Source organism: Kluyvera sp. STS39-E (assembly GCF_040932435.1).
Classification (GTDB): domain Bacteria; phylum Pseudomonadota; class Gammaproteobacteria; order Enterobacterales; family Enterobacteriaceae; genus Kluyvera.
This window is the reverse complement of the sequence record NZ_JBFQGA010000001.1, coordinates 689,617-738,094: the sequence shown is the minus strand read 5'-3', so window position 1 is coordinate 738,094 and position 48,478 is coordinate 689,617. Positions and strand designations below refer to the sequence as shown.

Genomic DNA, 48,478 nt, shown 5'->3' with positions numbered 1-48,478 from the left:
ACCCAAGAGCAAGCTCTCTGTGCTACCGTTCGACTTGCATGTGTTAGGCCTGCCGCCAGCGTTCAATCTGAGCCATGATCAAACTCTTCAATTTAAAAGTGTTTGATGCTCGTGAATTAAACTTCGTAATGAATTACGTATGTTCACTCAAGAGACTTGGTATTCATTTAGCGTCTTGCGACGTTTAAGAATCCGTATCTTCGAGTGCCCACACAGATTGTCTGATAAATTGTTAAAGAGCAGTGCCGCTTCGCTTTCGTAGCGGCGCGGGATGTGCATATTACGCTTTCCCGCTACAGAGTCAAGCGTTTAATTTCGCTTTTCTCTGCCGAGATTCTCAGGAGAACCTCGCTGACCCGGCGGCTTGCTTGCCGTTGTTCCGTCTCAGTGGGGCCGCATTATAGGGAGAAATTGAGATCCCGCAAGCAGAAAACAATAAAAACTTATCGTTCGCTCATTTTTCATACATAACGCTTATTTTTGATTGGCTTTTATACAAAAACGGGCCCCTCGGGGCCCGTTTCCTTACTTTTATAACTTACTGCACTGCCACAATATGGTCGTCCTTTACTTCCAGACGAATCATTTTGCCAGGGATCAGTTCGCCAGACAGAATTTGCTGTGCCAGCGGGTTTTCGATCTGCTGCTGAATAGCACGTTTCAACGGACGCGCACCATAAACCGGGTCGTAACCGTTTTTACTCAGCAGATGCAGAGCCTCATCCGAAATTTGCGTTTCATAACCACGCTCTTCCAGACGTTTGTACAGCCGTTGCAGCTGGATCTGTGCAATAGAAGCAATATGCGCCTCACCCAACGGATGGAACACAACAACTTCATCTATACGGTTAATGAATTCCGGACGGAAGCTGTGGCTCACCACACCTAACACCAAATCTTTCATGTGCCCGTAATCCAGCTCACCAAAGCGTTCTTGAATCAGGTCAGAGCCGAGGTTCGACGTCATAATGACGACTGTATTACGGAAATCGACCGTTCTCCCCTGCCCATCAGTCAAGCGGCCATCGTCCAGCACCTGCAGTAGAATGTTGAACACATCCGGATGCGCTTTTTCCACTTCATCCAGCAGGATGACGGAGTAAGGACGGCGACGCACCGCTTCCGTCAGGTAGCCACCTTCTTCGTAGCCCACATATCCTGGAGGCGCACCGACCAAACGAGACACGGAATGTTTTTCCATAAACTCAGACATATCGATACGCACCATCGCATCGTCGCTGTCGAACATAAAGTTAGCCAGCGCTTTGCACAGCTCGGTTTTACCTACCCCGGTTGGCCCCAGGAACAGGAATGAACCAATTGGGCGATTCGGATCGGACAAGCCCGCACGGCTACGACGAATGGCGTTTGATACAGCTTCCACCGCTTCGTTCTGGCCGATCACCCGACTATGCAAATCCTGTTCCATGCGCAACAGCTTATCGCGTTCGCCTTCAAGCATTCTGGCAACCGGGATGCCGGTCCAACGTGCGAGCACATCGGCAATTTCCACATCCGTTACTTTATTACGCAACAGGCGCATGGTTTTGCCTTCAGACTGTGTGGCTGCTTCCAGCTGTTTTTCAAGCTCAGGAATTTTGCCATATTGCAGCTCAGACATCCGCGCCAGGTCGCCTACTCGGCGGGCCTGTTCAATCGCGATTTTCGCCTGTTCAAGCTCAGCCTTAATGGTTTGCGTACCAGAGAGCGAGGCTTTTTCCGCTTTCCACTCTTCTTCTAATTCAGAGTATTGGCGTTCTTTATCCTCAAGCTCTTCGTTGAGCATATCGAGGCGTTTTTTGCTCGCCTCATCAGACTCTTTCAGCAACGCCTGCTGCTCCAACTTCAGTTGGATGATGCGGCGGTCAAGTCGGTCCAACTCTTCCGGTTTAGAGTCAATCTGCATACGGATGCTGGATGCAGCTTCATCAATCAGGTCGATGGCTTTATCCGGCAACTGGCGGTCAGCAATATAACGATGGGACAGCGTGGCTGCCGCAACGATTGCTGGGTCCGTGATCTGCACATGGTGGTGCAGCTCATAACGTTCTTTAAGGCCACGCAAAATGGCGATGGTGTCTTCAACCGACGGTTGAGCGACGAACACCTTCTGGAAACGACGTTCCAGCGCCGCATCCTTTTCGATGTACTGGCGGTATTCATCAAGCGTTGTAGCCCCAACGCAGTGCAACTCCCCACGCGCTAACGCTGGCTTCAGCATGTTCCCGGCGTCCATTGCGCCGTCCGCTTTACCCGCGCCTACCATGGTGTGTAGTTCATCGATAAACAGGATAACGTTGCCTTCCTGTTTAGACAGATCGTTCAAAACGCCTTTTAAACGCTCTTCAAACTCGCCGCGGTATTTCGCCCCGGCCACCAGCGCCCCCATATCCAGCGCCAGTACCCGGCGGCCTTTTAAGCCTTCCGGAACTTCGCCGTTGATAATGCGCTGTGCTAACCCTTCGACGATAGCCGTTTTACCGACACCCGGCTCGCCAATTAATACTGGGTTATTTTTAGTACGGCGTTGCAGTACCTGAATGGTACGGCGAATTTCTTCATCGCGGCCGATAACCGGATCGAGTTTGCCTTGTTCAGCACGCTCGGTCAGATCAACCGTGTATTTTTTCAATGCCTGACGTTGGTCTTCGGCACCTTGGTCGTTCACGCTTTCACCTCCACGCATCTTTTCAATTGCCTGAGTAATATTGGCAGTTGTCGCGCCGGCTGATTTCAGTAATTCAGCCAAGGTGCCACGGGACTCAAGCGCCGCCAGAACAAACAGCTCTGACGAAATAAAGTTATCGCCGCTTTTTTGCGCCAGCTTGTCGCAAAGATTGAGTACGCGAATCAGATCCTGAGACGGTTGCACGTCACCGCCGGTGCCTTCCACCTGAGGTAAACGGCTCAACGCCTGTTCGATTGCAGTACGAAGCTGGCCAGCATTAATACCAGCGGACGTTAATAAAGGACGTACCGATCCCCCTTCCTGATTCAGCAAGGCGCTCATGAGATGAAGAGGTTCGATAAATTGGTTGTCTTGCCCCAGTGCGAGTGACTGAGCATCGGCAAGAGCAAGCTGGAATTTATTGGTAAGACGATCCAGACGCATGACTCCTCCCATAATTAGGTCAAATTTGCTACAGGAGATTAAATGAGGTCATCCCTCAATTATTCAAGGTTAAATGACCTAACCCGTGAGAAAAAAATATCAGCGTTCTGGATCGTCTTGATTCTATAGGTTATATCAGCCAGATAAAACTTGCCATACGACCTGTAGTACGGTCACGACGATATGAGAAAAAATCATCCTTTTCGCTGAAGGTACAGCGGTCGCCACCGAAGACGGCTGTCACGCCGATATTTGCCAGCCGCTGACGGGCCAGCAGATATATATCGGCATAGTATTTCTCGCCAACTGGACGAAATGCATCCACCGCTTTGGCATCTTTCGCCATAAACGCTTCGCGCACTTCTGGGCCCACTTCAAACGCCTGCGGGCCAATTGCCGGGCCAAACCAAGCCAGAAGATTATCCGCGCTGTCATTAAAGCAAGCCACGGTCTCTTCGAGCACACCATCACACAGACCGCGCCAGCCGGCATGCGCCGCGGCCACTTCTGTGCCTGCGCGGTTGCAGAACAAAACAGGCAAACAGTCTGCCGTCATCACCGCGCACACTGTCCCTGGAGTATTGCTGTAAGACGCATCGGCACGCTTCGAAGCATAGAGTTCACCGGTCAGATGCAAAACATCTTTGCCATGAACCTGCTCCAACCAAACCGGTTTTGACGGCAGTTCTCCTGCCGCAAACATGCGTTTACGGTTCTCTTCAACGTGCTCGAGGTTATCACCACAGTGAGCCCCGAGATTCAATGAATCCCAGGCTCCTTGGCTAACACCACCGACGCGCGTTGAGCTGCAGGCCGCGACGCCTTCCGGCAGCGGCCATTCAGGGACAATGATTTTGGTCATAGCCAGTCGACTTCGTCCTTATGTTCTTCAAAGTCAGCACGCATCACGGCGATAAGATCGACCATATCCTGAGGGATTGGCGCATGCCATTCCATCTCAATGCCCGAAATCGGGTGATAAAGACGCAGCATCGTCGCATGCAGAGCTTGACGGTCAAACTTACGCAGCGTTGAGATAAACTCATCTGATGCGCCTTTTGGTGGGCGCGGACGGCCACCGTAAACCTGATCGCCCACCAGCGGATGGGTGATGTGAGCCATGTGCACGCGGATCTGGTGCGTACGTCCGGTTTCCAGACGCAACCGCAGACGCGTGTGCACACGGAAGTGCTCCATAATGCGATAGTGCGTTACTGCCGGTTTACCCATTGGGTGTACCGCCATATGCGTACGCTTCGTAGGGTGACGGCTAATAGGTTCCTCAACGGAACCACCTGCGGTCATATGACCGATGGCCACCGCTTCATACTCACGGGTAATTTCGCGCAGTTGCAGCGACTCCACCAAACGTGTTTGAGCAGGAACGGTTTTTGCCACCACCATTAAACCGGTCGTGTCTTTATCCAGACGATGCACAATGCCCGCACGCGGTACGTCGGCAATCGGCGGATAATAGTGCAGCAGCGCATTCAGCACCGTGCCGTCCGGATTACCGGCGCCAGGGTGCACCACGAAACCACGCGGCTTGTTGATGACAATTATGTCTTCATCTTCATATACGATATCAAGCGGGAGATCCTGCGCTTCAAAGCGGATTTCCTCATCGATTTCGGCATCGATAGCGACGGTTTCGCCACCCATGACTTTCTCTTTCGGCTTATCTGAAATATTGCCGTTGACCTGGACGCGTTGGTCTAAAATCCACTCTTTTATTCGCGATCGCGAATAATCAGGGAACATTTCGGCCAAAGCCTGATCTAAGCGTTGACCGAGTTGTGACTCGGACACCGTTGCGGTGAGTTGTACTCGTTGTGCCATATACAGCTTCTTCGTTAACGTTGGGTTTTTACGGCTTTGCCGTTTAATATAGTGTGCTATTGTAGCTGGTCTTAGTCGGGAACAGGAACTGTGAATATCCCGTATAAACATTTTGAGGAAAGTCAAAACGTCATGACGCGCATGAAATATCTGGTGGCAGCGGCCACGTTGAGCCTGGCTTTGGCGGGGTGCTCTGGTTCAAAGGAAGAGGTTCCTGATAATCCGCCTAATGAAATCTACGCAACTGCTCAGCAAAAGCTCCAGGACGGTAACTGGAAACAGGCAATAACGCAACTGGAAGCGTTGGATAACCGCTATCCATTTGGTCCATATTCTCAGCAGGTTCAGCTGGATCTGATCTACGCATACTATAAAAATGCCGATCTGCCGCTGGCTCAGGCCGCCATTGACCGTTTCATTCGTCTGAACCCAACGCATCCTAACATTGACTATGTCATGTACATGCGCGGTCTGACAAACATGGCGTTGGACGATAGCGCGCTGCAAGGTTTCTTCGGGGTTGATCGCTCCGACCGTGACCCGCAGCACGCACGTGATGCATTCAATGACTTCTCGAAGCTGGTGCGCGGCTATCCGAACAGTCAGTACGTGACCGATGCCAGCAAACGTCTGGTATTCCTGAAGGACCGTCTGGCGAAGTATGAGCTTTCCGTTGTTGATTACTACACCGCTCGCGGTGCGTGGGTGGCGGTGGTCAACCGTACCGAAAACATGATGCGTAACTATCCAGATACTCAAGCAACGCGCGATGCGCTGCCGAAGATGGAAAATGCATACCGCGAAATGCAGATGACGGCGCAGGCTGATAAAGTGGCGAAAATTATTGCCGCCAACGGCAAAAACACGCAGTCCTGATTCAGACTTCATTAAATGCAAAACGGCAGCCCGATGGCTGCCGTTTTTTTATCCATTTCGATTACTTGCTGAAGCGGTTTAGCTGCAAGTCATCCTATCAAATATGGCTGGGTTTTCCCGAACCCACAAGTAAAAATTCACTTCTTCCTGTCCTGACTCACAAAATAAAGGCACTGACAAAAAGTGACAAAAATATGTGATATGCATCACACATTTTAACCAAATCCGAGGTATGCTGGAATCACCAAGACGGAAAGACAAGAGGTAAAATTTATGACAATGAACATTACCAGTAAACAAATGGAAATTACTCCGGCTATCCGCCAGCATGTCGCAGACCGTCTCGCCAAATTGGAAAAATGGCAAACCCAGTTAATTAATCCTCATATCATTCTGTCTAAAGAGCCACAGGGTTTTGTTGCTGATGCCACGATGAATACTCCGAACGGACACCTCGTCGCCAGCGCAAAACATGAAGATATGTATACCGCCATTAACGAATTGATCAACAAGCTGGAACGGCAGCTGAACAAGGTGCAACACAAAGGGGAAGCCCGTCGCGCAGCAACATCAGTGAAAGACGCAAGCTTCGTGGAAGTTGAAGAAGAGTAAAACGAACTTTGAACTTTAATGTGTCACGCCAACGCGCCTTCGGGCGCGTTTTTTATTGACAGAACGAAAACAGACCGAGTACTGTGAAACCTCACAACGTTAAGGATTTTATCAACCGTGAAACTGCTGCCGTTTTTCTTCGCATTCTTTTTTACCTTCCCCTGAATGGGAGGCGTTTCGTCGTGTGATAAAGAATGCGAAGACGAACAATAAGGCCTCCCACATCGGGGGGCCTTTTTTATTGATAACAAGAAAGGCAAACATGATGACTTCGGAAAACCCGTTACTGGCGATACGCGATAAGATAAGCGCCCTAGATGAAAAATTAGTGAGCCTGCTGGCAGAACGTCGCGGCCTCGCCATTGAGGTAGGTAAAGCCAAGCTGGCGTCCCATCGTCCGGTTCGGGATATCGATCGCGAGCGCGACCTGCTGGAGCGTTTGATTACCATCGGCAAAACGCACCAGCTTGATGCGCACTACATTACCCGCCTGTTCCAGCTGATCATTGAAGATTCTGTGCTCACCCAGCAGACCTTACTGCAGCAGCATTTAAATCAGATCAACCCGCATTCAGCTCGAATTGCGTTTCTGGGTCCAAAAGGCTCTTACTCGCACCTCGCAGCACGTCAGTACGCCGCTCGCCACTTTGAGCAGTTTATTGAGAGCGGCTGCCTAAAGTTCGCCGACATCTTTAATCAGGTTGAAACCGGACAGGCCGACTACGCCGTGGTGCCTATCGAGAACACCAGCTCCGGCGGCATTAACGATGTCTACGATCTGCTACAACACACTAGCCTGTCGATTGTTGGCGAGATGACGGTCCCAATTGACCACTGCGTACTGGTTAACGCGGGGGCGACGCTTGATACTATTGCAACGGTCTACAGCCATCCGCAGCCATTCCAGCAGTGCAGTCAGTTCCTGAGCCATTATCCACAGTGGAAAATTGAATATACCGAGAGCACCTCGGCGGCAATGGAAAAAGTGGCACAGGCTAACTCCCCTACCGTGGCCGCACTGGGCAGCGAAGCCGGTGGTAAACTGTATGGATTGCAGGTTCTGGAACACTGTCAGGCTAATCAAACGCAGAACATCACCCGTTTCTTGGTGCTAGCGCGCAAAGCCGTTAACGTCTCCGACCAGGTGCCGGCAAAAACCACGCTGCTGATTGCAACCGGGCAGCAGGCCGGTGCGCTAGTAGAAGCACTGTTGGTACTGCGTAACCATAACCTGATTATGACCAAGCTCGAATCGCGACCAATCCACGGCAATCCATGGGAAGAGATGTTTTATCTCGATATCCAAGCCAACCTAGAAGCGCTGCCGATGCAAAAGGCGCTGAAAGAGCTGTCCGGCATTACCCGTTCGATGAAAGTGCTGGGAAGCTATCCCAGCGAAAACGTCGTGCCGGTTAACCCGATCTAAACTTCGATAAATGGCCTCTTCTTCATTCCTGCCACCTCAACCGGCAGGGTGAAGATGGCGCCGGAAAGCGGATACTGCGCCACTTCTTCCGCCGACATATTTTCCCGCGTGGTGGTGATAAATAGCGTGCGCATATCCGCCCCGCCAAAGCAAACCATCGTTGGGCAACGAACCGGCAGTCTATATTCCTCAAGCTGCTCACCCTCTGGCGAAAACCGCGCCACTCGCCAACCGTCGAACATCGCACTCCAGTAGCAGCCCTCTTCGTCAACCGCCGCCCCATCAGGGATCCCTTCCCCTGGTACAAACTGGCGGAACACTTCTCGCCGACCAACATCACCTTGCTCATCCAGCGGCGTACGATAAATCACGGCATTAGGCGTATCAGAGGTATACATCCAGCACTTATCTTGGCTAAAGGCCAAACCGTTAGCACCGTGAATATCGCACTGGATAACCTTCGGCCGGAGCTGATTATCAATGCGAACCAGCAGCGCGCCGTTATAATCACCCGGCCCCCAGAAAGTCCCGGCGTAAAAGCGTCCGTCCCTGTCGGTGCCACCGTCATTAAAACGCGCCAGTTGAGGATTGCTCGGATTATCACAGACTTTATGCACCAGCAGGCCACGGCTATCGGTAAGCCAAATGGCGCTGCGTAGCGCCACGATAAAGCCCCCTTTCTCCCTCAGGGAAAAACAGCCGACCTCTTCCGGGAACTGGAGGATTTGGTGCTCGCCGCTGGCAAGTACATAGCGGTGAATTTCACACTCCATAATATCGGCCCAATAGAGCGCCTGCTCGGCGTCGCTCCAAGTCGGGCATTCCGGTAGATGTCCGGTGTAATCAAACAACAGGTTTGCTTCAGCCATCGTCTTTATCCCATAAAAAAAGCCAGAGGTTTTCCCCTGGCTTTCAAGTATATACAGTTTTCAGTTACTGCCGGTTGTCATTCGCCTGTCGTAACAGGACGCGGCTCTCACTCTGGAAACGTTGCGCATAGTCACCGAACCAGTGCTCAACCTTGCGGAAGCTGTCGATAAACGCCTGCTTATTCCCCTGCTCCAGCAGACCGATGGCCTCACCAAAACGCTGGTAGTAGCGCTTAATCAGCGCCAGGTTATTGCCTGACGACATAATGATATCGGCATACAGCTGCGGATCTTGGGCAAACAGTCGCCCGACCATTGCCAGCTCCAAACGGTAAATGGGTGAGGAGAGCGCCAGCAGTTGCTCGAGCTGAACGTTCTCTTCCGCCAAATGCAGACCGTAGGCAAAAGTGGCAAAGTGGCGCAGCGCTTGGATAAATGCCATGTTTTGGTCGTGCTCAACGGCGCTAATCCGATGCAAACGAGCGCCCCAAACCTGAATCTGTTCAAGGAACCACTGATACGCTTCCGGCTGACGACCATCGCAGTAAACAACAACCTGTTTTGCAAGGCTACCGCTGTCTGGCCCAAACATCGGGTGCAGCCCCACAACTGGCCCGTTGTGCGCCGACAGCATTGCCTGCAATGGCCCGGCTTTCACCGAGCAGAGATCGACCAAAATACAATCCGTTGGCAACGGCGGTAGCTTCTCAATCACCTGTTCGGTGACGTGGATCGGCACACTGACAATAACCATACCGGCATCAGCCACCAGCTCCGGCGCACGTGCCCAATCTTCTTTTTCCAACGTGCGAACTTGGTAGCCTGACAGACCGAGCATTTTTTCAAACAATCGGCCCATTTGACCGCCACCGCCGACAATCACCACTGGGCGCAGCGAAGGACAAAGGGTTTTAAATCCCTTGTCGTTTTCGCTGGAGTAAGACTCACGCATCACGCGACGCAAAACATCTTCAATCAGATCCGGTGGCACGCCCATCGCCGCAGCTTCTTTGCGGCGTGAAGCCAGCATAGAAGCTTCACGCTCGGGGACATAAATCGGCAAGCCATATTTACTTTTGACTTCACCGACTTGCGCGACAAGTTCAAGACGTTTTGCCAGCAAATCCAGCAGCGCTTTATCTACGACATCAATTTGATCGCGCAGTGCGGTCAGTTCAGCAACCATACAATCCTCTTAAGCCAGACGAGCCTTCAGATGGCCACGTAAATCCTGGTCGAGCTCACGCAGCAGCGCATCCGTAGCTTCCCAACTGATACAAGCATCGGTTACCGATACTCCGTATTTCATTTCACAACGCGGCTGTTCAGAAGACTGGTTACCCTCGTGAATGTTGCTCTCAATCATCAGACCAATAATAGAACGGTTACCGTCCTTGATCTGAGCGACCACGGATTCCGCCACCGCAGGCTGACGGCGGTAGTCTTTATTGGAATTACCATGACTGCAATCTACCATCAGCGATGCGCGCAGTCCTGCTTGTTCCATCTCTTTTTCACACTGCGCCACATCTTCCGGGCCGTAGTTCGGTTTTTTGCCGCCACGAAGGATGACATGGCCATCCGGGTTGCCCTGCGTACGCAGCAGACAAACCTGACCGGCTTGGTTGATACCAACGAAACGGTGCGGCATCGCGGCAGCACGCATAGCGTTGATTGCCGTCGCCAAGGAGCCATCGGTACCATTTTTGAAACCAACCGGCATCGACAACCCGGAAGCCATCTCGCGGTGTGTCTGAGATTCAGTAGTACGGGCACCAATCGCCGACCAGCTGAACAGATCGCCTAAGTACTGTGGGCTATTCGGGTCCAACGCTTCGGTTGCTAACGGCAGCCCCATGCTCACCAGTTCTACCAGCAGGCGACGCGCAATTTTCAAACCACCTTCCACATCAAATGAGCCATCCATATGCGGATCGTTGATAAGCCCTTTCCAGCCAACGGTGGTACGAGGCTTTTCAAAATAGACGCGCATAACTAGGTAGAGGCTATCGCTGACCTCTTCCGCAAGGGTTTTAAATCGACGCGCGTATTCGATGGCAGCTTCAGGATCGTGAATAGAGCAAGGCCCACACACTACCAGCAGACGCGGATCGCGACCGGCAATAATGTCAGAAATCGTTTTACGGGATTGGGCGATTTGCGCCTCCTGATCAAGCGTGAGCGGGAATTCAGCTTTCAGTTGATCTGGAGTTATCAAAATCTGTTCATCGGCGATATTTACGTTGTTCAGCGCGTCTTTTTGCATGATGGCATTACCTGTTATGGCTCGTTTGCGATAGTGGTTTCCTCAATGAGGTGAAGCCACAATATCACAACCAGTAAAGATTTCAATCCAAAATACGTACAGATTTATTTACACCAGCCATTTTATTGCAAATAAATCGCCAATGAACCGCAAAGAAAACGTTACACCACTTATTCCAACCAAGCTGTACAGGCCAAGAAAGAAAGCGTTCTCCACGCATTTTTGTTCTGCCGCCGTTTGCCCACTCTGCCAAATCTTCTCCATGCCTCGTCACTTGGTGACCTAAAATAGAGAGGGAAAAGCATCAATGATATTCAGGTTAAAGAAAGCCTGAACTTGGCCGATAAATTTACTAGGATTACAGTCGAACCTTACGAATAACGAGGATTGAAAGGATTAAAGCAGCAAAATGATGAGTTAATTTCCTCTCGATCCTTGAATTAAATTCCATAGTGAGATTTAACTTAAATTACATCAATCGAATTTCTGACATACTGACGGCTTTGATAAACAATGATCTTCTGCCAACATCTCTCTAAGGTTACTCTTACCCGAGCGGTTTGGCGGATGCGCGTGAGAAATTCATTCTTGACCTCTTTGTCCCGACTGATTCTGCTGCTAATGTTGCCCCTAATGTTAGCCCCAGCAACCGCCGCCTCTTTCACTGAAACCGATAAGTCAGTACGTTCTATTGTTTCAGGTATCGTAAGCTACACGCGATGGCCGTCGCTTTCCGGGCCACCAAAGCTGTGTATCCTGAGCTCTGCCCGGTATGCGCTAGCACTCAGCACAGCGGGTGGACAAGACAGGCTTCCCTACACCCCAACGCTTGTTCATAACGCTCAGGATGCTCTCGCTGCAAGATGTGATGGCATTTATTTCGGCATTGAATCGCCTGACTGGCAGCTTGAATTAATCACTCAATATCACAACCGAGCGCTGCTATTAATTTCGGAACATAACCCCGAATGCACTATTGGCAGCGCATTTTGCTTAATAATAGATAACGAGCAGGTCAGGTTTTCCGTCAACCTTGATGCGCTGGCTCGCAGCGGCGTAAGAGTCAACCCGGACGTATTAATGCTTGCACGGAATAAGAAGCATGAATAAGGATTTCACCTCACCATCGCGCCCTACGTTTAAAAGAACGTTGCGCCGAAATAGCATGATAAGCGTGATAGTAACGATGACGTTTATATGGCTTTTGCTGTGTTTTGCCTCTGTGTTGACATTAAAGCAATACGCACAAAAGAACCTCGAACTGACTGCCGCGACCATGAGCCATACTCTTGAGGCCTCTTTGGTGTTTAACGACAAGTTGGCCGCCAATGAAACCCTCGCCACGTTGGGTAGACAAGGGCAATTTGCCGTGGCGGAGGTATATGACGCGCATAAAAAACGTTTCGCACAATGGACATGGGATCCCGACGATAGCACCGATACACTGGGTCTACTGGTCAGTCGTTGGCTATTTCCCGTTCCCGTCTCCTTGCCGATAATGCATAACGACACCCCAATTGGCGAAATAAGCCTCACCGCGCGCGACAGTCTGATCAGCCACTTTATTTGGATGTCTCTTGCCGTCCTCACCATTTGCATTCTTTTTGCATCAGCCATTGCCCTCACGATCACGCGCTCACTACACCACGGCATAGTCGAAGAAATGCAAAATATTACCGATGTCGTGCATGACGCGCGCACCAACCGCAACTTCTCTCGTCGGGTAAAAGAAGGACGCATTGAGGAATTTCATCGTTTTGGCGAAGACTTCAATAGCCTTTTAGCAGACATGGAGGAGTGGCAACACAAGTTGCAGGAGAGAAATGCACAGCTGCTACGTTCCGCCATGCATGATCCCCTCACCGGGCTGGCGAATCGAGCCGCATTTCGCAATAGCATCGCGAAGTTGATGAATAATTCTGCTGTCAAAAATCATTCAGCCCTGCTTTTTCTTGATGGCGACAACTTTAAACAAATCAACGATACCTGGGGCCATACCGCAGGCGACAGCATACTCACCGAAATTGCCAGCAGGATGATCGCGTTCGGCGGTCAACGCTACCAGTCTTACCGTCTTGGCGGCGATGAGTTTGCCATGGTGCTGTCTGACGTCCATTCTGAAAGCGATGTTCAACACATTTGTACCGCACTCACACAGCATTTTAACCGTCCATTTGACCTGCATAACGGCCATCACACGGCGATGTCTCTCAGCATCGGCTTTGCGCTGGCGTGGGAAAGCCCATCCCTCGAATTATTGCTGGAAAGGGCAGACCGCAATATGTATCAGGCGAAAAATCAGCGGACGAAAACAATAAGTTAGAAAGGAATACACTATGTTAAAGCGATATTTTGCACCACTCTTACTGGCTTCACTGGTATTGGCAGGCTGCCAAGCGCCAAAAGGTAAATTTACGCCTGAGCAGGTCGCAGCGATGCAGTCTTATGGCTTTAACGAATTAAATGGCGACTGGTCCCTGGGGCTGTCGGATAAAATCCTGTTTGGCAAAAATGAAGCCGGGCTACGACCAGAAAGTGAAGAACAGATCGAGGCCATGGCATCGCGTCTGGCGACAACAGGTTTAAATCATGCCCGGATGGATGGACACACGGATAACTACGGTGAAGACAGCTATAACGAAGCGTTGTCGCTAAAACGCGCAAACGTCGTTGCCGATGCTTGGGCAAAAGGCGCGAGTATTCCACGTGGCAACCTCACCACACGTGGATTAGGTAAAAAATATCCCGTCGCTAGCAATGCAACGACCCAAGGACGCGCTGAAAACCGCCGGGTTGCCGTGGTCATCAGCGCGCCATAAGGTTATTTGGCGGATGATTCAGCGAGCGGTACTCGCACTGCCGCTCGCCAACGTAGCCAGTCAAACAGAATAAACAACGCCAGACTTCCGCCCATAACCGGAAGCGCCAGTCCGCATGCGACGGCCAGTGTCAGCGTTGCCCATCTTGCTGGTAACGACAATGCCAGCCAGCTTTGCGATAGCGTCAGCAACGGGTTGGTCTGCGCCTGAGACGGACGCTTTATCCACCACAGCCGATATCCCATAACAATAGCCACACACAGTGCTAGGCCGAACGCGATGAGCAGCAGTTGGTTAGGTAAACCAAACAGCACGCCCATATGCAAATCTACCCCCCAACGCGTCAATTTCGCCATCAGCGGGAAATGGGCAAACTGGGTAGTGTCGATAATGGCCAGCGATTGAGGGTCCACCGCAACGGCATCAACCTGTGTAGGCCAGCGGCGATCGATCTCCGTCACCGTCCAGGCACGGTCTTCACTACGCGGTGGGCGAATTTCCAGATGAGTGGCATCAATTCCCGCGCCTTGCGCAGCGTTAAGCACGGCATCAATCCTGTCTAACGCCGCCGTCGGTTGGCTCATTGCCATCTGGCCATGTTGCCCGTGATGCTCAGCATGCGGATCCATGACTATAGCCTCACCGCCATGCAACTGGGTATTGACCTGCGGTGTCAGCCAGCCAAAGGCCGTGCGTAGCTTATCAACATTGCCTCCTGCCCACTGTGACCAGGTGAGTCCAGTCGCCGAGAACAGCAGCATCCCCGCCAGCAGGCACCAGCCGAGCGTCACGTGAATACGGCGCGTGTTCTGCAGGCGATTTTTAATTCGCCGCTTCGGTCGGGTAAAGGCCCACAGGACAATACCGCCGAGCGCTGCAATCCACATCCAGGAAGCTGCCAGTTCACTGTACAGCCTGCCAAAATCCCCCAGCAGCAGCGAGCGGTGAGCGTAATCAATCCACTGACGCAGCGGCAATATGCCGCTGGTGCCATAGACCGTCATATCGCCTTTGACTACCAGCGTAACCGGGTCGATAAAGATAGCGCGGTTTTCTGACTCGCCAAGCGCTGGGTCAGCAAACATCACGCGAGTGGTTTCACCTGGCTCCAGCGCCGGACGTAATGCACTCATCCGCAGCGGCGCAGCTACCGCTTTTTGCGCCACCGTGATTTGCTCCGCAAGCGTGTGCCGCCCGCCTTCGACGCTACCGTGCAGCGCCTCGCTATAGATGCGGTTTTCCAGCTGTGGGGTGGCCACGTACAGCGTGCCGGTCAACGCAGCAACGAAGATAAATGGCCCGACGAATAGACCGATAAAAAAATGCAGGCGGCGCAGCAGGTGCACCCAAGCCGCCCGCGAGGTGCAGGTTGTCATACTTTTCCTTCATATAGGCGAAAACAGACGTGACGCTTTTGCGTCATTTATCGTTATTAAGCGGAAAAAGCAGACAACAGCGGTGGCGCGCGGGTATCAGGGAATAGCCAAGCGAACTCTAGCTCGTGGACAACGACCGGTGGAAAAGATGGCGAAGAGACGCGCAACAACCGTGCGCACAGTAGCACGCAGAGCACCAGCATCAAGCCAGGTACATGGGTTAACAACACGCAATAACCGCAGGCTTCACCGTGATCGATGGGCATCGTCTCCGGTGCTGCGTGATGTGCAGGCATAGGCATGTTCATTTCATGATGCATACCGGGCATGGCGCTCATCGGCGATTGTTGCAACGAAATGGAGACCAGCGGAGCAAAGATAATCAGCGCCATAGCAAACAGCGCAACCCATGCGGCTCGCCGTTTCAGTGCTGATTTGTCGATTACTCTTGTACTCACACACCCCTCCCAATAATTAGGGGTATTGTAAATGTTTTATCAGCAAAATGTTAATTCTTGGTGCCGTAAGAGATAAAAAAAGGGCCAGCCTTTCGGCCAGCCCTTTTCTAACAGGATGTCGCTTGCGCGAATCTTAGTTAAGACGCTCTTTGATACGAGCAGACTTACCAGTGCGCTCACGCAGGTAGTACAGTTTAGCTTTACGTACAGCACCACGACGTTTAACAGCAATGCTGTCAACTACCGGAGAGTGAGTCTGGAAGACACGCTCAACGCCTTCGCCGTTGGAAATTTTACGAACAGTGAATGCAGAGTGCAGACCGCGGCTACGAATAGCGATAACCACGCCCTCAAATGCCTGCAGACGTTTTTTGGAACCTTCAACAACCCATACTTTCACTTCCACGGTATCACCCGGACGGAATGAAGGTACGTCCTGCTTCATCTGTTCTTGTTCAAGTTGCTTGATAATGTTGCTCATAATTTAATTCTCTTATCCTGGGTAAACTGATATTTGGGGGTCTTAGACCAGCCCATCATGTTTATGTTGCTGTTGTGCGTGTTCCGTTTTGAACTCCGCCAGCAACCTTGCTTGCTCTTCAGTCAGAGCCAGGTTTTCCAGAAGTTCAGGTCTTCTAAGCCAGGAGCGGCCCAGCGACTGCTTCAAACGCCAGCGACGTATCTCAGCATGGTTCCCCGACAGCAGAACTGGCGGTACTTCCATCCCTTCCAACACTTCAGGGCGAGTATAGTGTGGGCAGTCCAGCAACCCATCAGCAAACGAATCTTCGGTTGCTGAAGCCTCATGACCCAGCACTCCCGGAATAAACCGGGACACAGAGTCGATGAGCGTCATTGCTGGTAACTCACCACCGCTGAGAACGTAATCGCCGATAGACCATTCTTCGTCAATCTCGGTCTGAATCACGCGCTCATCAATACCTTCGTAGCGACCGCACACCAAAATCAGCTTTTGATTCGTTGCCAGTTCGCTGACGCCAGCTTGATCAAGCTTGCGTCCCTGAGGTGACAGATAAATCACCTTCACGCCTTCACCTGCCGCGGCTTTTGCTGCATTGATGGCATCCCGCAAAGGTTGCACCATCATCAACATCCCCGGTCCGCCGCCGTAAGGACGTGAGTCCACGGTACGGTGCCGGTCATGAGCGAAATCACGAGGACTCCAGCTCTGGATGTTCAGCAGGCCATTTTTTACTGCCCGGCCAGTTACCCCGTAATCGGTAATTGCGCGGAACATTTCAGGAAACAGGCTAATTATGCCAATCCACATAGCGCCGTCTTTTACCGTTTATCCGGAGATTTAAAAACCAGGATCCCAATCTACTTCGATGGTACGAGTAGTGAGATCGACTTTCTTGATAACCTGCCCATCGAGGAACGGTACGAGACGTTCCTTGATGCCAAATGCATCTTTCAGGTTTGCCTTAATGACGAGAACGTCATTCGACCCGGTTTCCATCATATCGATGACTTTACCGAGACCGTAGCCTTCAGTGGTCACTACTTGGCAGCCCATAAGGTCTTTCCAATAGTAGGTACCATCGTCCAGCGCCGGCAGCTGTGATGAATCGACGATAATTTCGCAATTCGTCAGCAGATTCGCGGCATCGCGATCGTCAACGCCTTTCAGCTTAATGACGATATCCTGATTGTGGTAGCGCCAGCTTTCCAGCTCAACGGTCTGCCACTGACCCGCCTTCTGGATTAACCAGGGCTGATAGTCAAAAATGCTTTCGGCGTCCTCGGTGGAGGAAAACACTCTGAGCCAACCACGGATACCGTAGCAAGAACCCATTTTGCCCAATACGATAGGATCAACAGGTGCTTTTGCGGCGAGTTGTTTGCTCATCATGACCACCGTGACAGATTAAGCTGCTTTATTAGCGGCTTTGATCAGCGCTGCTACGCGATCGGAAACAGTAGCGCCCAGGCCAACCCAGTGAGCTACGCGATCCAGATCCAGGCGAGTGCCTTCTTCTTTTTCGCTTGCCAGCGGGTTGAAGAAGCCAACGCGCTCGATGAAGCGACCGTTACGTGCGTTACGGCTGTCAGTAACAACAACCTGGTAGAACGGACGCTTTTTAGCGCCGTGACGTGCTAAACGAATAGTTACCATAACATCCTCTTGTGTGAATAGAACAACCGGGCCCCATCGAGGGACGGGGCCCGGTGTCATATTAAAAGCCCGAAAATTTTACTCATTTCTGGGGGAATTGCAATCAACATCTGTCTTTTACCGCACGATAACTAGGGCGTTACCGTATAAGACAGCGTGAAATCGAGGGGTTCGCCATGAACAAAGCGCGCTGGATAGCCAGCACACTTCGTCATCAACATGACATAAGGGATTAACGCCCAGGGAATCCTGGTGGCATCATGCCCTTCATCCCGCGCATCATTTTCATCATGCCGCCTTTCGACTTCATCTTCTTCATCATGCGCTGCATGTCGTCAAACTGCTTCAGCAGACGGTTAACGTCCTGCACCTGCAGGCCACAGCCCTGTGCGATACGACGTTTGCGGGAACCTTTAATGATTTCAGGCTTGGCGCGTTCCTTGTGCGTCATGGAGTTGATAATCGCCTCCATACGCACCAGCACCTTGTCGTCCATCTGGGATTTGACGTTATCAGGGATCTGCCCCATACCCGGCAGCTTGCCCATCAGGCTCGCCATGCCGCCCATGTTTTTCATCTGGCGCAGCTGTTCAAGGAAGTCGGTTAAGTCAAAACCGTCGCCTTTTTTCAGCTTGGTCGCCAGCTTTTCAGCTTGCGCGCGGTCAACCTTGCTCTCGATATCTTCGATAAGCGACAGCACGTCGCCCATACCAAGGATACGGGAAGCAATACGATCCGGGTGGAACGGCTCCAGCGCTTCGGTTTTTTCGCCAACGCCGAGGAATTTAATTGGCTTGCCGGTGATGTGACGAATAGAGAGCGCCGCACCGCCACGAGCATCGCCGTCGACTTTGGTCAACACGACGCCGGTTAATGGCAACGCCTCGTTGAAGGCCTTAGCAGTATTTGCCGCATCCTGACCGGTCATGGCGTCAACGACAAACAGGGTTTCAACCGGCTTAATCGCCGCATGAACCTGTTTGATTTCGTCCATCATCGCTTCGTCAACGTGCAGACGACCGGCGGTATCCACCAGCAGCACGTCGTAGAATTTCAGCTTCGCTTCTTTCAGCGCAGCGTTAACGATATCAATAGGCTTCTGACCGACGTCTGACGGGAAGAAGTCCACGCTAACCTGCTCGGCCAGCGTTTCCAACTGTTTAATCGCCGCTGGGCGATAAACGTCGGCGGAAACCACCAGCACTTTTTTCTTGTGCTTCTCGCGCAGGAATTTACCTAACTTAGCGACGCTAGTGGTTTTACCCGCGCCCTGCAGACCCGCCATCAGCACCACGGCTGGAGGCTGAGCGGCCAGATTCAGGCTCTGGTTCTCTTCGCCCATCGCCGAAACCAGTTCACTACGAACGATTTTGACGAATTCCTGACCCGGCGTCAGGCTTTTGTTAACTTCATGACCAACCGCTTTTTCTTTTACGCGATTGATAAAATCACGCACTACCGGCAGCGCAACGTCAGCCTCCAGCAGCGCCATGCGCACTTCGCGCAGCGTCTCTTTTACGTTGTCTTCAGTAAGGCGTCCACGGCCACTGATATTGCGCAGCGTGCGCGACAAACGATCGGTTAAATTATCAAACATTGTCTCTCGCCTGGGGTGGAAACGGTGAGTCGCTAACGCGACAATAAAACGGAAATTTGCCGGAGTATAACACGACACCGGACGAGTTGTGAGGCCATGGTTGACGCAGAGGTCACGTAACGCTATACGCACCATCCTTCAACCAAGCTACGGCCTTGATACAACTCAACGGATTTTGCGTATATACTGCATCTCTTTCTTCTCTTTGACGACTGCCGACTCTTTATGCCTGTTTTCGCCCTGCTCGCGCTTGTTGCCTACTCCATCAGCCTCGCGCTGATCATCCCCGGCCTGCTGCAAAAAAACAGCGGCTGGCGGCGTATGGCAATTCTCTCCGCCACCGTTGCGCTGGTGTGCCATGCGTTTGCACTGGAAGCGCGTATTCTGCCGGGCGGTGAAGATGGGCAAAACCTCAGCTTGCTGAACGTCGGCTCGCTGGTCAGCCTGATGATCTGTACGGTAATGACCATTGTCGCCTCGCGCAATCGCGGCTGGCTGCTGTTACCCATCGTTTATGCCTTCGCGTTGATAAACCTCGCGTTCGCCACCTTTATGCCAAACGAGTTTATTACTCACTTGGAAGCGACACCGGGTGTCATGGTGCATATCGGGCTATCGCTGTTCTCCTACGCAACGCTGATTATTGCCGCGCTCTATGCGCTACAGCTGGCATGGATTGATTACCAGCTCAAAAATAAGAAGCTGGCGTTTAGCCACGAAATGCCGCCGCTGATGGTCATCGAACGAAAAATGTTTCACATCACCCAGGTTGGGGTTGTACTGCTCACCCTGACGCTTTGTACCGGCCTGTTTTACATGCATAACCTCTTTAGCATGGAAAATATCGATAAGGCCGTCCTTTCCATCATCGCCTGGTTCGTCTATATCGTGTTGTTATGGGGCCACTATCATGAAGGGTGGCGCGGACGCCGGGTTGTCTGGTTTAACGTTGCCGGGGCTGGCATTCTCACGCTCGCCTATTTCGGTAGCCGCATCATTCAACAGTTTGTGAGCTAAGTACTAAGGACTTCTCTTGGAACATATTTCAACCACCACGCTGATCGTTACGCTGATCATCATGGTGGTCATTTCCGCCTATTTCTCCGGTTCCGAAACCGGCATGATGACGCTCAACCGCTACCGTCTGCGTCATCTGGCGAAACAAGGTGACCGTCGGGCGCGCCGCGTTGAAAAACTGCTACAAAAGCCTGACCGCTTAATCAGCCTAGTGCTGATTGGTAATAACTTGGTCAACATCCTAGCGTCTGCACTTGGCACCATCGTCGGCATGCGCCTGTATGGCGATGTGGGCGTCGCCATTGCCACCGGTGTTCTAACTTTTGTGGTACTGGTCTTCGCCGAAGTGTTGCCAAAAACCATTGCCGCGCTGTATCCCGAGAAAGTCGCCTACCCAAGCAGCTTCCTGCTTGCGCCGCTGCAAGTTCTGATGATGCCGCTGGTGTGGTTGCTCAATCTAATTACCCGAATTTTGATGCGCATGATGGGTATCAAAACCGATATCACCATCAGCAGCGCGCTCAGCAAAGATGAGCTACGTACCATCGTTAACGAATCCCGGGCGCAAATCTCCCGCCGTAACCAAGATATGCTGCTGTCGGTGCTGGATCTGGAAAAAATTAGCGTTGACGACATCATGGTGCCGCGCAATGAAATTGTCGGTATCAACATCAACGATGATTGGAAAGCTATCGTTCGTCAGCTGACCCACTCCCCGCATGGCCGTATCGTGCTCTATCGCGATTCGCTGGACGACGCCATCAGCATGCTGCGCGTACGCGAAGCCTATCGCCTGATGACCGAGAAAAAAGAGTTCACCAAAGAGGTGATGCTGCGGGCCGCCGATGAAATTTACTTTGTGCCGGAAGGTACGCCGCTGAGTACGCAGCTAGTGAAGTTTCAGCGCAACAAAAAGAAAGTCGGTCTTGTGGTCGACGAATATGGTGATATTCAGGGGCTGGTGACGGTCGAAGATATCCTCGAAGAAATTGTAGGTGACTTTACCACCTCGATGTCCCCGTCTCTTGCCGAAGAGGTGAACCCACAAAATGACGGTTCGGTGATTATTGATGGCGGCGCCAACGTGCGCGAATTGAATAAAGCCTTTAACTGGCATCTGCCGGAAGACGAAGCGCGAACCGTTAATGGGATGATTGTGGAAGCGTTAGAAGAGATCCCAGCGATAGGTACGCGAGTGCGTATCGCGCATTACGATATCGATATTCTTGACGTGCAGGATAACGTGATAAAGCAGGTTCAGGTGAACCCGATAAGACCCATTCGCGAGAGCGTCGCGGATTAATCAATACCCTCTCCCCGTTCGGGGAGAGGGTAAAACGAAGCTTAAGCCTTCGCTTTTGCCACGGAGACCATCGCTGCGCGAATGGTACGACCGTTCAGCGTATAGCCTTTCTGCATCACCATCAGCACGTTGCCAGCCGCGACGTCTTCGGACTCAACCATCGCAATGGCTTGGTGAACATTCGGGTCCATCGGCACATTGATGTCCGCAACAACCTGAACGCCAAATTTGGCCACCACGTCCAGCATCGACTTACGGGTCAGTTCAATACCTTCAACCATCCCCGCCATCGCTTCGCTATCTTTGTTGGCCACCTCCAGCGCGCGGTCTAGGCTATCCAGCACCGGCAGCAGTTCGTTGACGAATTTTTCCAGCGCGAATTTGTGTGCCTTCTCGACGTCGATTTCAGTACGACGACGCAGGTTCTCCATTTCTGCCTTCACGCGCAGGACGCTTTCGCGCTCGCGAGTTTCGGCTTCCGCTAACTGCGACTCAAGGTTCGCAATTTTTTCATCGCGCGGATCCACCTGTTCAGCAGAAGCGTCTGATGCAACCGCCTCAACTTCTTCGTGCTGTTCCATGATAATTTCTTCCGGGGATTGCCCCTCAGGCGTTTTCTGTTCTTTACTACTCATGAATTTCTCCGCGTTTTTTCACAATCATCTCGCTAACCTGGATTATTATGGGGATCAGATTCCGGGTTTCAAGGGAAGCTCTCACATTGTCATCAATCTTTGGCACAAGGACATTCAGAAAATGAACAATCATTTCAAGTGTATCGGTATTGTAGGACACCCTCGTCACCCGACGGCTCTGACGACACATGAAATGCTCTATCGCTGGCTGTGCACCAAAGGCTACGATGTCATTGTTGAGCGCCAGATAGCCCAAGAATTAAAGCTCGATAACGTGAAAACCGGCACTTTGGCAGAAATAGGTCAAAAAGCTGACCTAGCGGTCGTCGTGGGCGGTGACGGTAATATGCTTGGTGCGGCGCGCACCTTAGCGCGCTACGATGTCAGCGTCATCGGTATTAACCGTGGCAACCTCGGTTTCCTCACCGACCTCGACCCGGACAACGCGCACCAACAGCTTGCCGACGTGCTAGACGGCAACTACATTGCCGAAAAACGTTTCCTGCTAGAAGCCCAAGTCTGTCAGCAAGATTGCCAAAAACGCATCAGCACTGCTATCAACGAAGTGGTACTGCATCCGGGCAAAGTGGCACATATGATTGAGTTTGAGGTCTATATCGATGAGACCTTCGCGTTTTCCCAGCGCTCAGATGGGCTGATTATCTCAACGCCTACCGGTTCCACGGCCTACTCCCTCTCCGCGGGCGGTCCTATTCTGACGCCATCGCTCGACGCCATTACGCTGGTACCAATGTTCCCGCACACGCTCTCCGCGCGTCCGCTGGTGATTAACAGCAACAGTACTATCCGCCTGCGCTTCTCGCACCGCCGAAACGATCTGGAGATCAGCTGCGACAGCCAGATAGCGCTGCCTATTCAAGAGGGGGAAGATGTCCTGATTCGCCGCAGCGACTATCATCTCAATTTAATTCACCCTAAAGACTACAGCTATTTCAATACATTAAGTACCAAGCTTGGATGGTCAAAAAAATTATTCTAATTTAATACAGACCTCTTTACTGTATAAAAAACCAGTCTATACTGTATGAAAATACAGTTATGGTTTTTCATACAGGAAAGCGGCTATGTTGGCACAACTGACCATCAGCAATTTTGCAATCGTTCGTGAGCTTGAGATCGACTTCAACAGTGGCATGACGGCCATTACCGGTGAAACCGGTGCGGGGAAATCCATTGCAATTGATGCCCTCGGTCTGTGCCTTGGTGGCCGCGCCGAAGCCGACATGGTGCGTACAGGTGCCAGCCGCGCCGATCTTTGCGCCCGCTTCGCGTTGAAAGATACCCCCGCCGCATTACGTTGGCTTGAGGAAAATCAGCTTGAAGATGGCCGAGAGTGCTTACTGCGTCGTGTCATCAGCAGCGATGGACGCTCCCGTGGTTTTATCAACGGTACTGCTGTGCCGCTTTCACAGTTGCGTGAGCTGGGCCAGTTACTCATTCAGATCCACGGCCAGCACGCTCATCAGCAGTTGGTTAAGCCTGAACACCAAAAAAATCTGCTCGACGCCTACGCCGGTGAATCCGACCTCGCGCGTCAAATGGCCGAACACTATCGCCTATGGAACCAAAGCTGTCGCGAGCTGGCAACCCATCAGCAGCAAAGCCAAGAGCGCATCGCCCGCGCCGAACTGTTGAAATACCAGTTAAAAGAGCTGATTGAGTTCAATCCGCAGCCGGGTGAGTACGAGCAAATTGATGAGGAGTACAAGCGTCTCGCGAATAGCGGGCAGCTCATCACCACCAGCCAACATGCACTCGCGATCCTAGCCGATGGCGAAGACGTTAACCTTCAGAGCCAGCTGTATACCGCTCGCCAGCTAGCCGGCGAACTGGCCAGTATGGACGGTAAACTTTCTGGCGTTCTCGACATGCTCGAGGAAGCAGCCATTCAATTGAGCGAGGCCAGCGACGAACTTCGCCATTACTGCGACCGCCTAGATCTCGACCCAAATCGTCTGTTCGAATTGGAGCAGCGTCTATCAAAACAAATTTCTTTGGCGCGTAAGCACCAAATTTCGCCAGAAGCGCTGCCGGAATATTACCAATCATTGCTCGACGAGCAGCAGTTGCTTGATGACCAAAGCGACTCTCTGGAAACGCTGAAACTGTCGGTAACACTGCATCGCCAGCTAGCGCTGGAAACCGCACACAAGCTGCATGCGCAGCGCCAGGCCAGCGCCAGTGAGCTGGCTCAATTGATTACCGACAGCATGCATATGCTTTCGATGCCGCACGGCGTGTTTGATATCGACGTCAGTTTCGAAGAACAGCACCTAACGGCAGAGGGCGCAAACCGTATTGAATTCCGCGTCACCACTAACCCAGGGCAGCCGCTGCAGGCTATTGCTAAAGTCGCCTCCGGTGGTGAGCTGTCGCGTATTGCATTGGCCATTCAAGTCATTACGGCGCGGAAAATGGAAACACCAGCGCTTATTTTTGATGAAGTTGACGTCGGGATCAGTGGCCCAACGGCTGCCGTCGTCGGTAAGCTGCTGCGCCAGCTTGGCGAGTCCACCCAAGTTATGTGCGTCACTCACCTGCCACAGGTCGCTGGCTGTGGTCACCACCACTTCTACGTCAGCAAAGAAACCGACGGTGCAATGACCGAAACGCACATGCAGCCACTGGATAAACGCGCCCGTCTGCAAGAGCTGGCACGCCTTCTTGGCGGCAGCGAGGTGACTCGCAACACGCTCGCAAATGCGAAAGAGTTGCTGGCTGCATAAACTTTTTTGATTTCCGAGAGTCAGAGTTCACAATAAAAACGCCGTAAGACCCGATCGCAAAGGTTCCCAACGCACCTCAGGTCTATTATCATCGGCATATACATATGAGCCGCGTACTGCTCGGGCCCGAAAAGGAATCAAATCACTATGCGCTGTAAAACGCTGACTGCTGCCGCAGCGGTTCTTCTGATGATGACTGCAGGCTGTTCCACTCTGGAGCGAGTGGTTTACCGTCCTGATATTAGTCAGGGGAACTATCTGGTACCTAACGATATTGCCAAAATCCATACTGGCATGACGCAACAACAGGTTGCCTACACCTTAGGTACACCGATGATGACCGACCCGTTCGGCACCAATACCTGGTTCTACGTTTTCCGTCAGCAGCCAGGACATGAAAAAGTCACTCAGCAGACGCTGACGCTGACCTTCAACAGCAGCGGCGTGTTGACTAACATCGACAACAAACCGGCCCTGACGAAGTAAATCGGCAGCAAAAAAAAAGCGCTCACTGAGCGCTTTTTTTATTATCCTGCGGCACAAAAATAGTTAGCCCTTATTGTGCTCGGCCTTCTCCGCTCGCTGTCGGCGCAGCTCTTTCGGATCGGCAATCAGCGGACGGTAAATTTCCACCCGGTCACCGTCGTTAACCACGTCCTGCAACTTAGCCGGGCGACTATAAATCCCCACCTTATTCTTACTGAGATCGATATCATCACGCAGCGCTAGCAGACCGCTAGCCTGAATAGCCTGCTCAACCGTCGCTCCTTCATCAAGAGTCACGCGCTGTAGGTACTGCTTTTGCGGCAGCGCATACGCGACTTCAACGGCTATCTTACCCGGCACTGTATACCTCTCTGGCGCGCGTGGTGAACGCCTGCACCATATTCAGCGCCAGCTCTTTGAAGATACGACCGAACGCCAGTTCAATGAGCTTATTGGTAAATTCAAAATCGAGCTGAAACTCAATTTTACAGGCATCGTTGCTCAGTGGAGTAAACTTCCAGCCGCCAATCAGCTTCCTGAACGGCCCATCGACCAAATGCATTAAGATGCTCTGGTTGCTGGTTAACACATTACGCGTGGTAAAGGTCTTACTGATGCCTGCCTTAGAAACGTCTACCGCCGCCGTCATCTGCGTCGGCCCCGACTCCAGAACACGGCTGCCTGTACAACCAGGAATAAAATCCGGGTAGGCATTCACATCATTCACCAGTTGATACATTTGCTCTGCGCTGTAGGGCACAAGCGCAGTACGGCTAATCTGAGGCATAGCTATTTCCATGTTCGAATACGATGCAAATAGTATCATTTATCTACTGCTAAAAAAAACGGACACTGTTTATATCGTGCTAAGATATTGCATTGCGCCTCGCGGGAGCTTGAGGCTATGTTTATCAGATAAATGATAACTTCAGGATATTATGACAAAGAAAAAAGTACACAAACCTGGATCGGCCACCATTGCGCTGAATAAACGCGCCCGCCACGAATACTTTATCGAAGAGGAATTTGAAGCGGGTCTCGCCCTCCAGGGCTGGGAAGTGAAATCCCTTCGCGCAGGCAAAGCCAACATCGGCGACAGCTACGTTATCTTAAAAGATGGCGAAGCCTTCCTGTTCGGCGCTAACTTCACGCCAATGGCCGTTGCCTCAACTCACTACGTTTGCGACCCAACGCGTACGCGTAAACTTCTGCTCAACCAGCGTGAGCTCGACAACTTGTATGGCCGCATCAACCGAGACGGTTATACCGTAGTCGCCCTCTCCCTTTACTGGAAGAACGCGTGGTGTAAAGTCAAAATCGGCGTCGCTAAAGGTAAAAAACTGCACGATAAACGTACCGACGTTAAAGATCGTGAATGGCAGGTAGATAAAGCCCGCATCATGAAACATGCCGGACGCTAAACCGGGCGCATAACCTTTCATCACCAGATATCCTTAGGCCTAGCCTCGAGGATATCTGGCCCCACCGCATTCCCCGCTCAAAAAACGACCTCCCAGCACTTTTTACTGCGACAAACCTATCGCCAACGGCTTGTTGAGACACGTTTTTCACTGGCAACGACCTTGGCAACTCTGTTATACTCGTGGCAACACTATTGGGGCTGATTCTGGATTCGACGGGATTTGCGAAACCCAAGGTGCATGCCGAGGGGCGGTTTGCCTCGTAAAAAGCCGCAAAAAATAGTCGCAAACGACGAAAACTACGCTTTAGCAGCTTAATAACCTGCTAAGAGCCCTCTCTCCCTAGCTTCCGCTCTTAAGACGGGGATCAAAGAGAGGTCAAACCCAAAAGAGATCGCATGGATGTCCTGCCTGGGGCTGAAGTGTTAAAACTAATCAGGCTAGTTTGGTAGTGGCGTGTCTGTCCGCAGGTGCCAGGCGAATGTAAAGACTGACTAAGCATGTAGTACCGAGGATGTAGTAATTTCGGACGGGGGTTCAAATCCCCCCAGCTCCACCAAAATCCTTTGCTGATGGTCACCAGAGCCTGAGACGAAGTCCTGAAAGCCCGCACGGCGCAAGCCCTGCGGGCTTTTTTGTACCCTCACTTTGCCCCACCAAGTCCGAAGAAAGCGAATCAAATCCAAGCACTTTAGGTCCAACGAAAATCTCGGTGCTCCCCCATACAATACACATCGTATGCGCACAGGCAGATAAAAAAGGACAATCAAATATCAGCGGCGTGAATGTGGTAATCCTAAAAGGAATTCAAACCCCACGCCCTCCTCCAGCTTATAGCATCCTCACATTTCACTTAGGGCAGCTACTGGTCTGATTTGCAAGGATTTTAAATCTAGGTCATTATTCCTATGAATCATTCTAAAAATAAGGTCATTTATGAAAAAGTTATTGATGGTAGCTCTGATTGCAGCCGCAGTTTCCGGCTGCGCTCAACAGTCATTCTCCGTAAACAATGGCGTTGCAACCCAGCCACAGCAGGTGACAACTCATCACTTCTTCGTTAGCGGTATTGGTCAGTCAAAACAAATTGATGCTGCTAAGGTTTGCGGGAGCGCTGACAAAGTGGTTCGCACCGAAGTTCAGCAAACTTTCGTGAACGGATTACTGGGCTTTGTCACTTTGGGTATTTATACCCCTCGTGAAGCAAGAGTTTATTGCGCTAAATAAATGCAAAGCCCTGAAAGCCCGCACGGCGCAAGCCCTGTGGGCTTTTTTATGCCTGCAATATTCCCCGAGAACATATGATCCCCCTGCAAGCCCTTGACACTGGATAAAAACACAGTATAAATACAGTTTTGCCAATCTGTATAAGGACTATAAAAATCATGTTCGTCGAACTCGTCTATGACAAGCGCAACTTTGAAGGTCTTGCCGGTGCAAAGGAGATAATCCTTAATGAATTAAGTAAGCGGGTTCATCGAATCTTTCCCGATGCCGAAGTACGCGTTAAGCCAATGATGACGCTGCCCGCCATTAACACCGACGCCAGCAAACACGAAAAAGAGCAAATCAGCCGCGCCGTTCAGGAAATGTTTGAAGAAGCCGAGATGTGGCTGGCTGACGAGTAATGACCAAGCGCTATACCCTTTTCCCGGAAATCCACAATCCGGGAAACGCCTCTCCCTTTGCAATATCCCTACCTCCCTTATTGTAAATTCTCGCGATTAACCACTTAATTCGTATAGAAATTGAAGTGATCAACCTCACATTTCGCTGCCTATCACCTGTAATAAATTGACACAAATCAAAGATGCATTTTGTTTATACCTTCATCACTGGACTCATCACAAGCCAATATGTAAATCTTATTGATATTCATTCTTATTATCATTCAATGACTATTCATAGGGTTAACGATGTTGCACACCATTACCCGAGGGTCGTTCGTACTCTCCGCCCTGCCATTGTTTATTGCCGGTGCCGTTTCAGCTGCCACCGATAACAACACGCAAAAGAACACCCACCCGGAAGAGACGCTGGTCGTTACGGCGAACCGTTCGGAAAGCAGCCTTTGGGAGAGCCCAGCGACCATTCAGGTTATCGATCAACAGACGCTAAAAAACTCGACTAATAGCGCCCTTGCTGATGATTTGCAGGATATTCCCGGCGTTGAAGTGACCGATAATGCCCTAGCCGGCCGTAAACAGATCCGTATTCGTGGCGAAGCCTCTTCCCGCGTGCTGATCCTGATTGATGGCCAAGAGATGACTTACCAGCGCGCCGGGCAGAATTACGGCGGCGGTTTGCTGATTGATGAATCGTCTCTTGAGCGCATTGAAGTGGTCAAAGGCCCCTACTCCGTGCTGTACGGTTCGCAAGCCATTGGTGGCGTAGTGAACTTTATCACCAAAAAAGGCGGTGATAAGCCTGTAGCCGGGAGAGTGAAAGCGGTCTACAACTCCGCCACCATGGGTTGGGAGGAGTCTGCCGCTGCATGGGGCAGCATCGGTCAATTGGATTACCGGATCAACGGCAGCTACTCGGATCAAGGCGATCGCGATACCCCGGACGGTCGTCTGCCGAATACCCATAATCGTAATAACAGCCAAGGCGTGTGGCTCGGCTACAATCTCGACAAACATCATTTTGGCCTGTCGCTCGACAGATACCGTCTGGCGACGCAAACCTATTTTGAAGATCCAGACGGCGAATATGATGCCTTTAGCGTCAAAATTCCTAAACTGGAACGTGAAAAAGTCGGCCTGTTCTACGACGTGGACGTTAATGGAGACTATCTGAAGAAAATCCATATTGACGCCTATCAGCAGACCATTGAGCGCCAGTTTGAGAACGAGGTGAAAACAACGCAGCCCATTCCAAGCCCGATGATTCAGGCGCTGACCGTTCACAACCAGACTCAAACCCACGATAAGCAGTACACTCAGGGCATCACGCTGCAGAGCAATTTCTCCCTGCCGGCAAGCAATGAACTGGTGCTGGGCGCGCAGTATAAGCGCGACCGCGTCTCCCAGACCTCGAACGGTAATACGACGAGCCAATCCGTCACCGGGTTCATCAATACCGCCACGCAAACCCGCTCCTACTATGAGTCCGAGCAGAGCAATACCTCGCTGTTCGCGCAAAACGACTGGCGCTTTGCGGATAACTGGACATGGACGCTGGGCGCGCGTCAGTACTGGCTCTCCTCTAAACTGACTCGCGGCGATGGTCAGTCCGCGACAGCTGGCGTCATCAGTGATACGTCCATACCAACCTCATCAACAAGCGACAGCGAACTGGTCACCACCACCAGCCTGCGCTACTCCGGCTTCGACAACATTGAACTGCGCGCGGCGTTTGCCCAAGGCTACGTCTTCCCAACCCTCACCCAGTTGTTTATGCAAACTTCTGCGGGCGGCGGCGTCACCTACGGCAACCCGGACCTGAAAGCGGAGCGCTCGAATAACTACGAGCTGGGTGCTCGTTACAACGGCAATCTTTGGATGGTTGACGGCGCGGTCTACTACTCAGAAGCGAAAGATTACATCGCCAGCCTCTCCTGCTCAGGACAGGCGCTGTGCAACGGCAACAGCGCGACTTCTCGTGGCAGCTATTACTACTACGATAACATCGACCGCGCCAAAACCTGGGGCATGGAGCTCAGCGCCGAATACAACGGCTGGGCGGTATCACCGTACATTAGCGGCAATCTGATCCGCCGCCAGTACGAGGGACAAACACTGAAAACCACCAATACCGGCGAGCCATCAATCAATGGACGGGTTGGGCTAAAACATACGCTGATGCTCAACGCCGCCAACGTCACTTCTGACGTCTATATCCGCGCCGCCTCCAACGCGAAAGACGATACCGGCACCACCGAAACCCGCACGCCGGGCTGGGCGACGCTGAACCTAGCGGTTAACACTGAATTTGGCGCCAACGACCAGTACCAAATCAATCTGGCCCTCAACAACCTGACCGACAAACGCTATCGCACGGCGCATGAATCCATTCCTGCGGCGGGTATTAACGCAGCCGTTGGCTTTGCTTGGAACTTCTGATGATGAAAAAACTTGTCCTAGGACTCCTGACGTTAGCCTGCGTATTTAGCGCGCAGGCAGCGGAGAGGATCGTTGTCGCCGGTGGATCTCTAAGCGAGCTGATTTATGCCATGGGCGCGGGCCATCGCGTGGTTGGGGTGGATGAAACCACCTCGTACCCGCCGGAAACCGCGGCGCTGCCGCATATCGGCTACTGGAAGCAGCTGAGCAGTGAGGGCATTTTATCGCTGCGTCCGGACAGCTTCATCACCTGGCAGGATGCGGGACCACAACTGGTCTTCGACCAGCTACGAGCGCAAAAGGTGAATGTCATCACCCTGCCACGCATCCCGGCGACCGTTGAACAGATGTACGCCAATATTCATACGCTTGCCAAAAATCTCGATGCAGAGGAACAGGGCGACACGTTGGTGAGCAATCTTCGTCAACGTCTGGAAACCGTGGCGCGCAGCAGCGCCAGTAAACCCGCACCGGTAAAAGCGCTGTTTATCTTAAGCGCGGGCGGCAGTGCGCCGCAGGTGGCGGGAAAAGGCAGCGTGGCCGACGCCATTATGACGCTCGCTGGCGCGCAGAATGTCGCGCAGCACCCGCAGTATCGCAGCTACAGCGCTGAAGCGCTGATTGCCGCCAACCCCGAAGTCATCATCGTCACGTCGCAAATGGTCGAAGGCGATATCAACCGCCTGAGCACGGTCGCCGGAATAACCCGTACCGCCGCGTGGAAAAACCAGCGCATCGTCACCCTCGATCAGGCCCTGATTTTGGGCATGGGACCACGCGTTGCCGATGCCGTTGAAACGCTGCACCGCCAGTTCTGGCCAAACTAAAGGATATTGATATACCCGTGATGCACAATACGACAAACGAACTGGATTTAACCCCTCACTTTGCGCTTGAAGGCGGCCAGCCCTTCAAAGACCGCCGGGCCACCATGCCCTGGCGTGGCGCCATCCCGATAGCCAAAGATAAGCTGGCGCAAACCTGGCAGGAGGTGCTCAGCCAGGCAACACCGCCGCGTAAACGCCTGCTGTACCTGCACATCCCGTTTTGCGCCACGCACTGCACCTTTTGCGGCTTTTACCAGAACCGTTATGCAGAAGACCACTGCACTCGCTACACCGATGCCCTGCTGCGCGAGATCGAGATGGAAGCCGACAGCGTGCTGCACCAATCGGCACCGATTCACGCGGTCTACTTCGGCGGCGGCACGCCGTCAGCGCTCTCCGCGCACGATCTGGCGCGCATTATTACCGCCCTGCGCGAGCGCCTGCCGCTTGCGCCAGACTGTGAAATTACCATCGAAGGCCGGGTACTCAACTTCGACGACGCGCGTATCGATGCCTGTCTGGATGCCGGGGCGAACCGCTTCTCCATTGGTATTCAGTCGTTTAACAGCAAAATTCGTAAAAAGATGGCTCGCACCTCCGATGGCCCTACCGCGACCGCCTTTATGGAAGGTTTGGTCCGCCGCGATCGTGCCGCCGTGGTTTGCGATCTGCTATTCGGCCTGCCGGGGCAGGATGCCAAAATTTGGGGCGAGGATCTGGCTATCGCCCGCGATATTGGGCTGGACGGCGTGGATCTCTACGCCCTCAATCTGCTGCCGAATACGCCGCTGGGTAAAGCGGTGGAAAATGGACGCACGTCTGTGCCGCAACCGGCTGAACGCCGCGATCTCTACCTGCAAGGCTGTGATTTTATGGACCGCGCGGGATGGCGCTGTATCAGTAATAGCCATTGGGCGCGCACCACCCGCGAGCGCAACCTCTATAATTTGCTGATTAAACAGGGCGCTGACTGCCTAGCGCTGGGATCGGGGGCCGGCGGTTCGGTCAACGGCTATTCGTGGATGGTCGAGCGTAACCTCGACGCCTGGCACCAATCGATAGCCAGCGGGCAAAAACCGCTGATGATGATGATGCGCACCGCCGAGCGCGGTTTCCAGTGGCGTCATACGTTGCAGGCTGGCGTTGAAACCGCCCGCGTGCCGCTGGATGCGCTCACATCGCACGCAGCAAAACTCGCGCCATTGCTCGCGCAGTGGCATAAGGCCGGACTCGCGCAAGACGATTCCACCTGCCTGCGTCTGACCAACGAAGGCCGCTTCTGGGCCAGTAATATTTTGCAGTCTCTTGATGAATTGATTCAGGAACTTAACGCGCCGCAACTTGCGGTAGAAAACCCATAACAGGAGTTAATGATGAGCAACGTCTCTTTGCAGGACTTTTTAAAAACCGAGCCGGACGGCACCTTGGAAGCCATTGCTGGGCAATATAACACCACGCTGCTGGACGTCGTGAAGCACCTGCCTTCACACACGCTGGTCGCCGGCGACAAATTTGATACCGTCTGGGACACCGTCTGTGAATGGGGCAAAGTCACGACGCTTGTGCATTCCGCCGACGTCATTTTGGAGTTTACCGGCGAGCTGCCGTCTGGCTTCCACCGCCACGGCTACTTTAACCTGCGCGGGAAAAAAGGCATGACCGGCCACATTAAAGCCGACAACTGCACCCACATTGCGCTGGTCGAACGCAAGTTTATGGCGATGGACACGGCCTCCATTTTGTTCTTTAACGCCGCGGGTAACGCGATGTTTAAAATCTTCCTCGGTCGTGATGACCACCGTCAACTGCTGGCCGAGCAGGTGGATGCCTTCCGCACGCTAGCCGCCGTATTGAAAGGGGATGCCTGATGAATCCGTGGCTGATTTTTGGCGCTGGCGGAAAAGGCGTGGGGGCGTTGACCGTCGAACTGGCGCTGGCAGAAAAGCGCCCAGTTGTGGCGCTGGTGCGTAATCCTGAAGCTGCGGCACGCTTGGAAGCCATGGGCGTTGAGGTGATTATTGGTGATGCCTGCAACGCCGAGTGCGTCGCTCAGGCCTGTCAGAAAGCAGGCGCTACGGCGACGGTGATTTCCTCGATGGGCGGAGCGCATGACTATCTGGCGCACCGCACGGTGATTGATGAAGCGGAAAAAGCCGGTATCAAGCGCATGATCCTCGTGACATCTCTGGGCTGCGGCGATAGCTGGCCGTATCTTTCCGCCCGCGCAAAAGCGGCTTTTGGTCAGGCGGTAAGAGAGAAATCGCTGGCGGAAAGTTGGCTACAAACCAGCTCGCTGGACTACGCCATTTTGCGTCCCGGCGGGTTACTTAGCGGCGAGGCCACGGGTAAAGCCCTGCGTCTTCAGCAGCAGGAAGTACACGGTTTCGTGCAGCGCGCGGACGTCGCGGCGCATATTCAGGCATTGGCTAACGCAACCGCGCTCAATCAACAGGTTTACAGCCTAGTTGAGCCTGAGCTTAAACCGGCCTGATCCCCACGCGACGTCGGCGAACGGCGTCGCAACGATGTTTTATGGAGACTTGCGTGTTTAAGGATTCCCTCTCTTCCTTCAGCGTATTTATCGGCCTGCTGTTGATGCTAGCCACCCTGGTGCTGGTCGGTGCCAGTCAGGGCGCGCTCAAAATTACCTTTGCCTCATTGCAAGATGAACAGTACCGCGATATCTGGCTCAATATTCGCCTGCCGCGTGTGTTGCTGGCGGTGCTGGTTGGCGGCGCGCTGGCAACGGCGGGGGTGATTATGCAGGGGCTATTTCGTAACCCAATGGCCGACCCCGGTCTACTCGGCGTCAGCAGCGGTTCCGCATTAATGGTCGGCGTGGCGATAATCTTCCCCATCTCGCTGCCGGCGGTGTTCTTACTCTACGAGCAAATGATCTTTGCCGTCGCCGGTAGTCTTGTCGTGTGCGCGGTGATTTTCCTGATAAGCCTACGCCACACTCACGGCGGCATGATGCAGCTACTGCTCGCGGGCATTGCTATCAATGCCCTGTGCGGCGCGTCGATTGGGGTCTTAAGCTACGTCGGTGATGAGCAACAGTTGCGCCAGTTGACGCTGTGGATGATGGGAAGTCTGGGGCAAGCGCAGTGGCCAACGCTGCTGGTTGCGGCCTCATTTGCCGTCCCCGCCATGCTGGCCTGCGGCTGGCTGGCGAATACGTTAAATCTCCTGCAGCTTGGCGACGAAGAGGCGCACTATCTTGGCGTGAACGTTAAACGTAAGCGTCAGCAGTTGCTTTTGCTCAGTTCTCTGCTGGTCGGCGCGGCGGTTTCGGTCAGCGGCGTCATCGGCTTTATTGGCCTTGTTATCCCTCACCTGATCCGTATGACCATCGGTGCCGATCACCGCTGGCTGCTTCCCTGTTCAACGCTTGCTGGCGCGAGCCTGCTGCTGGTCGCTGATACCCTAGCACGGACGCTGGTTCAACCGGCGGAAATGCCGGTGGGCCTGTTAACCAGCCTGATTGGCGGCCCGTACTTTTTATGGCTGATCCTGCGCGCCCGGAGAGCACTATGATTGACGCCCAGAACCTGACTTTCAGCATCAACGGTCGTCGACTGACCAACAATATTTCCCTGACGCTGCCCGGCGGCGAAATCGTGGCGATCCTCGGGCCAAACGGGGCGGGAAAATCCACTCTGCTGCGCCAATTAACCGGCTATCTCCAGCCCGATAGCGGTCGCTGTTCGCTGTTCGGGCGCCCATTACGCGACTGGCCAACGGCGGAGCTGGCGAAAACACGCGCGGTGATGCGCCAAAATTGCCATATGGCATTCCCTTTCAGCGTGATGGAGGTGGTGCGCATGGGCCGACACCCGCACCGCACCCGCAACCCACGTGACGAAACCGAACACATCATGGCGCTGTGCGGCTGCAGCGAACTGGCATCTCGCGACTACCGCCACCTCTCCGGCGGAGAACAGCAGCGCGTGCAGCTGGCGCGCTTATTGGTACAGCTTTGGGAGCCTGAACCCTCGCCGAAGTGGCTGTTTTTGGATGAGCCGACCTCGGCGCTGGATATTCACCACCAGCAGCATCTGTTCCGTTTACTGCGCCATCTGGTGCAGGAGCGTCAGTTTAACGTCTGCTGTGTTCTGCACGATCTGAATCTCGCCGCGCGCTACGCCGACCGCATTATTTTGCTAGAGAACGGTCAGATTGTGGACAACGGAGCCCCGCAGGAGGTGCTCACCGAACCCGCATTAAGGAACCTCTACCAGGCTGAAATCAGCGTCGCCCACACGCTTGATAATGCACCATTAATTCTGCTAGATCGGTAATTCAGCTGGGGCAGATTTTACGCCCCATTTGGAACACGATGATTCAATTACAGTTTATTCCTAGAGCCTCAGCAATTTGTCTGTGCCATCCTCTCTAACGTTCACTCACTGATGAGGATCTATTATGAAAAAAACAACTATTGCACTGTCTGCCCTTTTGCTGGCTTCTCCTGTTTTCGCTGCGACTACACACGCCACTGACGAAACAGTTGCCGCCGCGCAAGAAAACGCGAATACGGCAAAAGAGAAACTGCATCAGGCACAAAACCAAGGTGAAGAGCTGAAGCTAAAGTCTAAGCATGCCGCGGAAGGTAAAAGTGACAGCGTAGGTAGCCAGGTCAGCGAAGGTGCGCAAAAAACTTGGCACAAAACCAAAGAAGGGACCGAGAAAGGGTGGAACGCCACCAAAGAAGGGACTGAGAAAGGTTGGGATAAAACCAAAGAGACCTCCCAAAAAGGGTGGGATGCTACCAAAAAAGGCGCTCAGGAAGGCTGGGATAAAACCAAAGAAGGTGCTGCCTCGCTTGAGAAGAAAGTTAGCGAGTAATCCCCTGTTCTGTATCGCAAAAAGCCGGATGGAAACATCCGGCTTTTTTTATGTTTGTCTCCTTCACCCCTTCGCATAACGACCCTGAACTACCCCTTCGTTGTATATTGACATACATAACGAATACTCCCATCATATTCATCACACAAATAATAATAGCTGTTCCCCTCATGCGTTGATGGTAACCCCGTTACCACCTGTCTTTCCGTTAACAAATTGAATTTGAAAATGTTTAACTATAAAAAACGCCCGCTCGCCACGGGATTGCTGGCTTTTTCGTGCCTCGCAATCAGCAAAACAGGCTTCGCCGAAGATACCATGGTCGTCTCCGCCAACGCTGCCGCCGACAGCACCTCGCAAGAGACACCGGCCGCAGAAAAACAGGCCACCCTCGGCAACCTTGGCAAGCGCGCACTGATTGATGTTCCGTGGTCAGTTCAAACCATGTCGACTCCGCTTATCAGCCAACAGCAGCTAAAAAGCGTAAAAGATGTCTACCGCTATATGCCTTCCGTGCAAGGTGATGGGGTTCGTCCACAAACCCGCGGTATGCAGGGCAGCGTGGTGCAAAACCATATGATTGATGGCTTAAACGCCGTCTCCACCACCGAATACGCCGCCGAACAGTTCCAAAGCGTGGAAGTGTTAAGCGGCCTGGCCGGTTCACTTTATGGCCCCGCTAACCCGGCCGGGATGTTTAACCTGGTGTCAAAACGCCCAACCGATACTCCGCTTCATCGCGTCACCGTAGGGGCAAGCACCGGCAACGGTACGCTCACGTCGATGGACTTTAGCGGCCCTATCGATGACGGCGACCGCGTGAAATACCGCCTGAATTTGCTCAATGATGAAGGTCACGGCTATACCAGCGGCAGCCGCAAACGCCGACAGTTGGCAAGCCTGGGACTGGACTTCCAACTGACCGACAAGACGGTATTGGAGAGCAATTTCAGTTACTACCACTATTACGAGAAAGGCATGCCAGGTTCGTTTGCCCTGGCGAAAGGCGTGCACTTCCCTTCGCCTATGGACCCAACCAAGTCCAAATATGGCCAGAGCTACGCTGGCAATGATGACGAAACCAGCACCGCCAGCCTGCATATCAAGCATGACTTTGACGGCAACTGGCTGCTCGACGTCGGCGTACTGCGCCAAATTGCCGATCGCGAATCGACAACGGTCACCAATACGCTGACCGACAATCGGGGTAACTACACCACCACCACTTCAGACTCCGCCGCCAGCCGCTTTACCATCAACAGCTATATGGCAAACCTCACCGGCAGCGTCGATACCGGCTGGCTCAGTCACGATATCAGCGCCGGGGTACGCGGCTTTGTCTGGAAGAACTACAACCCGGTCACAGGCGGCACCTTTACGCTGGGCAAATCGTCACTCGATGAAAACCCGGTTTATCCGCGCCCGCCTTATCCTGACTTTAATTCTCGCTATCAGTCTGCCACCACGACCCAGCACGCCTTCTTGCTGAGCGATACGCTGCACTTCAGCCCACAGTGGAGCCTGCTGCTTTCCGGCAGCGAGAACCTGTTTACGGTCAGCAACTACAATAAAACCGGTAAACAGACCAGTGACAAAAAGGACAGCGGCGCCAGCGGTTCAGCCAGCCTGATGTATAAACCGATTGAAAACATCACCCTGTACACCACTTGGGCCGATAGCATGCAGCAGGGCGATACTGCCCCGGCGGCTGCCAGCAACAGCGGTGAGGTTCTGTCACCGTACCGCAGCCATCAGATTGAAGTGGGTGCAAAATACGCTCCAATAAACGATCTGATGCTCTCAGCCGCACTGTTCCAAGCTAAACGTCCATTCGCCTATACCAATGAAGACGGTATTTTTGCCGAAGACGGCACGCAGAAAAACCGTGGTTTGGAGCTGATGGCCGACGGTCACGTCACGCGTAATCTCCGTCTGTTTGGTGGCGCAACTTGGCTCGACCCACGTCTGCATGACACCGCCAGCCAAACGGCAGACGGCAAGCAGGTCGTTGGTCTGCCGCGCTTCACCGCCAGTATGCTGGCCGTTTACAGCATAGAACAGCTGCCTGGCGTCGATGTGGATACCAATGTGCGTTACGTTGGCCGTCGCGCGACGGATAACGCCAACGACAGCTGGGTCGGTAGCTACACCACCGTGGATGTCGGGGGTAGCTATGCCACCCGCCTATTCAGCACGCCGGTCACCTTCCGTCTTGACGTCACCAACCTGACCAATCGCCGCTACTGGACTAACGTCGTGCCGGGCGCGTTAACCGGCTATACCGGTGCAGGCAACGCCAGCGCTCAGTTGGGTGCGCCGCGTCAGGCCGAACTGTCTATGCAGATTGATTTTTAAGGAAACTTATCGATGAAACGTCGCCATGCGTGGTTGTTATGCGCATGGCTGGCCTTCCCCACCCTGGCCGCGCGCCAGGTGGTGGATGATGCCGGCCATACCGTTACCGTTCCCGACCAAGTGAACGCCATCGCCGACGGTTGGTTTGCGCACCATTCGGTGCTGATGACGCTGGGTGCGGGCAATAAAATTGTCGCCACCGTCAACCATCCGCAGAGCCAGCCGTGGATGTTTAAAATTGCCCCGACCTTAAATCAGGCGCTACAGGTTCGCGGAACCGCCTTCAACCCAGAAAGTTTGCTCGCAAGACGGGTAGATGTGGTGTTTACCTCAAAGGGCAACGATAAAGCGCAGAGCTACCGTCAGGCCGGTTTGCCGACGCTTGAAATGGCCTTTACCGATTATCCGACGTTGATGAAATCCGTCACCACGACAGCTGAAACGCTGGGCACCACGGATGCACGCGCACGCGCGAAAGACTATAACCACTATTTGCAAACGACGCTGGACGCCGTCTTGCAGAAAACACAGCGGCTAACCGCCGTGCAACGCCCCAGCGTACTGCACATTCAATCGCTAAAACCGCTGAAGGTCGACGGTAGCCAGACGCTGATTGACACCTGGATAACCCTCGCCGGCGGCAAAAACGCAGCGGCCGAGATTAAAGGCAATATGAAAGAGGTATCACCAGAGCGGGTACTAGCCTGGCAGCCAGATATCATTATCTTAGGCGCCAACTGCGGCACGCTTGCGGACTCGCCGTATGCGCAGTTATTTTCCGGTCTCAACGCGGTAAAAAATGGCAAGGTGGTGCAAAACCCTGCGGGCGTCTTCCCATGGGATCGCTACGGCACCGAAAGCGCATTGCAGATCCAGTGGGCAGCACAGCTGCTGCACCCAGAGGACTTCCCCGGCGTCGAAATGGTGAAGGTGACACAGGAATTTTATCGCCGCTTCTTTGATTATCCGCTGACCCCTGACGAAGCAAGTCGGATCCTGCACGCCCAACCGCCGGTTAATTAGCGTCATTAAAAATGACAGGGTAAAGTAGGCAGTCGCCACCATAAAAAACCGACTGCCCTTGAGAGAAACCTAATGACCGCAGAAAACATCTCGCCTGCCACGGCGCTTGTGCTGATTGAGCAGGGCGCCCGCCTTATCGATATTCGCGATGCCGATGAATACGCACGCGAGCACATCCCCGCTGCCCAGTTGTACCCACTCGCTTCACTGGAACAAGGGACAACATTGCAAACAACCGCCAACGATGTGGTGATTTTTCACTGCCAGTCAGGCAACCGAACGCGCAATAATTTATCCCGGCTGATTACCGCTGCAGCGCCCGCGCAGGTGAAAATTGTCGAAGGCGGAATAGACGCTTGGCGGCAGGCGGGTCTTGCAACGGTGGAGGACAAATCGCAGCCCTTACCTCTAATGCGCCAGGTACAGATTGCTGCAGGCGTGCTAATTTTACTGGGCGTCGTTCTCGGTTACGGCATCTCAAGTGCTTTCTTCTTGTTAAGCGCATTTGTAGGTGCAGGATTAACCTTTGCTGGCGTGACCGGTTTTTGCGGTATGGCGCGGCTGCTTGCCGTGATGCCATGGAACCGGCGCTAATGACTTCTCGCGTAGGCCATCGCTGACGCGTGTATTAATGACAGTGAATAACAAAGGAGCACCGTGATGTTTACACCTGGCGATCTCGTTCAATCCAAAATGGGCGGACCAAAATTAAAGGTTATTGAAGCGCACGAAGAGAGCATTGTGGCCGTGCAAGCCAGCGATGAAAGCGGCAAGCAGTACACCTTAAAGAACAGCGACGTTGCACCGTATAAAGAAGAGGGTGATTTCGGCGTCTGCTGATTTTTCCAGCGGTGGGCGCAGCTCACCGCAAAATTCCGTTCCTTCTGGTCCTCATAGTGAATGATTACCCAGAAATAACGCATAATTTCAAATGAAACAAATCAGAATTAAATTCCAATAAACTGGCAAAATCTCGGACAAAAAAGCCAAACGTGATTCAAATCACAACAAAAACACCACCCTCCCCGTTCAGTAGAAATCCTCACGCCCTCGCCTCTTTTTTCGCAGTTAATAGATGACAAGCAACCATATGATTTATATATGAAAAAACAACAGCAAAAACAAAAATAGCGCCACACCAAACAACCATTCACAAACAGAGCATTTTATCGACGAAAACGCATTAAATAAAAATTAATCGCTAGTTGTTTGTTTTATTGCAGTTGGATAACCTATACCCGTCAAATAAAGCAAACCAAAACGCCAAAAAACACGTTTTATCTCTGAATTAACCGTTCATTTTTCGAGGAGCATACCGATGTTCTCTGCGCAGTCACGCCTGCGTCATGCGGCAGCAGACACTTTTGCCATGGTGGTCTACTGTTCCGTCGTGAACATGATGATTGAAATTTTTCTCTCAGGAATGACCTTTGAACAGTCACTTTCATCGCGCCTAGTTGCCATCCCGGTCAACATTATTATTGCTTGGCCATACGGAATGTATCGCGACTTTATTATGCGACAAGCGGCGCGGATTACCCCGGCGGGTTGGATGAAGAGAGTGGCAGACCCGATTGCGTACATTACCTTCCAGTCGCCGGTGTACGTGCTGATTTTGCTGAGCGTCGGTGCTGACTGGCACCAAATCGCGGCAGCAGTCAGTTCTAACGCCGTCATCTCACTGGTGATGGGCGCAGCTTATGGTTACTTCCTCGATTTTTGTCGTCGCCTGTTCCGTGTCGAACAGTATGCGCAGGCGAAAGCCTGACAGCGGTGAGATTTACCCTAGGTTAACGAATATAAAAGACTGGCTAAGCCAGTCTTTTATTTATGCGCTCTCGCCAAATAGTCCATCTAAAAAGCGCTCTAGCGCCATGCGTGAACTAAAGCCATGCGGAATACCGTAATGCTGTTCAACCATGCCACCCAAGTACAGCGGAAACTGCTCGTAGTGATCGCAAGCTTTAATATCGGAAGCCGGCTCGGAAAATTTTAAACTGCGCTCTTTTAGCACCGGATGAATGATTAGCGCCGTGCGCCCCATTCTCGCTTCCCGGTTAACGTACACATAATCTTCGCCACGGCGATAGCCGTAAGCTTTTGTTGTTACCGCATCCATGGTAAAGCCCGCTTTTTCAAGAACGCGCGCCACCTCATCAGGTCGTAAATACATATTTTATCCTCGTCATCTTTTACTGCATCGCCACCTTACCGTAATCAGTATTCGCCTAGCTTTCAGATAATTCCAGAAACAAGCTAATTCACGGCAATTTATGCCGGATGCCCTACACTTAAGGTTCAATCAAATTTCGGGGAGACCGTAATGATAAAGCCATTTAACCGCAATGATGCAGATGAAGAGGCGCAGGATATTCATAATGATGTCAGCCAATTAGCTGACAGTCTCGAAGGTATTCTCAAGAGCTGGGCTAGCGATAATAAAGATGAAGTCGAGGAGGCGCGCCGCAAAGCAAAATCATTGCTAAGCGAGACCCGCGCAAGGATTCATGGACGCAGCCGCCTACAGCAAAGCGTCCGTGATGTTGCCGACACGGCAGATAGCTATATTCACGATAAACCGTGGCAAAGTGTGAGCGCTGCCGCGGCGGTGGGGATATTTGTTGGCATATTATTGGGCTGTCGCCGATAATATAACCACAATGATGTCGATAATAAAAACGCGTCTGCCCCGGATTATCCCTGATAATCCGGGGCTTTTATTTAATAGCCGCTTTTAACGCTGCAACCTGCTGCTGGGCTATTTTTTCCGAAGCGATATTGGTAAAGCTCATAATAAGGCCAGCATGACCGCAATGGGTGATACGCCAGTCGTTCACCGCTTGTACTGCCAGCCCGGCGCGGCGTGCCTGCTGCGCCATCGCCCGATCGTCACCATCAACGGCCACCAGCAGTTGTATCCCGCCTAGCTGCTCCACCACCTGAAAGCCCTGCGCCACCAGCGCTTGCTCAAGCCAGCGCCGACGCTGCGCATAGTGCACGCGCATTTGCTTCAGGTGCCGCCAGAAATGCCCTTCGCGGATAAAATCCGCCAGCGTCTGCTGCCACAGCAACGGCACGGGGCAGGCCAGACGCTGCGCCTGATGACGAAATGCCGCCACCAGCGGCAAAGGCACCACCAGCCAGGCCGTGCGCAGCGCTGGAAATAACGATTTACTGAACGTGCCGGCATAAATCACCCGCTGTGGCGCATCCAAACTTTTCAACGGCGGCAGCGGTTTGCCGAGGTAACGAAATTCGCTGTCATAGTCATCTTCGATGACCCAAGCCTGATGATGAGTCGCCCAGTCCAGAAGCTGGCGACGCCGAGGAAGCGACAGCGCAACGCCGGTCGGGCTTTGATGCGCAGGGGTCAACAAGGCAAAGCGGGCATCGGGCGCATGCTGCATCGCCCACTCAACGTCCATGCCGTCGGTGTCAACCGGCACCGGAAAGAGCGTTACGCCCTCTTGTTCCACCACCGGGCGAATCAGCGGGAAACCGGGGTCCTCGACCCACATCGTTTCACCTCGTCCCCCCAGCGATTGCATAATCAGGCTCATCGACGCGGCATAGCCCGAGGTAATAAACACCTGTTCGGCCTCGCACTCAATGCTCCGCGACAGGCGAAGATACTCCACCAGCGCTTGGCGCAGCGCCATTTCACCACGCACATCGCCAAGAGCGAGATCCAAACGCGTCTGCGTACGTAGCCGGCGACCCATGACCCGCGCCCATAGGCCTCGAGGAAAGAGATCCAGCGCGGGAAGCCCCAGTTGAAACGGCTGCGGCTGTGACTGCTCACCACCAAAACCCAGCGGTTCGGTACTCACTGGCTGTAGCGTTAAGTGATCGCTTACATACGTCCCAGCCTGCCCTCGTCGCTCAAGCCAACCCTGAGCGACCAGCTCACCGTAGGCATTTTCCACTGTGACCCTCGAAACCCCGAGCTCCTGCGCATAGACCCGGCTGGAAGGCAGACGTCTTCCTGAGGTCAATTCCCCTTGCTCAATTGCGGCCTTAAGCTGCCGGGCTATTTGCTGGTATCGCGGTACGCTTCTCACCTTCATGGTCTTATTTTTTACTCTCAATATGGCTATCTTTTTAAGACCATTATAGTGCTATTTTTGTCGCATCTTGAACGAGGAGTGACACCATGATTGCATTACGCCAACCCTATAGTGAACTGAGCCCAACTGTCTATGCAGGGCTGGTTCAGGCCAGCATCGCGCTGGAGAAAAGTTCGCTGGAGCGCACGCTGTTAGAACTGCTGTATCTACGCGTTTCGCAGATTAATGGCTGCGCATTCTGTCTTGAAATGCACAGCAAGGCGCTGCGCAAATCCGGCGTTGAGCAAACCAAGCTTGATGCGCTGGCCGGTTGGCGAGTGAGCAATCACTTCAGCGATGCAGAGCGTGCCGCGCTGAGCTGGGCAGAAGACCTGACCCACATAGCCGAAACGCATGCTGAAGACCACGTTTATCAGCCGCTGCTGGCACATTTCAGCGCCGAGCAGATCAGCGATATGACCTTTGCCATCAGCCTAATGAATGCCTTTAACCGTCTGGCCGTCGGCATGAGAATGTAAGCCACCAACGCCCGCAAATAATCACCATTTGCGGGCGCATTTTTTAATACCCTTCCCCCGTTATTTCCGAAAAATGGCAACCCTGTTTTTTATCGGGATATTTCTTTAGAATCCACCATCATCATACAAATATCTGACAAACGATTTAGCTGAATTTCCAAGCAATATTCATAGAAATACTTAGCTCTCAGCAAAATTTCATATGTAAATTTATAAAAAAATTATCCGCCCGCAATTCGCCGTCAGCCCTTATATCATGGGAAATTCCACCATCACCTCCATGTCCAATATTTCAGATGAAAACGGATTGAGGGTTGTCACATCGTCTCAGTATGCTAGGGTATATGCAGGTCATTATTTTCATCAGGTAGCATATCGACATAAACTAAAAACGGGAAATTTCATATTGCATGGCAGTTAAATTAGAAATTAAGAATTTATATAAAATATTTGGCGAGAATCCACAGCGAGCATTTAAATATATCGAGAAGGGTTTAAATAAAGAACAAATTCTCGATAAAACAGGGTTATCACTTGGCGTAAAAGACGCCAGTCTGGCCATTGAAGAAGGCGAGATATTTGTCATCATGGGGTTATCCGGCTCAGGCAAATCCACCATGGTACGCCTTCTCAATCGTCTGATTGAACCCACTCGCGGTCAGGTTCTCATTGACGGTGTTGATATTGCTAAAATATCCGACGCCGAACTTCGCGATGTTCGCCGCAAAAAGATTGCGATGGTCTTCCAGTCGTTCGCGCTAATGCCACATATGAGCGTACTGGATAATACCGCCTTTGGTATGGACCTCGCCGGCGTGCCCGCGCAGGAACGTCAGGCCAAGGCGCTGGATGCGTTGCGCCAGGTCGGCCTTGAGAATTATGCCCACGCCTACCCGGATGAACTCTCCGGCGGGATGCGTCAGCGCGTCGGCCTTGCCCGTGCTCTGGCCATTAACCCGGATATTCTATTAATGGATGAAGCCTTCTCGGCGCTCGACCCATTAATTCGTACCGAGATGCAAGATGAGCTTGTCAAATTACAGGCTAAACATCAGCGCACCGTCGTATTTATTTCCCACGATCTCGATGAAGCCATGCGAATCGGCGACAGAATTGCCATTATGCAAAATGGCGAAGTGGTGCAGGTAGGTACGCCAGATGAAATACTGAATAACCCAGCTAATGATTATGTTCGGACCTTCTTCCGCGGCGTAGATATTAGTCAGGTATTTAGTGCCAAAGATATTGCTCGTCGTAATCCCGATGCGCTGATCCGAAAAGCGCCAGGATTTGGCCCTCGCTCGGCATTAAAATTATTACAGGATGATGATCGTGAATACGGTTATGTCATCGAACGCGGTAATAAATTTGTCGGCATCGTTTCCATTGATTCACTCAAAGACGCGCTGAAGGCGAATCAGGGAATCGAGGCTGCGCTCATTAGTGAGCCGGTGGCCGTTGATGCACAAACCCCACTCAGCGAATTGCTCTCTCAGGTGGGCCACGCCCCCTGCGCCGTACCGGTTGTTGGAGAAGAACAGCAGTACGTCGGCGTTATTTCAAAAAGAATGCTGTTACAGGCATTAGATCGCGAGGGGGTAAACAATGACTGATCAAGCAAATCCGTGGGATACCACACCGGCCGCAGACAGTGCGGCAAACTCCGCCGACGCATGGGGTTCATCTGCGCCTGCCAGCAGCAGCGCCGATTGGCTGCACAGCGCGCCCGCGCCGCAGGCGGAACACTTCAATATTATGGATCCGTTTCATAAGACGCTGATCCCGCTCGATGGTTGGGTCACAAACGGGATCGACTGGGTGGTTACCCACTTCCGACCGCTATTCCAAGGGATCCGCGTTCCCATCGACTACATCCTCAGCGCATTCCAGCAGCTGTTGCTTGGAATGCCAGCCCCGGTAGCCATTTTGATATTTGCCCTGATCGCTTGGCAAATTTCCGGCTTAGGCATGGGTGTGGCCACCCTGATTTCATTGATTGCTATCGGTGCTATTGGTGCGTGGTCGCAGGCGATGGTAACCCTCGCGCTGGTGCTCACCGCATTGTTATTCTGCGTGCTCATTGGTCTGCCGCTTGGCATCTGGCTGGCTCGCAGTCCGCGAGCGGCGAAGATTATTCGCCCTCTGCTTGATGCCATGCAGACGACGCCAGCGTTCGTGTACTTGGTGCCTATCGTCATGCTGTTCGGTATCGGTAACGTTCCAGGCGTGGTAGTAACCATCATCTTTGCCCTGCCGCCGATTGTACGTCTGACCATTCTGGGGATTAACCAAGTTCCAGCTGACCTGATTGAGGCTTCGCGCTCCTTCGGCGCCAGTCCGCGTCAGATGCTGTTTAAAGTGCAGCTGCCGCTAGCGATGCCAACCATTATGGCAGGCGTCAACCAGACGCTGATGCTGGCGCTGTCGATGGTCGTTATCGCCTCGATGATTGCCGTCGGTGGTCTCGGTCAGATGGTACTGCGCGGTATTGGCCGTCTGGATATGGGGCTTGCCACCGTAGGCGGCGTGGGAATTGTAATCCTCGCTATCATTCTTGACCGCTTAACGCAGGCCGTTGGTCGCGACTCACGCAGCCGTGGCAACCGCCGCTGGTACCACACCGGCCCTCTGGGTCTGGTTCTTCGCCCCTTCACTAAGTAACCATCGTATTGGCCCGACGCGCTCGGGCCAATGCTCCGCAACAATCACTATTAAAGGAACAACGATGCGACACTCATTTGTCTATGCTACTGCTTTCGCCACTCTGGTCTCCACCGGCGCTTTCGCCGCCGACCTGCCGGGGAAAGGCATTACCGTCCAACCGATACAGAGCACCCTTTCAGAAGAGACCTTCCAGACGCTGTTGGTCAGTCGTGCGCTGGAAAAACTGGGCTATACCGTCGATAAGCCGAACGAAGTTGATTACAACGTTGCCTATACCTCACTGGCTGCCGGTGACGCCACCTTCACCGCCGTGAACTGGATCCCGCTGCATGATGATATGTATGAAGCCGCGGGTGGGGATAAGAAATTCTACCGTGAAGGGACGCTGGTTAACGGCGCGGCTCAGGGCTACCTGATTGACAAAAAAACCGCCGATCAGTACCACATCACCAATATCGCACAGCTTAAAGATCCGAAGATTGCCAAATTGTTCGACACCAACGGCGACGGTAAAGCCGACCTGACCGGCTGTAACCCAGGTTGGGGCTGCGAGGCGGTGGTTAATCACCAGTTGAACGCCTTCGATCTGACCAAAACCGTCGAGCACAATCAGGGGAACTATGCAGCGATGATGGCCGATACCATCACCCGCTTTAAAGAAGGTAAACCGGTTATTTACTACACTTGGACGCCTTACTGGGTGAGCGACGTTCTGAAGCCTGGGAAAGATGTCGTCTGGCTACAGGTGCCGTTCTCTTCCCTGCCGGGCGTACAGAAAAATATCGATACCAAACTGTCTAACGGCGCGAACTACGGCTTCCCGGTCAGCACCATGCACATCGTAGCCAACAAAGCTTGGGCTGAGAAAAACCCGGCAGCGGCCAAGCTGTTTGCCATCATGAAGCTGCCGCTGAGCGACATCAACGCGCAGAATGCGATGATGCATGACGGTAAAGCGTCTGAAGCAGACGTGCAGGGTCAGGTTGATGGCTGGGTGAAAGCGCACCAGCAGGTCTTTGATGGCTGGGTGAAAGAAGCGCTGGCAGCGCAGAAGTAACCCCTGCCGGATGACGGCGTTGCCTTATCCGGCCTACAAAATATCGTAGGCCGGATAAG

The 48,478-nt window shown here is 52.7% G+C and carries 52 protein-coding genes, 1 rRNA gene, 1 other RNA gene and 1 other annotated feature; of the genes, 34 read left to right on the top strand and 20 right to left on the bottom strand.

The window, feature by feature from the left end; all coding sequences use genetic code 11:
* The 4 genes from AB4K05_RS03575 to rluD form a co-directional block, all read right to left on the bottom strand.
* A 16S ribosomal RNA gene (locus tag AB4K05_RS03575) occupies positions 1 to 94 on the bottom strand; the annotation flags it as partial.
* 444 nt (positions 95 to 538) lie between these two features.
* Positions 539 to 3,112: an ATP-dependent chaperone ClpB gene (gene clpB, locus AB4K05_RS03570; protein WP_368478621.1), complete on the bottom strand. Its 2,574-nt coding sequence runs from the start codon at positions 3,110 to 3,112 to the stop codon at positions 539 to 541.
* A 130-nt stretch (positions 3,113 to 3,242) separates the two neighbouring features.
* The gene (gene yfiH / locus AB4K05_RS03565; RefSeq protein ID WP_368478620.1) at positions 3,243 to 3,974 is read right to left on the bottom strand and encodes a purine nucleoside phosphorylase YfiH; all 732 of its coding nucleotides are present in this window, start codon (positions 3,972 to 3,974) and stop codon (positions 3,243 to 3,245) included.
* The gene (rluD, locus tag AB4K05_RS03560; RefSeq protein ID WP_368478619.1) at positions 3,971 to 4,951 is read right to left on the bottom strand and encodes a 23S rRNA pseudouridine(1911/1915/1917) synthase RluD; all 981 of its coding nucleotides are present in this window, start codon (positions 4,949 to 4,951) and stop codon (positions 3,971 to 3,973) included. The genes yfiH and rluD overlap by 4 nt, the downstream gene beginning before the upstream one ends.
* A 132-nt stretch (positions 4,952 to 5,083) precedes the next feature.
* Here rluD and bamD point away from each other — a divergent pair, with 132 nt between their 5' ends.
* The 4 genes from bamD to pheA all read left to right on the top strand — a co-directional run bounded on the left by bamD (position 5,084) and on the right by pheA (position 7,865).
* Positions 5,084 to 5,827, top strand: a complete 744-nt coding sequence (gene bamD / locus AB4K05_RS03555; protein ID WP_368478618.1) for an outer membrane protein assembly factor BamD — start codon at positions 5,084 to 5,086, stop codon at positions 5,825 to 5,827.
* A 273-nt stretch (positions 5,828 to 6,100) separates the two neighbouring features.
* Positions 6,101 to 6,439 (top strand): ribosome-associated translation inhibitor RaiA, encoded by a 339-nt coding sequence (gene raiA, locus AB4K05_RS03550; RefSeq protein WP_052284541.1) that lies wholly within the window; start codon positions 6,101 to 6,103, stop codon positions 6,437 to 6,439.
* 116 nt (positions 6,440 to 6,555) lie between these two features.
* Positions 6,556 to 6,681: a sequence feature (Phe leader region), on the top strand.
* A complete protein-coding gene (pheL, locus tag AB4K05_RS03545) occupies positions 6,557 to 6,604 on the top strand; it encodes a pheA operon leader peptide PheL (RefSeq protein WP_121497579.1) in 48 nt (15 codons plus the stop codon). It overlaps the preceding feature by 48 nt.
* Positions 6,682 to 6,704: 23 nt before the next feature.
* A complete protein-coding gene (gene pheA, locus AB4K05_RS03540; RefSeq protein ID WP_368478647.1) occupies positions 6,705 to 7,865 on the top strand; it encodes a bifunctional chorismate mutase/prephenate dehydratase in 1,161 nt (386 codons plus the stop codon).
* Here the strand turns inward: pheA and AB4K05_RS03535 are convergent.
* The 4 genes from AB4K05_RS03535 to AB4K05_RS03520 form a co-directional block, all read right to left on the bottom strand.
* Positions 7,862 to 8,734, bottom strand: a complete 873-nt coding sequence (locus AB4K05_RS03535) for an SMP-30/gluconolactonase/LRE family protein (protein WP_368478617.1) — start codon at positions 8,732 to 8,734, stop codon at positions 7,862 to 7,864. The two genes, pheA and AB4K05_RS03535, sit on opposite strands and share 4 nt — an antisense overlap.
* A gap of 64 nt (positions 8,735 to 8,798) precedes the next feature.
* Positions 8,799 to 9,920, bottom strand: a complete 1,122-nt coding sequence (gene tyrA, locus AB4K05_RS03530; protein WP_368478616.1) for a bifunctional chorismate mutase/prephenate dehydrogenase — start codon at positions 9,918 to 9,920, stop codon at positions 8,799 to 8,801.
* Positions 9,921 to 9,929: 9 nt separating this feature from the next.
* On the bottom strand, positions 9,930 to 11,000 hold the full coding sequence (gene aroF / locus AB4K05_RS03525) for a 3-deoxy-7-phosphoheptulonate synthase AroF (RefSeq protein WP_368478615.1): 1,071 nt from the start codon (positions 10,998 to 11,000) through the stop codon (positions 9,930 to 9,932).
* A gap of 108 nt (positions 11,001 to 11,108) precedes the next feature.
* Positions 11,109 to 11,264 carry a hypothetical protein gene (locus AB4K05_RS03520; protein ID WP_368478614.1) on the bottom strand — a complete coding sequence of 52 codons (156 nt, stop codon included), beginning with the start codon at positions 11,262 to 11,264 and terminating at the stop codon, positions 11,109 to 11,111.
* 369 nt (positions 11,265 to 11,633) lie between these two features.
* Between AB4K05_RS03520 and AB4K05_RS03515 the strand changes: the two genes are divergently transcribed.
* The 3 genes from AB4K05_RS03515 to AB4K05_RS03505 are packed head-to-tail and all read left to right on the top strand — an operon-like array spanning position 11,634 to position 13,819.
* Positions 11,634 to 12,110 (top strand): YfiR family protein, encoded by a 477-nt coding sequence (locus AB4K05_RS03515; protein ID WP_368478613.1) that lies wholly within the window; start codon positions 11,634 to 11,636, stop codon positions 12,108 to 12,110.
* Positions 12,103 to 13,323, top strand: coding sequence for a diguanylate cyclase DgcN (dgcN, locus tag AB4K05_RS03510; RefSeq protein WP_368478612.1), 1,221 nt, complete (start codon positions 12,103 to 12,105; stop codon positions 13,321 to 13,323). Before AB4K05_RS03515 ends, dgcN begins: the two co-directional genes overlap by 8 nt.
* A gap of 13 nt (positions 13,324 to 13,336) precedes the next feature.
* The gene (locus AB4K05_RS03505) at positions 13,337 to 13,819 is read left to right on the top strand and encodes an OmpA family protein (RefSeq protein ID WP_368478611.1); all 483 of its coding nucleotides are present in this window, start codon (positions 13,337 to 13,339) and stop codon (positions 13,817 to 13,819) included.
* Positions 13,820 to 13,821: 2 nt separating this feature from the next.
* Here the strand turns inward: AB4K05_RS03505 and AB4K05_RS03500 are convergent, their stop codons facing one another.
* The 7 genes from AB4K05_RS03500 to ffh form a co-directional block, all read right to left on the bottom strand.
* Positions 13,822 to 15,195, bottom strand: a complete 1,374-nt coding sequence (locus AB4K05_RS03500; protein WP_368478610.1) for a PepSY-associated TM helix domain-containing protein — start codon at positions 15,193 to 15,195, stop codon at positions 13,822 to 13,824.
* A gap of 56 nt (positions 15,196 to 15,251) precedes the next feature.
* Positions 15,252 to 15,653, bottom strand: a complete 402-nt coding sequence (locus tag AB4K05_RS03495; RefSeq protein WP_368478609.1) for a DUF2946 domain-containing protein — start codon at positions 15,651 to 15,653, stop codon at positions 15,252 to 15,254.
* Positions 15,654 to 15,786: 133 nt separating this feature from the next.
* Positions 15,787 to 16,134 carry a 50S ribosomal protein L19 gene (gene rplS, locus AB4K05_RS03490; RefSeq protein ID WP_006687325.1) on the bottom strand — a complete coding sequence of 116 codons (348 nt, stop codon included), beginning with the start codon at positions 16,132 to 16,134 and terminating at the stop codon, positions 15,787 to 15,789.
* A 42-nt stretch (positions 16,135 to 16,176) separates the two neighbouring features.
* Entirely contained in the window at positions 16,177 to 16,944 is a 768-nt protein-coding gene (gene trmD / locus AB4K05_RS03485; RefSeq protein ID WP_368478608.1) for a tRNA (guanosine(37)-N1)-methyltransferase TrmD, read from the bottom strand.
* Between the two features lie 30 nt (positions 16,945 to 16,974).
* Positions 16,975 to 17,523 (bottom strand): ribosome maturation factor RimM, encoded by a 549-nt coding sequence (gene rimM / locus AB4K05_RS03480; RefSeq protein WP_166515934.1) that lies wholly within the window; start codon positions 17,521 to 17,523, stop codon positions 16,975 to 16,977.
* A gap of 18 nt (positions 17,524 to 17,541) precedes the next feature.
* A complete protein-coding gene (gene rpsP, locus AB4K05_RS03475) occupies positions 17,542 to 17,790 on the bottom strand; it encodes a 30S ribosomal protein S16 (RefSeq protein ID WP_166515900.1) in 249 nt (82 codons plus the stop codon).
* Positions 17,791 to 18,022: 232 nt separating this feature from the next.
* Positions 18,023 to 19,387: a signal recognition particle protein gene (gene ffh / locus AB4K05_RS03470; RefSeq protein WP_368478607.1), complete on the bottom strand. Its 1,365-nt coding sequence runs from the start codon at positions 19,385 to 19,387 to the stop codon at positions 18,023 to 18,025.
* 225 nt (positions 19,388 to 19,612) lie between these two features.
* Between ffh and AB4K05_RS03465 the strand changes: the two genes are divergently transcribed.
* Positions 19,613 to 20,404 carry an inner membrane protein YpjD gene (locus tag AB4K05_RS03465; RefSeq protein WP_368478606.1) on the top strand — a complete coding sequence of 264 codons (792 nt, stop codon included), beginning with the start codon at positions 19,613 to 19,615 and terminating at the stop codon, positions 20,402 to 20,404.
* A 16-nt stretch (positions 20,405 to 20,420) separates the two neighbouring features.
* On the top strand, positions 20,421 to 21,707 hold the full coding sequence (locus tag AB4K05_RS03460; protein WP_368478605.1) for an HlyC/CorC family transporter: 1,287 nt from the start codon (positions 20,421 to 20,423) through the stop codon (positions 21,705 to 21,707).
* Positions 21,708 to 21,748: 41 nt separating this feature from the next.
* On the opposite strand, the gene grpE is transcribed toward AB4K05_RS03460, so the two are convergent.
* Entirely contained in the window at positions 21,749 to 22,342 is a 594-nt protein-coding gene (gene grpE / locus AB4K05_RS03455) for a nucleotide exchange factor GrpE (protein WP_368478604.1), read from the bottom strand.
* Between the two features lie 121 nt (positions 22,343 to 22,463).
* Here grpE and nadK point away from each other — a divergent pair, with 121 nt between their 5' ends.
* From nadK to bamE, 3 genes are all read left to right on the top strand, one after another.
* Complete coding sequence (gene nadK, locus AB4K05_RS03450; protein ID WP_368478603.1) at positions 22,464 to 23,342, top strand: NAD(+) kinase; 879 nt, start codon at positions 22,464 to 22,466, stop codon at positions 23,340 to 23,342.
* Between the two features lie 85 nt (positions 23,343 to 23,427).
* The gene (gene recN, locus AB4K05_RS03445; protein ID WP_368478602.1) at positions 23,428 to 25,089 is read left to right on the top strand and encodes a DNA repair protein RecN; all 1,662 of its coding nucleotides are present in this window, start codon (positions 23,428 to 23,430) and stop codon (positions 25,087 to 25,089) included.
* 147 nt (positions 25,090 to 25,236) lie between these two features.
* A complete protein-coding gene (gene bamE, locus AB4K05_RS03440; RefSeq protein WP_052284523.1) occupies positions 25,237 to 25,575 on the top strand; it encodes an outer membrane protein assembly factor BamE in 339 nt (112 codons plus the stop codon).
* A 63-nt stretch (positions 25,576 to 25,638) separates the two neighbouring features.
* On the opposite strand, the gene AB4K05_RS03435 is transcribed toward bamE, so the two are convergent.
* On the bottom strand, positions 25,639 to 25,935 hold the full coding sequence (locus AB4K05_RS03435; RefSeq protein WP_368478601.1) for an RnfH family protein: 297 nt from the start codon (positions 25,933 to 25,935) through the stop codon (positions 25,639 to 25,641).
* Positions 25,925 to 26,362: a type II toxin-antitoxin system RatA family toxin gene (locus AB4K05_RS03430; RefSeq protein ID WP_368478600.1), complete on the bottom strand. Its 438-nt coding sequence runs from the start codon at positions 26,360 to 26,362 to the stop codon at positions 25,925 to 25,927. The genes AB4K05_RS03435 and AB4K05_RS03430 overlap by 11 nt, the downstream gene beginning before the upstream one ends.
* Positions 26,363 to 26,513: 151 nt before the next feature.
* On the opposite strand from AB4K05_RS03430, the gene smpB reads away from it, so the two are divergent.
* From smpB to AB4K05_RS03345, 17 genes are all read left to right on the top strand, one after another.
* A complete protein-coding gene (smpB, locus tag AB4K05_RS03425) occupies positions 26,514 to 26,996 on the top strand; it encodes an SsrA-binding protein SmpB (protein ID WP_368478599.1) in 483 nt (160 codons plus the stop codon).
* A gap of 196 nt (positions 26,997 to 27,192) precedes the next feature.
* Positions 27,193 to 27,555, top strand: a transfer-messenger RNA (tmRNA) gene (gene ssrA / locus AB4K05_RS03420).
* A 377-nt stretch (positions 27,556 to 27,932) separates the two neighbouring features.
* Positions 27,933 to 28,223: a Bor family protein gene (locus AB4K05_RS03415; RefSeq protein ID WP_368478598.1), complete on the top strand. Its 291-nt coding sequence runs from the start codon at positions 27,933 to 27,935 to the stop codon at positions 28,221 to 28,223.
* A 158-nt stretch (positions 28,224 to 28,381) separates the two neighbouring features.
* On the top strand, positions 28,382 to 28,624 hold the full coding sequence (locus AB4K05_RS03410; RefSeq protein ID WP_368478597.1) for a DinI family protein: 243 nt from the start codon (positions 28,382 to 28,384) through the stop codon (positions 28,622 to 28,624).
* A gap of 288 nt (positions 28,625 to 28,912) precedes the next feature.
* Positions 28,913 to 31,060 carry a TonB-dependent receptor plug domain-containing protein gene (locus AB4K05_RS03405; protein ID WP_368478596.1) on the top strand — a complete coding sequence of 716 codons (2,148 nt, stop codon included), beginning with the start codon at positions 28,913 to 28,915 and terminating at the stop codon, positions 31,058 to 31,060.
* 2 nt (positions 31,061 to 31,062) lie between these two features.
* Positions 31,063 to 31,887, top strand: a complete 825-nt coding sequence (locus tag AB4K05_RS03400) for a hemin ABC transporter substrate-binding protein (RefSeq protein WP_368478646.1) — start codon at positions 31,063 to 31,065, stop codon at positions 31,885 to 31,887.
* A 20-nt stretch (positions 31,888 to 31,907) separates the two neighbouring features.
* Complete coding sequence (gene hutW, locus AB4K05_RS03395) at positions 31,908 to 33,248, top strand: heme anaerobic degradation radical SAM methyltransferase ChuW/HutW (protein WP_368478645.1); 1,341 nt, start codon at positions 31,908 to 31,910, stop codon at positions 33,246 to 33,248.
* Positions 33,249 to 33,260: 12 nt separating this feature from the next.
* The gene (gene hutX, locus AB4K05_RS03390) at positions 33,261 to 33,755 is read left to right on the top strand and encodes a heme utilization cystosolic carrier protein HutX (protein WP_368478644.1); all 495 of its coding nucleotides are present in this window, start codon (positions 33,261 to 33,263) and stop codon (positions 33,753 to 33,755) included.
* The gene (locus AB4K05_RS03385) at positions 33,755 to 34,378 is read left to right on the top strand and encodes an SDR family oxidoreductase (protein WP_368478595.1); all 624 of its coding nucleotides are present in this window, start codon (positions 33,755 to 33,757) and stop codon (positions 34,376 to 34,378) included. The genes hutX and AB4K05_RS03385 overlap by 1 nt, the downstream gene beginning before the upstream one ends.
* Positions 34,379 to 34,431: 53 nt before the next feature.
* Positions 34,432 to 35,424, top strand: coding sequence for a FecCD family ABC transporter permease (locus AB4K05_RS03380; RefSeq protein ID WP_368478594.1), 993 nt, complete (start codon positions 34,432 to 34,434; stop codon positions 35,422 to 35,424).
* Positions 35,421 to 36,188: a heme ABC transporter ATP-binding protein gene (locus tag AB4K05_RS03375; RefSeq protein ID WP_368478593.1), complete on the top strand. Its 768-nt coding sequence runs from the start codon at positions 35,421 to 35,423 to the stop codon at positions 36,186 to 36,188. Before AB4K05_RS03380 ends, AB4K05_RS03375 begins: the two co-directional genes overlap by 4 nt.
* 124 nt (positions 36,189 to 36,312) lie before the next feature.
* On the top strand, positions 36,313 to 36,735 hold the full coding sequence (locus tag AB4K05_RS03370; RefSeq protein ID WP_368478592.1) for a hypothetical protein: 423 nt from the start codon (positions 36,313 to 36,315) through the stop codon (positions 36,733 to 36,735).
* 228 nt (positions 36,736 to 36,963) lie between these two features.
* Complete coding sequence (locus AB4K05_RS03365; RefSeq protein WP_368478591.1) at positions 36,964 to 39,090, top strand: TonB-dependent receptor; 2,127 nt, start codon at positions 36,964 to 36,966, stop codon at positions 39,088 to 39,090.
* A 12-nt stretch (positions 39,091 to 39,102) separates the two neighbouring features.
* A complete protein-coding gene (locus AB4K05_RS03360) occupies positions 39,103 to 40,113 on the top strand; it encodes an ABC transporter substrate-binding protein (RefSeq protein WP_368478590.1) in 1,011 nt (336 codons plus the stop codon).
* A gap of 72 nt (positions 40,114 to 40,185) precedes the next feature.
* Positions 40,186 to 40,707, top strand: coding sequence for a rhodanese family protein (locus AB4K05_RS03355; protein ID WP_368478589.1), 522 nt, complete (start codon positions 40,186 to 40,188; stop codon positions 40,705 to 40,707).
* Positions 40,708 to 40,773: 66 nt separating this feature from the next.
* Positions 40,774 to 40,953, top strand: coding sequence for a hypothetical protein (locus tag AB4K05_RS03350; protein ID WP_368478643.1), 180 nt, complete (start codon positions 40,774 to 40,776; stop codon positions 40,951 to 40,953).
* Positions 40,954 to 41,431: 478 nt separating this feature from the next.
* Positions 41,432 to 41,881, top strand: coding sequence for an L-alanine exporter AlaE (locus AB4K05_RS03345; protein ID WP_368478588.1), 450 nt, complete (start codon positions 41,432 to 41,434; stop codon positions 41,879 to 41,881).
* A gap of 60 nt (positions 41,882 to 41,941) precedes the next feature.
* Here the strand turns inward: AB4K05_RS03345 and AB4K05_RS03340 are convergent, their stop codons facing one another.
* Positions 41,942 to 42,286 carry a DUF2002 family protein gene (locus AB4K05_RS03340; RefSeq protein ID WP_368478587.1) on the bottom strand — a complete coding sequence of 115 codons (345 nt, stop codon included), beginning with the start codon at positions 42,284 to 42,286 and terminating at the stop codon, positions 41,942 to 41,944.
* Positions 42,287 to 42,436: 150 nt separating this feature from the next.
* On the opposite strand from AB4K05_RS03340, the gene AB4K05_RS03335 reads away from it, so the two are divergent.
* Positions 42,437 to 42,763, top strand: a complete 327-nt coding sequence (locus AB4K05_RS03335) for a DUF883 family protein (protein ID WP_368478586.1) — start codon at positions 42,437 to 42,439, stop codon at positions 42,761 to 42,763.
* 67 nt (positions 42,764 to 42,830) lie between these two features.
* On the opposite strand, the gene AB4K05_RS03330 is transcribed toward AB4K05_RS03335, so the two are convergent.
* Complete coding sequence (locus AB4K05_RS03330) at positions 42,831 to 44,180, bottom strand: PLP-dependent aminotransferase family protein (protein ID WP_368478585.1); 1,350 nt, start codon at positions 44,178 to 44,180, stop codon at positions 42,831 to 42,833.
* Between the two features lie 86 nt (positions 44,181 to 44,266).
* On the opposite strand from AB4K05_RS03330, the gene AB4K05_RS03325 reads away from it, so the two are divergent.
* The 4 genes from AB4K05_RS03325 (at position 44,267) to proX (ending at position 48,419) form a co-directional block, all read left to right on the top strand.
* Positions 44,267 to 44,698, top strand: coding sequence for a carboxymuconolactone decarboxylase family protein (locus AB4K05_RS03325; RefSeq protein ID WP_368478584.1), 432 nt, complete (start codon positions 44,267 to 44,269; stop codon positions 44,696 to 44,698).
* A gap of 410 nt (positions 44,699 to 45,108) precedes the next feature.
* Positions 45,109 to 46,311 carry a glycine betaine/L-proline ABC transporter ATP-binding protein ProV gene (gene proV / locus AB4K05_RS03320; protein WP_368478583.1) on the top strand — a complete coding sequence of 401 codons (1,203 nt, stop codon included), beginning with the start codon at positions 45,109 to 45,111 and terminating at the stop codon, positions 46,309 to 46,311.
* The gene (gene proW, locus AB4K05_RS03315) at positions 46,304 to 47,359 is read left to right on the top strand and encodes a glycine betaine/L-proline ABC transporter permease ProW (RefSeq protein ID WP_368478582.1); all 1,056 of its coding nucleotides are present in this window, start codon (positions 46,304 to 46,306) and stop codon (positions 47,357 to 47,359) included. Before proV ends, proW begins: the two co-directional genes overlap by 8 nt.
* A 64-nt stretch (positions 47,360 to 47,423) precedes the next feature.
* Complete coding sequence (proX, locus tag AB4K05_RS03310; RefSeq protein WP_368478581.1) at positions 47,424 to 48,419, top strand: glycine betaine/L-proline ABC transporter substrate-binding protein ProX; 996 nt, start codon at positions 47,424 to 47,426, stop codon at positions 48,417 to 48,419.
* The last annotated feature ends 59 nt before the right edge of the window (positions 48,420 to 48,478 follow it).

Bases quoted from the DNA above. Each gene is read 5' to 3' on its own strand.
- clpB (WP_368478621.1), bottom strand. From the start codon at position 3,112: ATGCGTCTGGATCGTCTTACCAATAAATTCCAGCTTGCTCTTGCCGAT.
- yfiH (WP_368478620.1), bottom strand. From the start codon at position 3,974: ATGACCAAAATCATTGTCCCTGAATGGCCGCTGCCGGAAGGCGTCGCG.
- rluD (WP_368478619.1), bottom strand. From the start codon at position 4,951: ATGGCACAACGAGTACAACTCACCGCAACGGTGTCCGAGTCACAACTC.
- bamD (WP_368478618.1), top strand. From the start codon at position 5,084: ATGACGCGCATGAAATATCTGGTGGCAGCGGCCACGTTGAGCCTGGCT.
- raiA (WP_052284541.1), top strand. From the start codon at position 6,101: ATGACAATGAACATTACCAGTAAACAAATGGAAATTACTCCGGCTATC.
- pheA (WP_368478647.1), top strand. From the start codon at position 6,705: ATGACTTCGGAAAACCCGTTACTGGCGATACGCGATAAGATAAGCGCC.
- AB4K05_RS03535 (WP_368478617.1), bottom strand. From the start codon at position 8,734: ATGGCTGAAGCAAACCTGTTGTTTGATTACACCGGACATCTACCGGAA.
- tyrA (WP_368478616.1), bottom strand. From the start codon at position 9,920: ATGGTTGCTGAACTGACCGCACTGCGCGATCAAATTGATGTCGTAGAT.
- aroF (WP_368478615.1), bottom strand. From the start codon at position 11,000: ATGCAAAAAGACGCGCTGAACAACGTAAATATCGCCGATGAACAGATT.
- AB4K05_RS03520 (WP_368478614.1), bottom strand. From the start codon at position 11,264: ATGGAGAAGATTTGGCAGAGTGGGCAAACGGCGGCAGAACAAAAATGC.
- AB4K05_RS03515 (WP_368478613.1), top strand. From the start codon at position 11,634: ATGTTAGCCCCAGCAACCGCCGCCTCTTTCACTGAAACCGATAAGTCA.
- dgcN (WP_368478612.1), top strand. From the start codon at position 12,103: ATGAATAAGGATTTCACCTCACCATCGCGCCCTACGTTTAAAAGAACG.
- AB4K05_RS03505 (WP_368478611.1), top strand. From the start codon at position 13,337: ATGTTAAAGCGATATTTTGCACCACTCTTACTGGCTTCACTGGTATTG.
- AB4K05_RS03500 (WP_368478610.1), bottom strand. From the start codon at position 15,195: ATGACAACCTGCACCTCGCGGGCGGCTTGGGTGCACCTGCTGCGCCGC.
- rplS (WP_006687325.1), bottom strand. From the start codon at position 16,134: ATGAGCAACATTATCAAGCAACTTGAACAAGAACAGATGAAGCAGGAC.
- trmD (WP_368478608.1), bottom strand. From the start codon at position 16,944: ATGTGGATTGGCATAATTAGCCTGTTTCCTGAAATGTTCCGCGCAATT.
- rimM (WP_166515934.1), bottom strand. From the start codon at position 17,523: ATGAGCAAACAACTCGCCGCAAAAGCACCTGTTGATCCTATCGTATTG.
- rpsP (WP_166515900.1), bottom strand. From the start codon at position 17,790: ATGGTAACTATTCGTTTAGCACGTCACGGCGCTAAAAAGCGTCCGTTC.
- ffh (WP_368478607.1), bottom strand. From the start codon at position 19,387: ATGTTTGATAATTTAACCGATCGTTTGTCGCGCACGCTGCGCAATATC.
- AB4K05_RS03465 (WP_368478606.1), top strand. From the start codon at position 19,613: ATGCCTGTTTTCGCCCTGCTCGCGCTTGTTGCCTACTCCATCAGCCTC.
- grpE (WP_368478604.1), bottom strand. From the start codon at position 22,342: ATGAGTAGTAAAGAACAGAAAACGCCTGAGGGGCAATCCCCGGAAGAA.
- nadK (WP_368478603.1), top strand. From the start codon at position 22,464: ATGAACAATCATTTCAAGTGTATCGGTATTGTAGGACACCCTCGTCAC.
- recN (WP_368478602.1), top strand. From the start codon at position 23,428: ATGTTGGCACAACTGACCATCAGCAATTTTGCAATCGTTCGTGAGCTT.
- bamE (WP_052284523.1), top strand. From the start codon at position 25,237: ATGCGCTGTAAAACGCTGACTGCTGCCGCAGCGGTTCTTCTGATGATG.
- AB4K05_RS03430 (WP_368478600.1), bottom strand. From the start codon at position 26,362: ATGCCTCAGATTAGCCGTACTGCGCTTGTGCCCTACAGCGCAGAGCAA.
- smpB (WP_368478599.1), top strand. From the start codon at position 26,514: ATGACAAAGAAAAAAGTACACAAACCTGGATCGGCCACCATTGCGCTG.
- AB4K05_RS03415 (WP_368478598.1), top strand. From the start codon at position 27,933: ATGAAAAAGTTATTGATGGTAGCTCTGATTGCAGCCGCAGTTTCCGGC.
- AB4K05_RS03410 (WP_368478597.1), top strand. From the start codon at position 28,382: ATGTTCGTCGAACTCGTCTATGACAAGCGCAACTTTGAAGGTCTTGCC.
- AB4K05_RS03405 (WP_368478596.1), top strand. From the start codon at position 28,913: ATGTTGCACACCATTACCCGAGGGTCGTTCGTACTCTCCGCCCTGCCA.
- AB4K05_RS03400 (WP_368478646.1), top strand. From the start codon at position 31,063: ATGAAAAAACTTGTCCTAGGACTCCTGACGTTAGCCTGCGTATTTAGC.
- hutW (WP_368478645.1), top strand. From the start codon at position 31,908: ATGCACAATACGACAAACGAACTGGATTTAACCCCTCACTTTGCGCTT.
- hutX (WP_368478644.1), top strand. From the start codon at position 33,261: ATGAGCAACGTCTCTTTGCAGGACTTTTTAAAAACCGAGCCGGACGGC.
- AB4K05_RS03385 (WP_368478595.1), top strand. From the start codon at position 33,755: ATGAATCCGTGGCTGATTTTTGGCGCTGGCGGAAAAGGCGTGGGGGCG.
- AB4K05_RS03375 (WP_368478593.1), top strand. From the start codon at position 35,421: ATGATTGACGCCCAGAACCTGACTTTCAGCATCAACGGTCGTCGACTG.
- AB4K05_RS03370 (WP_368478592.1), top strand. From the start codon at position 36,313: ATGAAAAAAACAACTATTGCACTGTCTGCCCTTTTGCTGGCTTCTCCT.
- AB4K05_RS03365 (WP_368478591.1), top strand. From the start codon at position 36,964: ATGTTTAACTATAAAAAACGCCCGCTCGCCACGGGATTGCTGGCTTTT.
- AB4K05_RS03360 (WP_368478590.1), top strand. From the start codon at position 39,103: ATGAAACGTCGCCATGCGTGGTTGTTATGCGCATGGCTGGCCTTCCCC.
- AB4K05_RS03355 (WP_368478589.1), top strand. From the start codon at position 40,186: ATGACCGCAGAAAACATCTCGCCTGCCACGGCGCTTGTGCTGATTGAG.
- AB4K05_RS03350 (WP_368478643.1), top strand. From the start codon at position 40,774: ATGTTTACACCTGGCGATCTCGTTCAATCCAAAATGGGCGGACCAAAA.
- AB4K05_RS03345 (WP_368478588.1), top strand. From the start codon at position 41,432: ATGTTCTCTGCGCAGTCACGCCTGCGTCATGCGGCAGCAGACACTTTT.
- AB4K05_RS03340 (WP_368478587.1), bottom strand. From the start codon at position 42,286: ATGTATTTACGACCTGATGAGGTGGCGCGCGTTCTTGAAAAAGCGGGC.
- AB4K05_RS03335 (WP_368478586.1), top strand. From the start codon at position 42,437: ATGATAAAGCCATTTAACCGCAATGATGCAGATGAAGAGGCGCAGGAT.
- AB4K05_RS03330 (WP_368478585.1), bottom strand. From the start codon at position 44,180: ATGAAGGTGAGAAGCGTACCGCGATACCAGCAAATAGCCCGGCAGCTT.
- AB4K05_RS03325 (WP_368478584.1), top strand. From the start codon at position 44,267: ATGATTGCATTACGCCAACCCTATAGTGAACTGAGCCCAACTGTCTAT.
- proV (WP_368478583.1), top strand. From the start codon at position 45,109: ATGGCAGTTAAATTAGAAATTAAGAATTTATATAAAATATTTGGCGAG.
- proW (WP_368478582.1), top strand. From the start codon at position 46,304: ATGACTGATCAAGCAAATCCGTGGGATACCACACCGGCCGCAGACAGT.
- proX (WP_368478581.1), top strand. From the start codon at position 47,424: ATGCGACACTCATTTGTCTATGCTACTGCTTTCGCCACTCTGGTCTCC.